This window comes from Paenalicyclobacillus cellulosilyticus, assembly GCF_014647315.1.
Classification (GTDB): domain Bacteria; phylum Bacillota; class Bacilli; order Alicyclobacillales; family Alicyclobacillaceae; genus Alicyclobacillus_J; species Alicyclobacillus_J cellulosilyticus.
The window spans coordinates 1-57671 of sequence record NZ_BMOY01000004.1; the positions used below are offsets into that span (position 1 = coordinate 1).

Sequence of the window (57671 nt, forward strand, 5' to 3'; positions counted from 1 at the left end):
AACATGGTCCGGATGGCGGAAGCTGGATTTCCGTACATTGTCGGTTTCCACAAGCGCGGCCGGATCGTCAGCGACAGGCTGTTGGAGCAGTTTGCGGATCTGGGGACCTACACGCGGCTCAAAGACAACCTGTATTACCTCGAGGTGCCTGATGACCGCGTAGAGGATGACGGGAAGACAGCCGGTGATCGGTACATTCTGTGCTACAACCCGGAGAAAGCCGCGCACGATGCCGCGTTCCGGGAGAGCGCGATCACGGAGGCAGAAGCAGGACTTGCGGCGCTGGCGGAACGATTGACACAGGCTCGGCGCGGCCGCAAGCCCACCAGCAAAGGCGTCATGCTCAAGGTGGCGGAGCTGCTGACGAAAAAGGGCGTCGAGGGGTTCTTTCACGTGGAGTACGAGGATGGCGTGCTCACGTATGGCCGGGATGAAGAAGCCATCGCCAAAGAAGCGTTGCGGGACGGGAAGTTCCTGATTCGCACCAACACGACCTTGCCCGCCGGGGACGTGGTGTTGTCTTACAAGACGCTGATGGGGATTGAGCGGTCGTTCCGGCAGATCAAGAATTTCCTCGAAGTGGGGCCTGTGTACCACTGGAACGAGAAGCGGGTTCGAGGCCACATCTTTGTCTGTGTGCTGGCGTACCTGTTCGAACAGGAGATGCAGGTTCTGTACCGCCGGCAATGGCAGCGGGACGCGGAAGCGGCGGCAAGGATGGAGGACGAGCAGGAGCGAGCGAAGGTCCAGGCGGAGCTCGAAGCCCGCTGGTACACCGGAGAGGCGATGGTACGGGAACTGAGGCGGTGGCAGGCGGTGCATGCCTCGTTTTTGGACAAGGAGTTTCTGAGCGTCACGAAGCCATCCGACCGTGTGAAGACCATTCTGGCCAGCCTAGGGATTCCGGTGCCGCCCCAGACGGTGCACATCTCGGAATCGAAACCGACAGCCAAGGCCGAGTAGTGTCGGCCACCCGGAAACAGAACCCGGGAACAGAACCGATACTTGCGCCAAGCCCCGCAGGGATGCGGGGCTAAAGTGCGTGTGGTACAAACTTGGGCCTACAAACCCGCGTCACATCAAGGGTGGTGTCAAACTTGAGCTTCATTCTTGCACTTTGGGATGCCCTTGGGGGGGATTCAGATGGCAGATACCCTTCCTCAACACACCAACGGAAGAACGCCTGGGATATTCGCGACGAAGGTTGTAGTATGTGGCGGACTTATCGCGGAGGGCGGCGAAATGGGCGGCAACCCGCCCGCTTGAGGGCGAGGGTGTCAGGCCACGCATCAGGATGCTCGCGGCAGAAGGCGGACACGTGCTTCCGGTAGTCCTGCATGGTGCGAAGCGACCGCCCTTCGGATTGCTTGGTGCATAAGAATTCGTCAAACGCTGATTGCCATGAGATGGACATGAAAATAGCGGCCTCCCTTCGAACCGAGGGTGCCGCAGTCGCTGGTTTAACGCAACGGTTTTGCAAAAAACGAAGCGCACAAGGAACGGACAAATGCGGACATCCAACGCCCGAAACGCCTTGTGCGACGCGGACTTTTCCTTCTGGCGGAGAGGGTGGGATTCGAACCCACGGTAGGCTTGCGCCTACGGCGGTTTTCAAGACCGCTGCCTTAAACCACTCGACCACCTCTCCATGATACAACCCATCCAAAACCATCTGTGGAGCGGAAGACGGGATTCGAACCCGCGGCCCTCGCCTTGGCAAGGCGATGCTCTACCCCTGAGCTACTTCCGCACGGTGGTGAGCCATCCCGGACTCGAACCGGGGACACCCTGATTAAAAGTCAGGTGCTCTGCCAACTGAGCTAATGGCTCACTCGCGTCCTTAGAACATGGGAAAAAGCCGATGGCTGCCACCCGCACGCAGCCTTTGACACGGTGAGGAGTATAGCACATCCCGGGCTGCATCGCAACCGGTGTTTTCTCCCCTGCTGCAGGATTTCTTTCCCCTGCTGTCAAATGTTATTTTTATAATGGAACGATCATGCGCGGGAGGTGGCAGCGCAGTGGGCATCGTCGAGTGTTACAACCGGGAACAAGGGCTCATTGGGTTTTTGGCGTATGCCGATCTCGCCCGGCTCATTCACCAAGTGCTGCGTGATCTCGGCTATGCGCCGCGCGGTTTCGAGATGCATCCTCCCCGCATTTTGCCCGACGGGTCCATCGCCGACATGATCATCAAAGTCCAAGCCAAGACGGACGATTGCGGTCAGGAAGGGCGCGAGTTGCTCCCTCATCTCCTGCAAGCTGTTTCCTCGCATACCGGGGTGACGCCGTTGGCGTGGATCCAATTTTGACCATACCCAGGTTCATCATCCCGGGGACGGAGCCAAAAGTTGTACCTCCACGGCCGCACGGCATCATACCCCATGGCATCATACCCCATCAATCATAGCGGATGCGCGGATCGATGAATACGTACAGGATGTCGACCAGCAGGTTGAACAACACCACCAACACGGCGGTGAACAACACCGTCCCCATGATCACCGGGATGTCCAACTGGCTGATGGCTTCCGTGGCCAGGCTCCCCAACCCGTTCCAGTTGAACGTCACTTCAATCAAGACGACACCCGACAGCAACGTGCCGATATCAATCCCCGCCACCGTCACGACCGGGATGAGGGCGTTGCGGACGACATGCCGCCAGATGACGCGTTGTTCCGACGCGCCCTTGGCGCGCGCGGTCCGGACGTAATCCTGGCCGAGCACCTCGAGCATCGAGGATTTGAGCAACCGGGTGTACACCGCAGCGCCCGTGATACCGTACGTGAGCGCCGGCAGGATGAGATGGCGGATGCCGCCGGTGCCTCCCAGCGGGAAGACGGGCAGCTTGAACGCGAACAGGTACAGCAACACCTCTCCCAGCCACGGCACGAACAACGAGATCCCGACGAGGGCGAGCGCGCTCACCGCATAGTCGATCCATGTGCGGGCGCGGCGGGCGGTGTAGATGCCGAGCGGGATGCCGATGATGAGCTCCGCCAACCAACAGGCGACCGCCAACAGCACCGTGCCTCCGATGCGCTGGCCAATCAACGAGGCCACCGGCATGTTGTAGACGTAGGACGTGCCGAGATCGCCGTGGAGCAAGCGCCAAACGTAGTGGATGTACTGCACGGGCAGCGGCTGGTCGAGACCGAGTTGATGGCGCACCTCGGCCACAATCGCCGGCGACGCTTTCGCGCCGACGATGAGACGAGCCGGGTCCGCCGGGACCGCGAAGGCGATGATGAACGTGACCAAGGAGATCCCGAAGAGGACCACCACGGCCGCCCCCAGCCGCCGAACGATATATGACAGCACGTATGCTCCCTCCTTAACTGACGCACCACGACCTACATGGACGCACCATCGTCTTACGTCAGCCGTGCGTCGTCGTCCGCGGATCGAAGATGTCGCGCAGGCCGTCCCCGAGCAGGTTGAAGCCGAGCACCGCGATGAGCAAGGCTGTGCCGGGCGCCCACATCATCCAAGGGGCAAAACGGTACGTCAACAAGCCTTCCGAGACCATGTTGCCCCAGCTGGGCGTCGGGGGCTGCACACCGATGCCGAGGACGCTCAAGCCTGCCTCCGCCAGGATGTTGAACCCCACGCTCAGCGCCGCGAGCACGATGACGGGACCGAGGACGTTCGGGAGGATGACCCGAAACAGGATGCGGGCCGTGGACGCGCCGATGGCGCGCTCGGCCTGGACGTATTCAAACGACTTGACGGCGAGCACCTGCCCGCGCACGACGCGCGCCATGGTGCCCCACCCCTGCACGCCGATGGCGATGAACACGTTGGTGACGCTCGGCTGCAGCACGGCGACGAGCGCCATGGTCAACAGGAGGAACGGGAACGCGAGCACGACGTCGGTCAAGCGCATGATGACAGAGTCAATCACGCCGCCGAAGTAACCGGAAATGAGTCCGAGCGTCGTCCCGATAACCAAGCTGATGAACGTCGCGAAGATGCCGACCTCGAGGGAGACGCGGCTGCCGTAGATGAGCCGGGAGAGCTCGTCCCGGCCGACGTCGTCCGTCCCGAGCAAGAACTGGTGGTTCGGCGCCACCGGCATCCCGTCCGGCGTCAGACCGTTGGCGAATTGTTTCGTCGGATCGTACGGAGCCAGCCACGGCGCGAACACCGCCACCACAATGAGGACAAACACGATGAACGACCCCAGATACACCATGGGATACTCGCGTATGGATTTGACCAACGCACGCCCGATGCCCCGTTTGCGCTCCGCAGCTTGGGTGAGCGATCCGTTCGGCAACACGGTGGACATTTCTCCGCCTCCTTCCTTCCCGCCCGGCTCCATCAATAAAGATGGCATGCGACATAGTGGCGGGGCTTGACCTCGCGCCACGCCGGCACCTCCGACCGGCACACGTCCATCGCCACCGGGCAGCGCGTGTGAAACGGGCAGCCGTGCGGCGGATTGGCGGGACTTGGCACATCTCCGCGCAGGATGATCCGCTCCCGCTTCGCGTCCGGGTCCGGCACCGGCACCGCCGACAAAAGCGCCCGGGTATACGGGTGCAGCGGATCGACAAACAACACCTCCGCGTCGGCCAACTCCGCCATCCGGCCGAGATACAGAACCAGGATCCGGTCGCTGATGTGCCGAACAACGCTGAGGTCGTGCGCGACGAAGATGTAGGTCAAATCGAACTCGTCCTGCAGGTCTTCGAGCAGGTTCAACACCTGGCTCTGCACGGACACGTCGAGCGCCGCCACCGGCTCGTCCAACAGGATGAGCTTCGGCTGCAGGACGAGCGCCCGCGCAATGCCGATGCGTTGGCGCTGGCCGCCGGAAAACTCGTGCGGATAGCGTTTCGCATAGTCCGGATCGAGCCCCACGCGTTCCAAGAGCCAGCGCACCCGTCGCTTTCGCTCCGCAGGGGTATGCAGCCTGTGGACAATCATCGGCTCTTCCAAGGTGTAGCCGATGGAGTAGCGTGGATTGAGCGACGCATAAGGGTCCTGGAACACAATCTGCATCTGCCGCCGCATGTGGCGCAACGAACTTCCGGACAGCCGCAACAGGTTCTCGCCCTCGAACCAGACCTCGCCTGCGGTGGGCTCGATAAGGCGCAAGATGCTGCGGGCCATGGTCGACTTGCCGCAGCCCGACTCACCCACGACGCCGAGCGTTTCGCCGCGTTCGACCTCGAACGATACGCCGTCGACCGCCCGCACGTAACCGACGGTCCGCTGCAGGACACCTCTCCGGATGGGAAAGTACTTCTTCAAATCCTTCACGCGCAGCAACGGTTCTGCCATCATCGGGCCTCCTTCACCGGCGCGTGCAGCCAGCAGCGCACGTCGTGGCCCGGCTCCACCATGACAGGTTCAGGGTCCTGTGCGCGGCAGACGTCCATGGCGTGCGGACACCGGGGTGCAAACCGGCACCCGCGCGGCATGTTGCGCAGCGACGGAACGTTGCCTTCAATGGGTGTAAGCCGGGTGCGCGGCCCGTCCATCCTGGGAATGGAGTTGAGCAAGCCGATGGTGTACGGGTGCTGCGGATGCTTGAAGATCTCACGCACCGGGCCTTGTTCCACAATCTGTCCCGCGTACATCACCGCGACGCGCTGGCACATCTCCGCGACCACCCCCAGGTCGTGGGTGATGAGCAGGATGGATGTCCCGTGATCCCGGGACAACCGGCGCATCAAATCGAGGATCTGCGCCTGGATGGTCACGTCGAGCGCGGTGGTCGGCTCGTCGGCGATGAGCAGCTTCGGGTTGCACGCCATGGCGATGGCAATCATCACCCGTTGCCGCATGCCGCCGGACAGCTGGTGCGGGTAATCATCCACCACCTCTTCCGCCCGCGGGATGCCGACCTCCTGCAACAGTTGAATGGCCTGTTCCCGCGCCGCGCGTCCAGTCAATCCCCGGTGCAGGAACAGGCTCTCGCCAATCTGCGTGCCGATCCGCTGAACCGGATTCAATGAGGTCATCGGCTCTTGGAAAATCATACTGATGTCGTTGCCGCGAATGCGGCGCATCTCCGCATCGGGGATGGCCAAGAGATTCTTGCCACCATAACGCACCTCGCCGCTGACCTTCGTACCCGGGCCGAGCAGGCGCATGATGGCAAGCGATGTCACGCTCTTCCCGCACCCCGACTCGCCCACCAAGCCCAGGGTTTCCCCTTCATCAATATGGAAGTGGATGTCGTGGACCGCCGGGTAGTACCGCTCGTCGATCCGAAAATCGACGCGCAACCCCCGAACGTCGAGCACCTTGGCCAATGGATTCACCTCTTTCCGCCAGGAACGACCGTAACGCGTCATTGCACCCCGCAAGCGCAGCGCAGGCGTCCCCCTGCGCCCTGAATAGCAAAACAAAAACATAGGATTAAGCCCAATCGCTTGGCCAGAACGCTCGCTGCGACTAGTATATCAATCATCCGCATGGGCTGAACATCGAATTTCTACCTCTAACGGCAAGGTTCGGCCCTACCCCGCTGGTTTCTCCGCCGGCCGTGAACGACGAATCCATTCGGCGGGAGCTGTCCATGCGATGTATTCTTTGTCCAAGCTGTGTTTACACTCATGAACATGAGACGACCAACGGATCTGCTGTGGTTGTGGCTGATCTGTATGGCACCCCTGCTTCCGGGTGCCATCCCGCTCCCAACGGGCGGCGCCCCGCAGGAGAGGGTGCAGACCACCCTGGCCGTGTTTGAGCGCCTCCGCCGCATCCCGGTCGAGGCGGTGGCGCACAAGACGCTGGGCGAATTCACCCTCACCGCGTACAGCCTCGACGCGCAATCGACAGGCAAGCACCCTGACGATCCCGGCTTCGGCATCACGTTTTGCGGCACGCGGGCCACGTTCGGCCGTACGGTGGCGGTCGATCCGCACGTGATTCCGCTCGGCACCCCGCTCTACATCGAAGGAATTGGCTGGCGGGTGGCGGAAGACACCGGCAGCGCGGTGAAAGGGCGGCACATCGACATCCTCATGCCCGACGCCGTTTCCGCCATCCGGTTCGGCGTGCGGCGCCACGTCAACGTGGCGGTGGTGCCGTGGACGACGGCTGAATTTGCAAGTACCGCCGCAGCGACGCTGCAAATTCTGGAAACAGGTGCTGCAGCTGCCGCACGGCATCGGCCACTTCTTCCGCCGTCAGCTGCAGGTAGTCGCGGACCAGGCGGGAGCGAAACGAGAGCGCGGCTGCGAACGCTTGCGAAAACGACCGTGAGACCACGCCCTCTTCCGCCAACACGCGGATCATATCCGCATACCCGCCAGGCTCACGCATCACCAACGCGTCGATGACCGTGTTCGCGGCGTCCAGCGCGCTTTCGATGGCCACGTGCAGGGCGCGCTCGGCGGCGAGGCGCAGCGTGACATCGGACGCAAGCGTTTCACCCTCCTCCTGCAAGGTTCGCGCCGCTTCCGCCAGCCACGCTGCGCACCGCTCCATCGTGGCCAGGTATGCCTCCACCTTACCGCGCAGTGCATCGGTCACAAACACAACATCCCCTCCTTTGCGTTCATGCTGCAGCCATGTCGAATGCGTTCTTGCTACCTTCTCTTTTTTCCTCTTTTCCCCGCCAAACAACTCGGTTTCCTTGCGGATCGCCGTACAGTATAATAGGTGACGGCAGTTTGGCAAAGAAACGCTTCCACCTCTGCCTTGGGCCGTGCGCCTCGTGCGCGAGGCCCCGTTTGTTGCCCGAACGGCTCTGTGGAGTGCATGGACAACGCGTCGACCACGGCGTCGCTTCCATTCGGTTTGAAGGACAGAAGCATCCGCATCTGCCCGCTCTGTTGGACCTCATGTGCTCACCACGGTTCGGCTGCCCGATGGGAAACAACAGGCAGAAGGCAGAGCCCTTGGAAGGACAGAGTTCAGGCGAAGAGGAGTGGAAGAACGCATGTTGGATCAACTTTCGTGGAAAGTTGGCGGGCAACAGGGAGAAGGTGTCGAGAGCACCGGCGAGACGTTCGCGATTGCGCTCAACCGCCGTGGCTACTACGTCTACTCCTTCCGTCACTTCTCCTCGCGCATCAAAGGAGGCCACTCCAACGACAAGGTGCGCGTCAGCCTGGAGCGGTACCGCGCCAGCACGGAATACACCGACGTGTTGTTGGCGTTCGATCAGGAATCCATCGACCTCAACGTCGGCGAGGTGCGGCCGGGGGGGTGTCGTGATCGCGGATGCCAAGTTCAACCCGACGGCCCCGGAGCACGTGCGCCTGTTCCCCGTGCCACTCACGCAAATCGCCGAAGCGTGCGGTTCGGCCATCATGAAGAACATGGTATCGCTCGGCGCCTCGGCCTGTGTGCTCGGCCTGCCGGTGGACATCTTCACGGAGGTCGTCGTGGAGCGGTTCAGCCGCAAGGGGCAAAAAGTGGTCGAGCAGAACATGCAGGCCATCGAGCGCGGTTACGCATATATGCGCGATCTCGGTGGTGCCTTGCCGGAGTTCGCCCTCAAGCCGGCCGAGCCGCGGCGCCACCTGTTCATGATGGGCAACGACGCCATTGCGCTCGGCGCCTTGGCGGCCGGGGCACGGGTGATGCCGGCTTACCCCATCACTCCCGCGTCCGACATCATGGAATCCCTCATCCGCCGCTTCCCGGAAGTGGGCGGCGTCGTCGTCCAGACCGAGGACGAGATCGCGGCGCTCACCATGGCCATCGGTGCCGCGTACGGCGGCGCGCGCGCCTTCACCGCCACCTCCGGGCCGGGCTTGTCGCTCATGATGGAAGCCATCGGCCTCGCAGGCATGACGGAGACCCCGGTGGTCATCGTCGACACGCAACGCGGCGGGCCGTCCACCGGCTTGCCGACGAAGCAGGAGCAGTCCGACCTGTTGGCGGCCCTGTTCGGGAACCACGGCGAAATCCCGAAGATCGTCCTCAACCCGGCGACGACCGAGGAATGTTTCACCGTCATGGGCAAGGCGTTCAACCTGGCCGAGTACTACCAATGCCCCGTCATCGTCATGACCGATCTCGCCCTCTCCTTGAGCAAGCAGACGACCGACTGGCTGCGCCTGGAGGACATCGAGATTGACCGCGGGCTCGTGGTTGCACCGGAAGAACTGGCCGACCTGCCGGTACACCACGAGTTCAAACGCTACGCCATCACCGAGTCGGGCATTTCGCCGCGCGTGTTCCCGGGTGTCAAAGGCGGCCTGCACCACGTCACCGGTGTCGAGCACATGGAGACGGGGCGCCCGAACGAGACGCCGGCCAACCGTGCCAAGATGATGGAAAAACGCATGCGCAAGCTGCGCGGCGTGGAGTTGCCGGGCAGCGTCGTGCGCACGGGCGATGCGCAGCCGGATGTCGCCATCGTCGGGATTGGCTCGAGCATCGGACCCATCGCGGAAGCGGCCGCGCGCTTGCGCCAACAGGGTTACCGGGCGGCGCATGTGCACGTCCACGCCTTGTTGCCGTTCCCGGTGCGGCAACTGCAGGAGGCCATCGCGGACGCCAAGCAAGTCGTGGTCGTGGAGAACAACGCCACCGGCCAGCTGCGCCATTTGATGTCGTTCTTCGGCGTCGAGCACCCGCGGGTGTCCAGCCTGCTCAAGTTTGACGGGACGCCGTTTCTGCCTGTGGAGATCTACAACCATTGCAAGGGGATGATGTGATCATGGCGACGGTCAAGGACTTCCGCAACGACGTGCGGCCGAACTGGTGCCCGGGGTGCGGTGACTTCTCCGTCCAGGCGTCCATCCAACGCGCGCTCGCAGCCCTGGGCAAAGAGCCGCACGAGGTGGCCATCGTCTCGGGCATCGGCTGCTCCGGGCGGATCTCCGGTTACATCAACGCATACGGCTTCCACGGGGTGCACGGGCGCGCCTTGTCCACCGCGCAGGGGCTGAAACTCGCCAACCGGAACCTGACCGTGATTGCGGCAGGGGGCGACGGCGACGGATTTGGCATCGGCCTCAATCACTTCATGCACGCCGTCCGCCGGAACATGGACATCACGTATATCGTGATGGACAACCAGATCTACGGCCTGACCAAAGGCCAGCACTCGCCGACGAGCGCGCACGGGTTCAAGGCCAAGACGACGCCGTCCGGCAACATCGAGAACGCCATTGTCCCGGCGCAGGTGGCGCTCGCCGCAGGCATCACGTTCCTGGCGCAAGGTTTCTCGAGCGACGTCAACCAGCTGGTGCGGCTCATCCAGGAAGCCATCCAGCACCGCGGCTTCGCGCTGGTGAACGTGTTCAGCCCTTGTGTCACGTACAACAAGATCAACACCTACGATTGGTACAAGGAGCACATCCGCAACCTGGACGAGATACCGGATTACGATCCGACCGACCGTGCGGCGGCGATGAAGATGGTCGTGGAGACGCACGGGCTGTGCACCGGTCTCATCTACAAGGACGAGCACAGCGTACCGTACGAAGACCAGATCCCCGGCTATCGGGAGGAGCCCATCGCGTTCTCCGACATTCACATGGATCCGGCGCTGTTCGAGAAAACCTTGCGGGCGTATGCCTGAACGGTTCCGACCGGATGTGACATCCGTTTTACCCTTCGCGCCTTTGCGTCATCCACCAACGCCAGAGCTCGGCGTAGACATCATCGAGCACCAGCGGGCTGACACCTGGCCACGAACGCAGGTCTTCCGGCCGCGGCAGCGGCCGGAAGACCCGTACATCCACCGTCTCGGCATCCTCCGGGCGCGCGCGGACGTCGCGCAGCGAGCCCTCGAATACCCACTTCCACGCTGTCCCGCCCGGCTTGGTGTACGCGTACTCCGCCACCCAGCGCATCGGTCCCAGCACCGCGCCCGCCTCCTCGGCCGCTTCGCGTCGTGCCGCGGCTTCCGCGGACTCCCCTGGTTCCAACTTGCCCCCCGGCAACTCCCAGCCGCGGGTGCGGTGTCGAACCCACACCCAGCCATCCTCGAATTCCGCCAGCACGAGCACCGCTTCGGGGGAATGGCGATGCGCCGGGTTCATATGAAATCCGAATGCCGGCCGAATGATGCCATGCTCCACGCAGGCTCTCCCCCTTTTGCCAGACATGCATGGTACAATGCTCCTGGAGGTGTTTCCCGCTTGCGCTCGTTCTTCCGTTGGTTGTTGTATCTCGGCCTGTCCGTCTGGTTGGGCTCCGCGGTCTATTTTTCGTTTTTCGTGGCGGCCAAGGTGTTCTCCCGCCTGTCTGAGGACGAAGCGGCGAACGTGGTCCAGTTGTTGTTTCCTGATTTCTTCCTGTTGTGTGCGGTCGCGTCCATCCTGGTCCTGCTCCTGTACACGGCGCTCGCCGGCAGGACGCCGCGCATGGCCTTCTGGGTTGGCAACGTGTCGGCATGGGCGGGCGCCTTGGCTGCGTCGGCCAATCGTTGGCTGATCCTGCCGCACATCGAGCGGATTGAACGCGCCATGGGCCCCGTCAGCCGCGCGCCGCAGGCGCAGCTGCGCCAGTTCGGGATGTGGCACGGGGTCTCCATGTCCCTCGACCTGCTCGGTATCGTGGCCGCCGCCCTCATCGCGCTGTGTTTGGCCATTCAGGCGGAACAACGCGATCACGGCCGCCTCTGGTAAACCACCTCATCCGCCAAGCAGGGTGTCCGGAACGACCGCCAAAGGGGGTCTCTGAGGTTGCCGCATGAAGTTCCACCGCATGCATTCACGAGCGTCCGCGTGCCGTCAGGTTGTTCTCTGTTGCGCAAGGAAGAGTATGAATACCGGACCGCGCACAACCGCTACCGCATCGAGCTGTTCCAAGAACAAAGCGGCGCTTGGTACGCGGTCGCCGTGCCCTTGGAAGGGGAGCGGCTCATCGTGTACGGATCGCCCGTCGTCGCTTCCGCCGCCGACGCCTTGCAAGCCGTCGTGGACAAGATCACCCGCGAATCGCCGCTGCTCGAGGGAATTGCCGGCGCGGGCGCCTTCCGAAAAGATGAAGAGCAACCCGGTACAGAAGCTGGCGAGCACAGAGATGAAGGTGCCGCCCGTTAGCGGGCGGCACCGCAAGCCCGGCCTCTCACCACCATTTCCCAAACAGCCAACCGATGATGATGCCGACCAACGCGCCGGCGACGACCTCCCTCGGTTCGTGCCCGAGGATCTCCTTGAGGCGTTCGCCTTCCTGGGTGACCGAGGTCTCGAAGCTCATGTTCGATTGTGCCATTTCGAGCGCAAGCCGGTTGAGCAACACCGCGTGCTCCCCGGCGTGCCGGCGGATGCCGCCCGCATCGTACATCACGATGGCCGCAAATACGACCGCCGTCGCAAACACCGGCGACTGCGGGCCGACGACGATGGCCAGCGCGCTCGTCAACGCCGCCACGCCGGCTGCGTGCGAACTGGGCATCCCCCCCGCATCGATGACCTTGTGGAAGTCCCAAGCTTTGTGCGTCAAATAATGGATAGGGACCTTCAGTGCCTGCGTGAAGAGGATGGCGGTGATGGCCGCCATCAACGGCGCGTTCCGCCACAACCCCCACAGAAACGCAAGGACATCCGTCCGCATGAACAAATCCACACTCCCTGCACCGCCCGCAAGCCTGCCTCGCGCATCCTTCCCACCAAAGAAGGATGTACGACCACCGGACTCGCCCACCGCCGGCGGTGTCCCTTCGTTCACCACCGCCACAACACGTTCAACTCCATGGTACCACATTCCCGCGCCAGCCCCAATCGGCTGTTCGCCGGTACATGGACATCGGCATCATCCAAGGTGCAACACGTGCGGCAGATGCCTGGGCGAGACAGGCTCGCGTTCCATATATTGAAGGAGGCCGAAGTGTGGCGATCCGACGTTTCGCTGCCACTGCACCGGGACCGCCGCACGCCATCGCGCGTGTGCACACGAGAAGGGAGAGCAGCGATGATCACGGTCTATCCCGTTCCGATGGAGAACTTCACAGCCATCGCCATCCACGTCCAACTGCCGAAAACCGACCTGTTGATCCTGCGGACAGAGGGCGGATATGTGATGTGCGGCGCCCTCGACATTGGCTTATTGCGCGATAAGCTGGCAGACAGAGGTATTGTCGCCGCACGGGCGGTCGGCGTCCGCACCATCGACGAACTCCTGCACGGCCATGTGGAATCCTGCACCCAGGCGGCCGAAGCCCTCGGCATCCGGGAGGGGATGCCTGTCCGGGAGGCCTTGGCGCGGATGCAGCGTGCTGCCTCCGCCACGGCGGCGCAGGCGTAACGGCCTGCGCCCGCCTGGCGCCCGCCTGGCCTCCAGGGTGGACAGCCGGAATCGCCTCCGAGCAGACACACCGAAAAGACCGGCTCACCTGCTGCGCAATTCATCCAACCGGATGGCCCGCTTGTGGACGGTGTGCACCCACGTCCGGTTGGTCCGGGTGAAATACGCCTGCAACACCACCGGCCCCCAGGTCCACAGGAAAAACGGCAGGATGAACAGCCCAAAGTACGCCCGCCAATTCACTCGTTCCAACAGCAGAGCCAAAGGGAGCTGAAGATACAGCAAGACGTTGACGACCACCCAAAACTCGGTCGGCAACAGGCGCGTCATGTCGTTGATGAAGGTGTGCGGCGTCGCCACCTGCAACACCATCATCAGCGAGGTCAGAAACAGGATGAGAAAACGCATCGGTTGAAACAGGTAAATCCCCGCGTCCAGTTTGGCCAGGTTGCGCTCGCGCAACCCCGCCAGGATGAGCGGCCACATATGGGTGCGCGCACAATGGAAATGCCCCTGCATCCAACGCAGGCGTTGACGCACCGACGCCCACAACCCGGTCGGCTTCTCGTCGTAGACCTTCGCGTCGTGCGCCCACACCGGATAGATGCCTCGCTCGACGCACCGGACCCCGAATTCGAGGTCTTCCGTGAGGCCGGTTGCCCCCCATCCCAGTTCCTTGAGCAACGCCATGTCGATGCACAACCCTGTCCCGCCCAAGGAGCAGGAGAGGCCTAAATTCTGCCGGGCGTTTTGCCACATCCTGTTGCTGTACCAATACGAGATGGCCATCGAGACACTGACCCAAGTGTCAAACGGGTTCTTCACCCCGAGGTAACCTTGGATGACGCGATGGCCTTCACACAAATAGTCGTTCATGATCCGCAGGAAGTCCGGTGCCACCAGGTTGTCGGCGTCGAACATCACCACCGCGTCATACGCCTTGCCGCTGCGCCACAGTTGTTCCAACATCCATTCGATGGCATATCCCTTCGCCCGCTTCGTCTCGTGGTAACGCTCATACACCACCGCCCCGTGCCGGCGGGCGACTTCAGCCGTATGGTCCGTACAGTTATCGGCGACCACGTAAATATCGTACAGGTCCCGCGGATAGTCCTGTCCCTGCAAGCTGTCGATGAGCGGTCCGATGACCCGCTGCTCGTCGTGCGCCGGGATGATGACCGCGAACCGCTTTTGGGGGGCAAACCGCAGGACGCGCTTGCGGTGCCATACCCCAAACAGCGAGAGCACGATTTGGTACACGCCGATGGCGCCCGTCAACAGTTGCATCACCGTGTAACACGCATTGACCAACACCTGCAACAGGGACACCAAACATCCCCTCAGCTTTCAGTCTGGCATCGCCGAACGGCCGGCGCGGAACCCGTCGCGTCCCGTGACAAAACCCATACGCCCCGCGGAGGGGAACCCATACGTCCCATTTTGCGGACAGCCTGGCACAATGTCAATGAATCCGCCCAGGACAAACTGGGACATTCGTTCACATTTTGTCCGTTATCCTGTACGATAACTCTGAAGCCGTGGGCCAGACCGCAAACCGCGTGTGCATGCCGTGGCGAACGAGCAGGGCCCCACCCGGTTTGTCCACCCATCTCAATCTCTATGCCAAGGAGGCTCCAGTGTGACCGCACACCTCAGCACATGGGTCGCCCATTACGGGATGGCGGCCGTGTTCATCCTGATGACCTTGGAGAGTGCATGCATCCCGATTCCGAGCGAAGCGGTCGTCCCCTACGCCGGTTATCTCGCGGCCGAACACACCTTGTCTCTGCCGGCCGTGATCCTCGTCACCACCGCCGCCAATGTGTTCGGCGGCCTCATCGCATACGCGGTAGGGTTGTACGGCGGCCGGCCTTTCATCCTTCGCTGCGGCCGCTACGTGCTCCTGCGTCCGTCCCACCTTGAACGGGCGGAAGCGTGGTTTGCGCGCTACGGCGAGATCACCGTGTTCGTTTGCCGACTGCTGCCGGCACTGCGCACGTTCATCTCGTTGCCTGCCGGCATGGCCAAGATGCGTTTATGGCGGTTTATCCTGTACTCCGCCCTCGGCTCCCTGCCTTGGAACTTCGCCCTGGCGGTGGCAGGGTATGAACTTGGGCGGCATTGGTCCCAGGTCGACACCTACGTGAAGCCGCTCGTCTACGTGGGCGCAGCCATCCTGGCGGCCGCCGTCGTCTGGTTCTGGCTGGGGCGCCGGGAACGGTCACACCCCGGGTCCTCCGACGCCGAGAATTGAACGGATGCGCGCTTGTTGCGGACCCCCTCCCGCCAACAGCTCCCTGGGGAAAAACAGCCGGTACTCGGAATCCGGCACCAAGGCGCGCACAATCTTCGACACACGGGAAAGCTCCGTCTTCTCACCGCTTGGCAACAGCAGCGTGATGCCCTCGCCGCGGTACACGTAACCGGAGAGGGCGGAGGTCCGCCCGCATATGTAGTAGTCGGGATGGAAACCCAACGCGCGCGCAGCCGTGCGCAGCGCCGCCCACTCCTCCGGCGATGGCTCGGGCCGCACCACGTACGTGAACAGCCGGCGGTGCAAAAATCGCCGCGCCAGGTCGGAGAGCACCGGATCGGCCGCTTGCGACCAACGGCGAAACGCGTACAACAAGGTCGACTCATCGACCGCCAGGTAGTCTTCGACCCGGACCCGTTCCGGGTCCTCCGTGAGCAGCACCGTGAGTTCTGCCGGCATCTCCGTGAGCGACCCGTCCTGCCAACACTCGCTGGCCCGCCGCAAGACTTGGGCCACGAGCACGTCGCTGCCGACCGTCACAGGGTGGAAATAGACCTGTGTATACATAAAATAACGAGCGAAGATGTATTGTTCGGCCGTGTGCATGCCGCTCGCCTTCAGCACCACCGCCCCGTCGGCGAGGGTGAGCGACCGGATGAGGCGCGTGAGCTCGAACCGGCCGTACGACACCCCGGTGTGCAGCGCATCCCGCAGCAAGTAGTCCATGCGGTCCACGTCGAGCTGGCTCGCGATGAGTTGCCGGATGTACGGGTTGCCTCCTTCTTTGCGCAGAATGGCGATGAGTTCGGCGGTGAAATCCTCTCCCATCTCGGCGAGGATGCCGTGCAATTCCTCGTCTTCCTCCAAAATCCGCCGCGTCCAGTGTTCATGGTGCACCGGGTGGATGGATTCAAACGTGTGCGAGAACGGGCCGTGGCCCACATCGTGCAACAACGCAGCGGCGAGCGCGAGGCGGCGATCCCGCTCATGTTCCGGCCATCCGCATTCCTTGCGCAGGTGATCCAGGACCCGCCGCATCGTCTCGTACGCGCCCAGCGAATGGGTGAAGCGGCTGTGCTCCGCGCCGTGAAACGTCAAGTACGAGGTGCCGAGTTGCCGGATCCGGCGCAGCCGCTGCACCGCCGCCGTGTTCACCAGGCGCCAGATCCACGGGTCGTCGACCCGGATCTCGTCGTGCACCGGGTCTTTCAGGACTTTTTCAAACACGGCCACCGCCCATCCTCCCTTCACCACACAAAAGAAGAGCCCCGGAGGAACCGTCTCCTCAGGGCTTGTGCGACCCCTGCAGGCTTGCGCGACGCCGCAGCCCGGATGGTTCCCCTGGGCTCCCTCAAGCGCAAGAACCAGGTTGCCCGGCGCGGGTGGCGGTGCGGAAGCTCGCGCCGCAACCGCACATCGACGTGGCATTCGGATTGTGGATCTTGAATCCTTGGCCGGTGATGTCGTCCACATAGTCGATCTCCGAGCCGTCGACGAGTTCGAGGCTCTCCGGGTCGACCACCACCTGTACGCCTTTCACGTCGAAAACCCGGTCGCCCTCCCGCGGGGCGTCCAAGGCCAGACCGTAGCTGAACCCCGAACAACCGCCCGGCTTCACATAGATACGCAATGCCCGCTCTTCCGGTCCCCGGTCCTCCGTGAGCGAACGGACCTTCTCCACCGCACTGTCTGTGAGCGTGACCATATCGCCTTCACACTCCTCCCTGCGTCAAGCTGCGGACAAACGCCAACACCGCTTCCGCGTGGCCATCGACCTTCACCTTCGGCCACACCTGCGCGACGCGTCCTTCCGCGTCGATCACGACCGTGGTCCGCTCAATCCCGACGGACGTTTTGCCATACATATTCTTTTCTTTGAGCACGCCGTACGCAGCGCACACCGAACCGTCCTCGTCCGACAACAAGGGTGCCTTCAGACCGTACTTGGCGGCAAACTTCTGGTGCGAGCTGAGCGAGTCCCGCGATACCCCGAACACACGCGCACCCAGGCGTTCAAACTCTGGGTAAAGGTCGCGGAACGCGCAGTTCTCCCGCGTACACCCAGGCGTGTCGTCCTTTGGATAGAAGAACAACACCACCACGTGCCCCCGCTGGTCATGGAGCGACACCGTCGTGCCGTCATGCGCCGGCAGCGTGAAATCCGGCGCCGGTTGTCCCACCGTCAATGCCCCCATCCACCATGCCTCCTTTTCGATCACCACGCCCGGCATCGTGCGCGCATGGCGTGCACAGCCTCACTCCCGCACCACCTTGACGTGCCGGATCTCCGGATCGTCCGTCCCTTGCACGGGCAAACCTGCCCGCAGGTTTTCCTCGATGTAGTCAATATTATCCTGCGTCACGACCTCACCTGGCAAGAGGATGGGGATGCCAGGCGGATAGACCATGATCATCTCGGCGATGATCCGCCCGACCGACGCGTGCAACGGCACCACCTCCGTCGGTGCGTAAAACGCCTTGCGCGGGCTCATCTTCAGCACCGGCATCGACGGGATCTTCACCTGCACCGGGCGCTTGCCGATCCGATCCCGGCACGACTCCGCGATGGCCGCCATCGCCGCGACCAAGCGGTCGACGTCTTGCTCGTCATCTCCCCACGAAATGATGCACAAGACGTTGTACAGGTCGCTCAACTCCACCTCGATGTTGAACTCTTCCCGCAGCATGCGCTCCACATCGTATCCGCGCAACCCCAGATCCTTGACCGAGATGGTCAGCTTCGTCGGGTCGAGCGCATACGTGGCGCTGTCGTGCAGGATCTCCTCACCCATGCAGGCGATGCCCGGAATCTGGTTCAAACGCGCCCGCGCTTCCTGCGCCAAGCGGATGGCGCGCTCGACCCGCTCCCTCCCGTGCAGCGCGAGCTCTTTGCGCGCCACGTCGAGGGAGGCGAGCAGCAAATACGATGTGGATGTCGTGGTCAACATGCTCATGACCACCTGGACGTGGCGAGGATCGACCAACCCGGCACGCACGTTGAGCACGCTCGACTGCGTGAGTGAACCGCCCAGCTTGTGCACGCTGGTGGCCGCCATGTCGGCGCCTGCCTGCATCGCCGACACAGGCAGCGCCTCGTGGAAGCCGATGTGCACGCCGTGCGCCTCGTCGACCAACACCGGTATCCCGCGGGCATGCGCCAAATCCACGATCCGCTTGAGGTCGTTGGCCACGCCAAAGTATGTCGGATTGATGACCAACAGCGCCTTGGCGTCCGGGTGTTCGGCAAGCGCCTTGGCCACCGTCTCCACCGAGAGGCCGTGGGCGATGCCCCACTGGTGATCCACCTCCGGGTGGAGAAACACCGGGTGCGCATCGGCCAACATGATGGCCGTCAGCACCGACTTGTGGACGTTGCGCGGGACGAGGATCTTGTCCCCCGGCCCGACGGTGGCGAGTACCATCGTCATGATGGCGGTGCTCGTCCCTTGCACGGAGAAATACGTGGCATCGGCGCCGAACGCCTCGGCGGCCAACTCCTGCGCCAACTTGATGGGCCCCGTCGGATGGTGCAGGTCGTCGAGCGGCGCGATGTTAATCAAGTCGATGGAACACGCGTTTTCGCCGATGAAGCGCAAGAACTCCGAATTCATCCCGCGGCCCCGCTTGTGGCCCGGGATGTGAAACTGAACCGGGTTGCGCGCCGCATGGCGCAACAAGGCGTCAAAGAGGGGTGTCTCCTCCTGATTCAACGGGTCTGGTCCTCCCTCACGGCTCCGTCCGCCAGGAACGCTTCGCGGAAACCGGGGGCCGCATGCTCCCACAGGTCAGGCCGAATCTGCTGCAAAAACGCTGCCACGCGGTGCCGGACGTCTGCCGGAACGGAGGATACATCCACCGTCCCGCGGATGGCCTTCTCCATCCCCTTGACCTGCTCCGCCAACGACTTATACCCCTTTTTCGCTTCGCTGTCTATCCACAGATGAAACGGCATGGCGCCGTAAAAGCCTTGCGTGCCTCCCTCGAATCGATGCAACGTGATCCAAAAACCGATGATGTGCCGTGGTTGCGGCACCAGAGCCCGGTCGTCGACGAACGCGATGCCCCGCTCCACGCGGCTTTTGGCATGTATGGCCCCGTTATCGACGAAGACCTCGTCACCGTCCACCAACACGGCGGACAATCCGCGCAGCGCGTCGTCCCCAGTATGCTTGGACGCGCCGGTCAATCCGAGCTTCTCCATCACATCGCCTCCCATCCCGCCTGTCGCATGCCCATCATTGTACATCCGCCCGCGTTCACTGTCACACCATCGCCGTTTTGTGTCCGGACACCCGCATGCACGATGCGGCTGCATGCCCTGCCTCGTTTTGGGAACCCTGTACCTAGCACGCCAACCGGCGTGTCCACCCCGTCGCGCCGACTGCAGTCTGGCACCTGCAAGGGGCCGGCGAAGTGGCTACCTGACGCGATCCGGCCACGAAGCGGAGGGAACGCGATGCATCGATTGCCCAAGGCGATCTTGACCGTGTTTGCGGCGTTCACCTGCCTTGCCAACACCACCGGTCGCGCACAAGCGCGCCAGCCGTGGACGGTGGACAACACGCCCGAACCGGCCGTGATCCGGGTCGCCATCCGGTCCGAGAACCCCAGCGGCGAGGCCGATCCGCGCGGGCGGATCATGTACGTCCAGACGGTGCCTTTCATCCAATATTGCGAAGACGTCCTGCCGAATGAATGGATGCCTTCATGGCACATCGAAGCGCTCAAGGCCGGCGCGATGGCGGTCAAAATGTTCGCTTGGTACCACCATCTTCATCCTATAACCATCGACGGCTTTACGTTCGATGTGGACAACACCGTAAACTTCCAGACATTCCGCTACCTCTCGCGCCAGCCGGACACCAACCGCGCAATCTTGGCCATCCGCCCGTACGCCTATGTCAAACCGGACGGCGAAATTGTCGAGCTCAATTACCGGGCGGGGATCCGCGACGACCCCAACTGGCAATACCGCAACGCCCAGAAGATGGCACAGTGGGGTTCACAGTACTGGGCGGAGCGCGGACGCAACTGGTTGCAGATCCTGCAGTTTTACTACGTGGACCGCATCCTGCGCCAATATCGGGTGCGTTGACGAGGAGCGTGATGAACGTGCCGCCATTCAGCCTGTGGTGCCCCATCCTCGCTGTCACCGCCGCCCTGGTGGTGGTCCAGCCGCCGGCACCTTCACCCGGACAGACGCCCATGCCGGTCCATCCTCACACCGCGCAGGGCGGCGCCAATGCGGGTACTGCCCGAGGGACCACGCCGAACGTCGCCACCCCGGGCCAGGCCGCGGCCGACCGTCCGCTGCCCGACCGCTTTGGCACCGGACGGCCGTTCTCGCCGTACGTACCTTGGCCCACCTCCCGTCTGCGCGTGCGCGTCATCGACGGGCGGACTCTTGAGCCGCTGCCAGGTGCGGAAGTCGTGTTGATTGAGACGGAACAGCGGCTCACCACCGGTCCGGACGGCTTCACCCCGTGGTTCGACGCACCGGTCATCCGCAATCCGCGCTACCGGCCGATGGTGGCCGAGCTCCATGGCCAACTTGGCGTGATTGCGTATAAAAACGGGTACCGGGACAGCATCCACCTCGGCATCCGGATGCACGAGGGGATCCCGACCGAGACCACCGTCTGGATGTACAAAATCGGCCCCCAGGACCGGCGCATCGAGCCGGTGCTCTACCAGGAGCCGTACCACCACATCTGGCTGGTCGAGCTCGCCGACAAGTTCCGCAGCCGCACCCAGCCCGGGGAAGGACCCGAGCGCCCGTGACGGCGGCGTGCGCACGGCGTGATCCCAGCCGATGGAGGTGCGCAAATCCGCTGTTCAGCGGCGGCTTTGCACCGCCTTCGCGATCCGCTCCGCCGCTTCGACCAAGCGCGCCTCCGGGGCGAGCAGGCCAACCCGGACGTACCCTTCCCCGCCGCGGCCAAAGCCAATCCCCGGGGCGACGCCCACATCGGCGTGATCGAGGAGGAAATCGGCGAACATAGCGGAAGACGAAAAGCCCGGCGGTACCGGCATCCAGGTGAAAAACGAACCAGGCTGCGGCGGGCAGGCCAACCCGTGCGCCGCGAGGGCCCCCACAAACGCGTCGCGCCGGGCTTGGTATACCGCCGCCAGCTCCCGCACACAGTCCTGCGGGCCGAGCAGTGCGGCACAAGCGGCGAGTTGCACCGCCGGGAACAGAGAGACATAGTAGTGGTCCTGGATCAGGTTGATGCCCGCGATGATGTCCGGATGGCCGACCGCAAACGCCACGCGCCATCCGGCCATGTTGTACGTCTTGCTGAGGGTGTAGATTTCGACGCCGAGTTCTTTTGCCCCGCTGACCTGCAGGAACGAAGGCGGCCGGAAACCGTCGAACGCGATGGCTGCGTACGCGAAATCATGCACCACCCACACGCCGTGGCGCCGGGCGTACGCGGCGAGTTCCTCGTAGAAGGAGAGATCCGCCACCGCACCGGTCGGGTTGTTGGGGTAGTTGACGAAGATGAGCTTGGCCCGCTGCCAGTCCGCTTCCGGCACACGCGCCAAATCCGGCAGGAACCCGCGTCCGGCTTCGAGCCGGTACGGGATCATCTCCGCTCCGGCCAGCGCGATGCCGCTCCAGTAGTCCGGGTACCCTGGGTCGGGGACCAGCGCGGCGTCCCCAGGGTTGAGGAACACCTCGCTCAACTCCACGAGCCCCGCCTTGCCGCCAAAGAGGATGGCCACCTCTTGCGTTGGGTCCACCTGCACGCCGTATTCCCGCTCGTAGAACGCCGCAACCGCCTCTTTCAACGCAGGCAAGCCGGTGAACGGCGAATAGCGGTGGGTGCGCGGATCGAGCACGGCGGCACGCAACGCCTCGACGATGTGCGGCGGGGTAGGCAGGTCCGGGTTGCCCTGTCCGAGGTTGATGACGTCGTGGCCGGCACGGACCTTCGCCTCAATCCGCGCGACCAGGTTGGCGAAAAACTGCTTCGGCAACCGGTGCATCCGGTCCGCCATCGGAATCGGCATCCCGCACTCCCCCTTGGACAAACTTGCCAGACAGCGCTGGTGAACAAGGTCTTCCGCAGACGCTGACCCCTGAGGCTGGCTCATCCCGTAAAGCGCAGCGCCTTGCGGCGCAGCGACACGCTCAAGGCGAGCCCCACCGCGACGTAGTTGATGATGAGTGAACTGCCTCCGTAGCTGATGAACGGCAGCGTGATGCCGGTGGAAGGGCTCAGGTACATGTTCATGCCGATGTTCTCAAAGACCTGAAACGCGAACATCGCCACGATGCCGACCACGATGTACGTGCCGAACGTGTCCTGGCTGCCGGCGGCGATGCGCACAAGCCGGTCGAAGAGCAACAAGAAGAACAAAATCAGCAGGCTCGAACCCACGAAACCGAACTCTTCCGCGACGGCGGTGAAGATGAAGTCGGTCCATTGGTTCGGGATCCAGTTGCCGCGCGTCTCGATGCCGTTGAGGAAGCCTTCGCCGAAAACCTGGCCCGATCCGACAGCAATCTGGGCCTGATGGACGTTGTAGCCGTACTGGGTCAGCGAGTAATTCGGATCGAGCCACGTCAGGATGCGCTGGGCTTGAAACCCTTGCAGCAGGTGGTGCTTGACCATCCATTGGATGACGACCACCGCTTGCTCCGAATACGCCAGCGCGACGGCGGTCAAGCCGGCGATGACCAACACGAACAAGCCGAACATGAGCAGGAAGTACGACCGCTTGGCGAACACCATGTACATGAAGAACGTGATGGCAAACATCACCAGAGCCTGGCCGAGCGCAGGCTCTTTGAGCGTCAGCGCAAACGGGACGAGGAACATACCGATGACCGGCAAGGCGGTCTTCCAGCCGTAGTCCGGGAATTCTGACTCGTCGACATCCGCCATGTACCCGGCAATGGCCACGATGAGCGCCAGCTTCGCCAATTCGGACGGCTGAAAGCTGAGCGGCCCCAGCGGAATCCATGCGTGCGCGCCGAAGCGCGACGGCATGAACATGACGACAACCAGCAGGAAGACGGAAACCGCGTACATCCACTTGTACACCTTGCGCAGGCTGCGGTAGTCCATCGAGGCGGTCAACGCCATCGCGCCTGTGCCCAATACTTCAAACATCACCTGTTTGGCAAATGCGTTGGCAGGGACGTTGGTGCCGCTTTTGCCATACGTGGAGGCCAGGATGGCCAGACACCCGAACACCGCCAGTCCGAGCAGCGCAAACAACAACAAATAGTCGATCCGCTTGACGTTCTTGCGCAGGCCTTCCATCCCCGCCCTCCTCTCTCCGACCGCCGTCAGCCTGTACCGGCCCTGGCGCTGCGGGGTGTCCGCGGCGTCACGCGCATGCCCATGTTCCCGCTCCATTATAGCGGACAAGACCACGGGTGCACAGGCCGGTCTGCGGCGGGTCCGGTGCCGAACCTCGCCTTTGTGCATTCGCCGCGCCCGGCCCGGCGGTTGCCCCATAGACTGGTGGCGAGCGAAGGAGGCGTTCACCCATGAGCATGTACAAATGGATCCGGAAGTTCCTCGGCCACCCCGTCGCGTGCCACACCCATTTCGGCACGTTCCGCGGCGTCCTGGTGCACTGCAACCGCACGCACCTCATCCTCGCGGTCCACCGCCTGCCCGCTGCACCGGCGCCAGGTTTGTCGTTCGGAATCACCCCCCTGGTCCGTTTCGGCCCTGGTCCGAGACCAAATCCAGGGCCGTGGGGACCAGGGCCAGGGCATGGGGGGCCGGGGCCGTGGGGACCAGGGCCAGGACCGTGGGGGCCCGGACCATGGGGGCCGCCCGGTGGACCGCCGCCGCGGCCTGTGAGTGGTTGGCACTTGGCCATCCCGTTGGCAGCCGTGATCGGGATCACCGCCATCGGCATGCACTGGTGGTGACACCGCCCGTTCGGAGGTCCGTGCGGCAGGGAACCGCGCCTCTTTGTCGAATGGCTTTTTTGTCGATCCACGATACGGGTTGAGCGCTTCACCGCGGTGCGGCAGCGGCCCGGTTTCCCGGCCGGCTGCCGCACCACGGTGCACCGAGCACAGGCGGAAGCCTCGGCGAAGAAGGTGGTGTGCATGGACGGACGCGCCGCATCTCATGCTCCAGACTATGTCCTGTACTTCACCGCCGTCATCCTGACCGCGGCGGGCGTCATCACCGTGTTCTCCGCCAGCACCGTCGAAGCGCTCCATCACGGTCTGCCGGCCGACTACTACGCCATCCGGCAGCTCATCTGGGCGGCCATCGGCGTGGCGGCGATGTCGGCGCTGATGTACGTACCCACCCGGTTCTGGTACCGTGTGGCAGCCCCGGCGGCACTGTTGTCGATCCCGCTTTTGATCCTGGTTTTGTTGATTGGCCAAAGCCAGTTCGGCGGCCGGCGCTGGATTGGCACCGGCGCGGTGCACCTGCAGCCGTCCGAGTTGGCCATCTTCGCGGTCATCTTGTATTTGGCGTACTTCTTCACGAAAAAGGCGATGTTGTTGCATCACTTCCGGCGGGGCGTGCTGCCTGCCGTCATCGTGGTCGGCGTGGTGTTCGCGCTCATCATGGCCGAGCCCGACATGGGCACAGGTTTGACGTTGTTGGCCGCCGCCGCGGTGGTGCTGTTCGTGTCCGGCGCCCGCCTGCGCCCGCTCCTTTTGCTCGCGGGGGCGGCCATTCCCGTCCTCGTCGCCATCGCCCTGGCCGCGCCGTACCGCAAGGGTCGTTTGACCGCGTTTCTTCATCCGTTTCAAAATCACGACGACGCAGCCTACCAGTTGCTGCAAGGCTGGACCGCCATTGCGTCCGGAGGATGGTTCGGCCGCGGTTTCGACATGAGTTTGGCCAAGACCGGCTACCTCCCGTTTCCGCAAACCGATTTCATTTTTCCGGTCATCGTGGAAGAGTGGGGGATTGTCGGCGGCGCCGCGCTGCTCATCGCCTTCGCCATGCTGATCTGGCGCGGCCTCCGCATCGCCCGGCACGCACCGGACCGGTTCAGCGCGCTGGCCGCCACGGGCATCACGAGCCTCATCGGGATCAAGGCGCTCATCAACCTGGGCGCCGTCTCCGGTTTGCTGCCGGTCACCGGGATCCCGTTGCCATTCATCAGCTACGGCGGCACGTCGCTCTTGGTGAACCTGGCGGCGCTCGGGGTGGTCCTCGGTATCTCGCGCCACACGCTCGAGGAAGAACCCGAAGCGGATGCGCTGGCCGAGGTGATCGACGTGCGCACCGTGCAAGCTGCGCGGCGTCCGGCGACCCGTCCCGCCTCCGGATCCTTGGTCCGGACAAGCCCGGGCGGTGTGCGGACACAACCTGCCGCCAGCTCTACCTGGCGCGCCCGGCAGGAAGCGGCGGCCGCCCGGGCGGCGAACCTGCGCGATCGCGACCGCAACGATCCGAACCGCCGCACACAGGGGAGCATCCTCTCCTGGCGCGAACGCAACCAACCCTCTCCCACGCGCAAAAAACCGCCACGCGGCGGAAAGGGGCGATGATGGATGGAGCCGCTTCCCGGACCGGTGCGGGTGGAACCGTACGGCCAAGGGGTGTACGGCATCGACCTGTACGAACAGGGGCAGCCGCACCGGACATGGGCTTACCTCATCCTCGACGAACGTCCGGCGCTGATTGAGACCGGCAGCGCGCGCGCCCACGACATCCTGTTGGCATCCTTGGCTGCCCTCGGTGTCCAACCTGCCGACCTGGCATACGTCATCGTCACCCACGTCCACCTCGACCACGCGGGCGGCGCCGGACAGTTCATGCGCCTGGCGCCGCAGGCGCGGTTGGTCGTCCATCCGCGCGGTGCCCGGCACATGCAGGACCCAAGCCGCCTGTGGGCCGGGGCCGAAGCGGTGTACGGCCCCGCTGCGACGGCCAGGCTGTTCGGCAGCATCCAGCCGGTCCCGGCGGACCAGGTGCTCGTGCGCCAGCACGGCGAAACCTTGCACCTGGGGGCAAGGACGCTCACGTTTTTCGACTCGCCAGGCCACGCACGCCACCACTTCACCATCCTCGACCCGGTGAGCGATGCGCTGTTCGCGGGCGATGCACTCGGCATCCGGTACCGGCGCGAATACACGGGATGGGCGTTCGACCTGACCCTGCCCTCCACGTCCCCGGTCGATTTTGATCCCGACCAAGTCAGCCAAACGGCCGCGATGCTTGCTGCGCAACCGTTCACTTGGGTCTTCCATACGCATGGCGGCCGCGCCGGCCGCGAGGAGGCACTGGCGGAGACGGAGCGGATTGCCTGGGCGTGGGCAGGTCTGGTCTCCCGGCAGGACGCAGGGATGTGGACCGAGGATGAGCTGGAGGATGCGTTGCGCGCGTGGATTCACGAGGATCTCGCGGCCCGCGGCCTGGCTGCCCATGACCTGGACCTCTCGCCGCTCGCGTTCGACCTGATGCTCAACGCAAAAGGGCTTCTCCACTATCTCCGCCGCCGTGAGACAGACCGGACAGCGGATACATCGCCACCACTGGGTAGGTGAGGCGGCCGCCCTCGCGGGTGGAAGCGAACAGGCAGAGGGCCGGCACGTCCATCGCCCAGGTTTGGGTGACGTCCGCCATCTTGTTCCATCCCCGTGCTTGGCGCGTCAACGCGGTGAAGTGCGCCACGTCCAACTGGCGCGCCAAGGTCATGTGCGCCCGGAACGGCCGCGGATCGACCGCCGCCACCCGGGCGTCCGCCACCCCGGCGCGTACCGCAACGTGCAACCGCTGCAACGCCGCCATGCCCTCGTCATCCGCCAATCCCAGCCACAGCACCCGGTTGTGTGCAAACGCCCCCACCTCTGCAAAGCGGAGGCGAAACGGCGCCACCTGGGCCGCCGCGCGCCGGCCAATGGCATCGAGTTGCGATATGGCCGCCGGGGGCAACTCACCGAGAAACAACACCGTCACGTGATACAAGTCGGGCCGCGACCAATTGGCTGCGCGAATGCCGAACGCCTGCAACGACCGCGTCCAGGCACCTATCTCGCGGGCCAGTTCCGCTGGCACGGGTACGCCGAAAAACAGCCTCACGACATCTCCCCCCTCACCGGCCGTGCCATCCGTCTGATTACACACCATCCGCACGCAACGCCATCCGGCTTTCTGCCGCCATCCGGTCCACCGCCGGCGAGTCTCAGGCAAGTATAGTATAATCCGGTTGAGACAGATTCCAGGTGATACATGCACCGGGCACAAGGTGAACGCACGTGGCACGCACGCGAACACACGGAGGATATCCCCTGGTGGCCACTTATTCCATCGCGGCCGCCGATCCCCTGCGCGGCGAGGTGGGTGTCGCGGTGTAATCGAAGTTTCTCGCGGTCGGCTCCGCGGTGCCGTGGGTGGCTGCCGACGCGGGCGCCGTGGCCACCCAGGCTTGGGCGAACACATCGTACGGCCCGCAGGGGCTCGCGCTGTTGCGCCAAGGTTTCTCTCCGGAGGAGGTTCTGGCCCGTCTGCTCGCGGAAGACCCGGACCGCGAACACCGGCAGGTGGGCATCGTGGACAGGGAGGGGAGAAGCGCCACGTACACCGGCAGCGCGTGTTTCCCGTGGGCGGGCGGGATCGCGGGAGAAGGATTCGCTTGCCAAGGAAACATCCTCGCCGGCGCGGCGGTCGTTGAGGAGATGGCGCGCGCTTTCCGAGCGAGTTCAGGCCCCTTGCCCGAACGCATGCTCGCCGCGCTCGCGGCCGGTCAACAGGCGGGCGGTGACCGGCGCGGCATGCAGTCGGCCGCCATCTATGTGGCGAAACCAAAAGGCGGCTATGGTGGCTTCAACGACCGCTACATCGACCTGCGCGTCGACGACCATCCGTCCCCCATTGAAGAACTGAGCCGGTTGCTCAGCCTCCACCGTCTGTATTTTGAACGGCCGCAAGCTGAAGACCTCATCCCGTTGCAAGGCGAGACGCTGGACGAGGTGCGCCGCCTGCTGCGCCGGGCGGGATACCAGGTCGGAGAAGGCCCCGCATACGATGCCGGCACGCGTGCTTCGCTTGCGGCGTACTTCCAAACGGAGAATTTCGAGGAGCGTTGGTCAGACCAGCCATTCATCGACCAGAAGGTTCTCGCTTACATGCGGGACCACCTGAGTCCGGAGGCCACCAAGTGAGGGAAGACGGTTGATTGGACTTTGGATAGGCAAATGTGTGCTCTGGCTCATGCAGCGCTTCGGACGGCGCGCGACCAGCTTACCGGGCAAGATGGCGCTTCGCATCTCCCCGCGCCTTTTCGCCCGGCTCGCCCGCCAGCTGAATTTCTGCGCTGTGGTGACCGGTACCAATGGCAAGACCACGACGACGGCCATGCTCTCGCGGATGTTCGCAGCAGGGGAGCCGGTCATTCACAACGCGGAAGGCGCCAACATGCAGCAGGGCATTCTGACCGCGTTGTTGCGCGCGGCGAGCTGGACGGGACGGCTGCGGGTGCGGACCGCGGTGTTCGAAGTGGACGAAGCGACCCTGCCGGTGGTGGCGCCGTATCTCCCCATCCGGGTGGCCGTGGTCACCAACCTGTTCCGCGATCAGCTCGACCGTTACGGAGAGCTGGACACGACGGTGCGCAAGGTGACCGAAGGACTCGCCCGGACGGCCGCCAGCCTCGTCCTCAACGGCGACGATCCGCTCGTGCGCCACGTCGGTCTTTCCTTGGGCACGCATCATGTCGTCTATTTTGGTATGCACCGCGGCCATCTGCATCCCCTCGAGCGCGAGGTGATGCGCGATGGCGCGTTCTGCCTGCGCTGCGGCCACCCCTTGCGCTACGACGGGTTCTTTTACGGCCAACTGGGCCAGTATGCTTGTACCCACTGCGATTTTGTCCAGCCCCATCCCACATTTTGCGGGCAGTATGAACCGGGACGGCTGCACGTCCATCAGGAAGGGCTTCCGGGCATGTCGTTCCCTCTGCCCACCCGCGGTCTGTTCAATGCGTACAACGCCCTGGCCGCCGTAGCTGCAGCCCGGGTCAGCGGCCTGTCCGCCGGGCAGATTGAACGCGGACTCCAGTCGTTTGTGCCGCCGCTCGGCCGGATGCAGCCGTTCGCGACCACCCCCGTTTCGGTATTGAATCTCATCAAGAACCCGGCGGGCTGTGACAGCGTGCTCGCCGCCATCGCGGCTGAGCCAGGCGACAAGGGGTTCTGCATCCTCATCAACGACCTGGCGGCCGACGGGCGGGACGTTTCCTGGCTGTGGGACGCGGACTTCGAATGGTTGCCGGACAGGATTCAACCCGCGTTTTGTGTCGCCGGCGGCCTGCGCGCTGAGGATATGGCGGTACGGCTGAAGTACGCCGGACTCCCCGCAGCCGCCATCGTCCCGGTGCCAGGCATCGAACCGGCCATCGACGCCGCGCTCGACCGCGCGGCCGCCCGCGGTGTTTCGCTGTACGTCCTTGCCACGTACACCGCGTTGTATCCTGCGGCACGTCATTTGACACGGCGCGCCGACACGACGTCCGGTACCGCCAGTTGGGACGCAGGGAGGAAAAACGATGAAACCCATCCGGATAGCCCACCTGTTTCCAGATCTCCTGAATCTGTACGCGGATAAAGGCAACATCCTAACCCTCCGCCGCCGTTTGGCGTGGCGAGGCATCCCGGTCGAGGTCGAACAGGTGCGGCGGGACGATCCGCTTCATCTCTCGCGGTACCATCTGGTACTCCTTGGCGGGGGATCCGACCGGGAGCAGGCCCTGGTCGGCGAGGTGTTGCGGAAACAGCGGGCAGAATGGGCTTCCGCCGTGGCGTCCGGATTACCTCTGCTCGCCATTTGCGGCGGGTATCAATTGTTGGGAGAGTATTACGAAACGGCGGAAGGGTTGAAGGTGCCCGGATTGGGCCTGCTCGATATGCGCACCACGGCAGGTTCCACCCGCCTCATCGGCAACATCGCCATCGAATCGCCTGAGTGCGGGCGGATTGTCGGTTTCGAGAATCACGCCGGCCGGACGGAACACCGCCATCTCCCGCTCGGCACCGTCCTCCACGGCCACGGCAACAACGGCCAGGACGGCAAGGAAGGCGTGCGTTATCAGAACGTGATCGGCACCTACATCCACGGGCCCCTGCTCCCGAAAAACCCGCGCCTCGCCGACTTCGTCCTTCAGCTTGCACTCGCGTACGCCGGTGCGCCGGCCGAACTTTCCCCGCTCGATGACGCGCTGGAACTTTTAGCGCACGAAGCGTTTTTCCAGCGGCGGATTGTGGTGGGACGTGGTCTCAGGCGGGGGGACGGCGCCGGTGCAAGTCGATGACCACGTCGCCACGTTGATTCACAGCCAGATACAGGACATCTTCCAATCCTTGGCCGCCGTGAGCACGGATCTGTTCCTCCACCCACGCTTCACTGCGGCCGGTTTCCGCCAACTTGTCGCGATCCAGTTCCCCATCCACCACCAGTTCGATGTAAGGCCCACCATCCTCCCCGGAGAGATCCGGCTTGCGCACCAGGTCGACCTTGGCGACCGATTGCGCGGCTTGCACCGGCAGAATGCTGAGATTGCCGGTCGGTTCGAGGATGCCGTACTCAATCTCGTCATAGCTGAAATACCCCTTTTCCCGCAGGAGCATCATCAACACATCGACGTTGACCTTGGTCCGGCGAAGGTTGTCGCGCACGAGTGCACCTTTGTGGATGAGTACAATCGGTTCTCCGGACGCCACTTGGCGGAACCGGCGGCTTTTGAGCGCGAGATACGCTGCCGCGATGGCGCACGCAGTGAACAAGACGAGCGCATACAGATTGTTTCGCCACGTCGCCATGTCGTGCGTCGCCATCATGTTGGCTGCCAGATTGCCCATGCTTGCTCCCGCGACCCAGTTGAAATAGGTCAACTGCGTCAACTGGGTGCTGCCAATCCAGCGGACGAGAATGAGCAGAACGGTGAACGTGATGAGCGTACTCAGGGTGGAAAAAACCAACTCTCCCCAGTGGATATGCATCATTCCGGCTCCGTTTCCTTGCGGCATGGCTCATGATTTGGTATGCCCACTTGCCCGGTTTGGAAACCGCACCTGCCATCATGTTTCCTGCCAGCTAAGACAAGCAGCGAAGCACACCGCGAAGGCGCGCGTGAATATCCTTACGCGGGGACATGCGCGCCCTGTTTTCGTTTGTAATATTTTTTAACATATTGTAGTGGCGGATGCGGGTGTTTTGTGTTATGATACATCGCAGATGATACGGATCCGGGCAGCGGTCACGCCGTGATGGGTACAATTTTTTATCGCATCTATGTTTCAACGCATTGTATGTGTAATGTTTCATTACGTTTTGGCCCAGGCCCGAAGCGAATGTGCCGCTCGCCTGTCCACAGCAGGCGTGGCACGCAGCAGAGGAGGTATGGAGATGGATCGTGCGAGCGTATTCGAGACCATCACGCTGCCTCGTTCTGTGTTGGTGGAATGGCCTTCCAAACTCAAGGAGATCCGCACCCTGATGGAACGTTCGGAGATCAAAATCGTCGACATTCGGAGGGAGCGCGACAACCTCGTCATCGTCTTCAGGCGGCTCTATGCTCCGTCCACCGTGGCCAGCCATCCATCGCGGGAAGTGGAGTGAGTGCCGATGCAGTTGCTGCGCGCGAGCCGGTTGCGCCCATCTCGCCGTGGCGATGCCAATCGTTTGCTGCGGCAGCCCGCCGTCAGGCCCGGCGGGCGCTACCCACGATGTCGCAGATCAAACGAACACCCTGTCACCCTCCATCCTGCACAGATGAACCCGAATGGTCGCGCCGCTCGACAATGGCTACCGTGCAGCGTGAGACACACACCAAGCGTCCATCCTCATCGCAGATGCGGATGTCCCAGACCATGATGGTGCGACCTTTGTGCAACGGCGTCGCCGTAGCCCGGATGACGCCTTCCCGTTTTGACCGCACATGATTGGCGTTGATCTCGATGCCGAACGCCGCTTGTCGCTCCAAGTCAATGTACTGCCAGGTGCCTATGCTCGCGGCCGTCTCCGCCAACGCCACGGATGCGCCGCCGTGCAGATAACCGAACGGCTGGCGCGTCCGGTCATCGACGGGCATCGTCATCACCACACAGTCCGGGTCGAGACGTTCTATCTTCATCCCGAGGACTTCCAACATGTTGCCGCTCACCAAAGTCGACGCGTCGCGCGCCGACATGCGCTCATCCGCCATGCGGTTCACCACACCTCCTCCCGCGCGGTTTCCCATGCTCCCCGTCCGCCGTACAGCGCGCTCACCAAGTATGGATCGTGGCGCGGCAGCCGGGCATACACAAGCCGGGGCCTCGCACCGGCGTACGCCGGCGCAGGCCCCGCTGTGAAGATGATACCAGATGGCCCCGCCTTCAGCGAATCCCGTTGGCTGCAATGACGTCCCGGTACCACAGCGCGCTCGCCTTGGGAATGCGCGTCTGGGTCGCGTAGTCGACGTAGACCAACCCGAACCGTTTCGAGTAACCGAACGCCCATTCGAAGTTGTCCATGAACGACCAGACAAAATACCCTTGCAGGTTCCCGCCTTCCTGGATAAACCGATGGGCCGCCGCGAAGTGGTCGCGCAGATACGCTATCCGCTCCGGATCGTCCACGCGGCCGTCCACGACCCGGTCCGGGTACGCCGCCCCGTTCTCCGTGATGTAGAGCGGCAATCCCGTGTATTCACGCCGCAGGCGCGTGAGGAGCCGGTACAGGGACTCGGGATGAACCTCCCAGCCCATATCCGTGACCGGTCCGGCGGGAGGGACCGGCTTCGGCATACCGTCTTCTCCAGCGCGGACGACGCTGCGGGTGTAATAGTTGACGCCGAGGAAGTCGATGGGCCGCCGGATGATATCCAGATCGTCCGCGTGCACGAAATCGAACGGGCCGGCCTGCTCGGTATAGATTTCCACCATATCCGCAGGGTACGACCCGCGGAAGATGGGATCAAGAAACCACCGGTTGGCGTTGCCGTCCGAAATCTGCGCAGCCCGCAGGTCCGCAGGATCTTCAGACGCTGCATCCACCACGGTGAGGTTGAGCGTGATCCCGATGCGTCCGGAGAGCCCCGCCTCCCGGTATGCCTGCACCGTTCTGCCGTGGGACAACAGCACATGATGAGCCACCTGCAAGGCCTCGCGCAGGTCCCGGTGACCGGGGGCATGCTGGCCCAACCAATGGCTGAGGAACGAAACACACCAGGGCTCGTTGTGCGTGATCCACAGCGGCACGACATCTCCCAGCTCACGGAACAGGGTGTTCGCGTATTCCACAAAGTAGTCCACGCTGCGCCGGTTCGCCCATCCGCCCTCGTCCTGAATCCACTGCGGCAGGTCCCAATGGTAGATGGTCGCAACGGGCAATATCCCATGCTGGTGCAGCGTGTCCACCAAACGCTTGTAAAAGTCTGTTCCTTTCGGGTTGTAACGGCCTTTCTCAGGGAAGATGCGCGGCCAGGCAATCGAGAAGCGATACGCCTGCATGCCGAGTTCCTTCATCAGGCGCACGTCCTCCGGATAGCGGTGGTAGTGGTCACACGCCACATCCCCGGTATCGCCGTTCAACACCTTGCCCGGGGTCTTCGCAAACGTGTCCCAGATGGACGGCCCGCGGCCGTCTTCCTGGGCGGCGCCTTCGACCTGGTACGCCGCGGTCGCGGTCCCCCACAGAAAGCCTTCCGGAAATCTGAGTTCGCCGTTCATGCATCCGCCTCCTGCCTGATCTCATCCTGACGGCTCGACGGCCGCACAGGGCGGCATCATGCGCGGGGCTCCGCCCGTGGCCGCCACGTCTGACCGAACTTTGCGGCCACGTGCGGCAGCGTCATGACGTCACATGATGACACGCCACCGTGTGTTCGGGTGTCACCGCGACGACCGGCGGCTCGACCTCGTGACACTCCGAGGTCGCGAGCGGACACCGTTCCGCGAACGGACACCCTTTGCGATCCGCCGCCAAGTTCGGCGCCCGGTTGCTCGTCTCCGGCAGCTTGCCGCGGTGCCCGCTGCCCGGCGTCGCCGCCAACAACAGCCGGGTGTACGGATGGGACGGGTTGCGGATCAGGTCGTCGGACGGCGCCGTCTCCATCACCCGCCCGCCGTACAACACCATGATCCGGTCGCCGAAGTAGCGTGCGGAAGCCAAATCGTGCGTGATGTACAGGTACGCTAAGTTGAACGCCGCGCGCAGGTCATCCATCAGCTTCAGCACACCGGCGCGGATCGATACGTCGAGCATCGAGATGGGCTCGTCGGCCACCAAGAACCGGGGGCTGACCGCCAACGCCCGCGCGATGGCCACGCGCTGCCGCTGGCCGCCGGACAACTCGTGCGGGTATTTCAACCGGATATCCTTCGTCGGCGTGAGCCCCACCCGCTCGAGCAGCTCGTCAATCCGGTCGCCGAGTTCCTTGCCGCGCAAGCGATGGTGCTTGCGCAGCGGGTACGACAGGTGCGCTTCAATCGTGCGCGCCGGATTGAGCGAGCTGAACGGGTCCTGAAAGACCATCTGCACGTTGCGGCGGTACTGGGCGAGCGCGCGCCCCTTGACGCGGGTGACGTCTTGGCCGTCAAACAAAATGCTGCCTGCACTCGGCGTGACAATCCGCAGCAGCGTCCTGGCAATGGTCGACTTGCCTGAACCCGATTCTCCCACGAGCGCCAAGACCTCGCCCGGCCGGATGCCGAACGACACATGGTCCACCGGTTGGATGACGGTCCGTTTCCCATGATCCCGAATGGGGAAGCGGACGACGAGATCGCGCACTTCAATCAGTTGGCTCGCCTCAGACATGTTGCGCCTCCCGTTGCGGCTTGAATAAATGGCACTCGATGAGTCCGTGCTCAGACGGATACTGCGGCGGCCGCGCCTGCCGGCACTCCTCGGTCGCGTACGGGCAACGCGGGTGGAATGCGCACCCGGACGGCAACTCCATGAGATTCGGCGGATTGCCCGGGATCCCTTCAATGACCACCTGCTCCGCCGTCAAGTGCGGAATGGCCCGGATCAAACCCTCTGTGTACGGGTGATGCCGATACCCGTCCGCCAGCGTCTCGCTGTCCGTGACCTCGACAATGCGCCCGGCGTACATGATGGCCACCCGTGACGCGAGCTCCGCCACCAAGCTGAAGTCGTGGCTGATGAAAAGGATGGCGAATTTCTCCCGCTGCTGGATCTCACGGATCTCATCCAGAATCGACCGCTGCACCACGACGTCGAGCGCGGTGGTCGGTTCGTCCATGATCACCAGGTCAGGTTGCAGCGCGATGGCGATGGCGATGACCACCCGCTGCCGCATCCCGCCCGAAAGCTCATGCGGATAGCTCTTGAGATGCTTCGCATCGATGCGCACCAGTTCCAGCAGTTCCCGCGCCCGCGCCAACGCCCGCTCCCGGCTCCAATCCGGCTGGTGGGCGAGCAGGGTGTCGACAATCTGCGTCTCCACCGTCATCACCGGATTGAGGGCGTTCATCGCGCTCTGAAAGACCATGGACATCTTCTTCCAACGAAACGATCGCAACTCCGCCGGGGTGAGGGCGTACACGTCTTGACCCGCGACGCGCACGCGTCCCTTCGTCACCACCGCATCCCCTTTGAGCAGCCGCATGACCGCAAACGCGAGCGTCGACTTGCCCGATCCCGACTCGCCCACGAGGCCGAGGATCTCCTGTTCATGCACCGTCAGGTTGACGTCGCTCACCGCGTGCACCAGGCTGTTTGGCGTTTCATACCCAACCGACAAATCCTCTATCTCCAAGACAGGACGGCGGAGGGCGTTATGATTGTGCGGCATGCTGCAGCCCTCCTTCCAGGACATGCGTTTTGCGCGCCCGGCGCTTCACACGCAGGCGCGGATTCGCGATCTGGTCGACCGCGAAGTTCATCAGGGTCAGGCTGGTGCAGACGAGGGCGATGGCCAAACCAGGCGGCACAAACCACCACCATGCGCCAATCATCAGCGCCGCACCGTTTTGCGCCCACATGAGGATGGTGCCCCAGCTGTCGGACGCCACGTCCTCGAAACCAAGGTAGGCCAACCCTGATTCCGCGAGGATGGCGCCCAGGCACGAGTAAATCAGGTTGCCGGCGATGATGGACACCATGTTCGGCAGGATCTCCGCGAACATGATCCGGAGCGACCCCGCCCCGGAGAGTTTGGCGGCGAGCACGAAATCACGGTTGGCAAGCGAGAGCGTGACCGACCGGAACACGCGCGCCCCCCATGCCCAACCGGTGAGGGCGATGATGAGGCCGTTGAGCACCGGCGTGGTGTTCTTCAAGTACGACTCAATCAGAATGAGCAGGGCCAAGCCAGGCAAAACCAAAAAGATGTTGCACAAGGCGTTGAGCACCGCGTCGACCCATCCGCCTTTGAGCCCGGCATACACCCCGATGAGAAACGCGATCAACGTCGAGACTACCGCCGCGCCGACACCGACGGACAGCGACGTCCGGGTACCCCAGACAAATTGGGAGAAGATGTCCTGCCCGGTGTTCGTCGTGCCGAACAGGTGCTGCCACGACGGCGGCTGTGACGGCATGAACGTCGACGCGTGCGGATCGTACGGCGCGATGAGCGGGGCAAAGATGCCGACAAGCACAAACACCGAAAAGATGATGAGGCCGGTCAGCGCCTTCGGATCGCGAATGAACGCAGAGAAGATGCTCCGCCGCCTCACCTTGTCCTGACGGTCCAGGGGACCTGCGGCTTCCTGTACCTTCGCAGCGATGCGGCTGCTCATGACGTCGCCCCCCTCCTTCTCGCCCGCGGGTCGAGGCGGCCGTAGATCATATCGACGATAAAGTTGATGACGAGCGTGGCCACCGCGATGATGAGGAACATCCCCTGGATCAGCGGATAGTCCTCACTGGTCACGGCATTGGTCAATTGATACCCGATACCCGGATAGGAGAAGACCTGTTCAATCAAGATCTGGCCGCCGATGATGGTCGACAGCGCAATGGCGATGGACGTCACCTGCGGCAAGAGAGCATTGCGCGCTGCGTACGCAAAGATGAGCCGCCGCGTCGGGATGCCTTTCGCTTCGGCAAACACCACGTAGTCCTCGCCGAGCGTCATGATCATGTTGTTGCGCATGCCGACAATCCAGCCGCTGACGCTGCCCAGGAACACGACGAGAAACGGCAGAAAGCCGTGATAGAGCACGCTGAGGATGAAACGCCCGTTGAACCCCGGCGTCACATCGTCGCCGTACGCGTGGGCTGTAGGAAACCAGTTATGCAGGAAGCCTGCGAAATACAAGAGAATCAGACCGAGCCAGAAACCTGGAATGGACTGGAAGAACATGGTGCCAATCGGCAGAATGGCATCCGCCTTGCTGCCGCGCCGCCACGCGATCCAGATGCCCGCCAGGGTGCCGAGCACCACCGCGACCAACCAAGCCACGCCGAGCAGGCCGATGGTCCAAGGCAGGCTCTGCCGGATGATGGCGGACACCGGCGTGGGATAAAACGTGTACGACAGCCCGAGATGGCCGGTCACCATGCTGCGCAGGTAGTCGAAATACTGGACAATCATCGGTTTGTCCGACGCCATCCCCATCTCGATTTCCAGGGCATGCAGGGCCTGCGGCGGCATGCGCCCCTGGAACTTCGCCATCATGATGGCGGCAGGATTCCCCGGCATCAGGCGCGGCAGGATGAAATTGAGCGTGATGGCCGCCCAGATGGAGACCACCAGAAACAACAGCCGGTTCAGTACATAACGCACGAAAGACCCTCCTCGACGACCGGCTTGATGGACCCGCAAGACAGGATGAACCCGCGGTTGGAACCAACCCCATCCGCGGATCAGACAAAGGGCGGGTGCGACCCCGCCCCGTTTTCCGCGCCGTTTGGTGCGCTCACTGCACAGGCTTCAGGTGCATGAGCACAATCGCCTGCGCGTAGTTCTGCCACGGTGCCGGGTTGATCCACGGGTTCTGCGGCGTCGGGAAGCCGGTGTACTTGGCGTCCCGGTATTCGAACCAAACCGGCCCGTAGAACAGCGGAATGCTCGGCAGGTTGTCCATCATGAAGCGCTCCAGCTTGTAGATATCCTTCTTCTGCTGGGCTTCGGAGCTGGTCTGCGAGAAGTCGGCCAAGATGGCGTCGACTTCCTTCGAGCTGAGCTGCTCGACGTTGTAGTTGCCGTGCGTGTCGAGCATGTTGTAGTACAGGAAGTACGGCGTCGGGCCCGTATTGGTCCAGGAGATAGCCAGGTCGTAGTTCTTCTTGGCGCCGCCCAGGTCGCTGTTGTACGCCCCGAGCTGCTGCTCCTGCACCGTCACCTGGATGCCGATCTTCTTGAGGTCCTGCTGGATGAGCTGTGCACATGTATCCCAGTCGGTCCAGCCTGCGACCACCTTGAGCGTGAACGACAGCGGCTTGCCGTTCTTCTCGTAGATCCCTTGCGCGTTCTTCTTGAAGCCCGCCTGCTGCAGGATCTTCTCCGCTTGCTGCGGGTTGTACTGCGGTTGCGTCTTGCTCTTCGGCAGGCTGGGATCAAGCCACGCAGCGTTGTTCGGCAGCACAAGGCCCGTCAGACTGGCCGGCTTCGTGTAGCCGTACTCCGCCTTGTTCGCCAAGGCGTTGCGGTCGATGGCGAGCGAGATGGCCTGGCGCACCGGCAACTGCGACAAGAGCGGGTTCTTGAGGTTGGTGTAGAGCATGATGACGTTGCCGGGCGGGAAGAAGTAATGGTTGTGCTTCGGGTCGCGGCTGACGAACAGCTTGTCGATCTGCGGGATGAACATGCCGTCCCAGTCGACCTTGCCCATCGCCAGCGCCATGTTGCCCGCGTCGTTGCCGGAGTAAGCCGGGAAGTCGACGACCGGCACCGGCGGCTTGCCTCCCCAGTAATTCGGGTTGGCGTTGTACTTGTAATCCTGCGGCGTGAACGACCCCAACGTGTACGGGCCCGTGCCGACCGGCTTGGTGACCGTCACCTTGGTCGGATCGCCCAGCTTGCTCCAAATGTGCTTCGGCACGATGAACTGCGACAATACATACGCCGCAAACGGAACATTGGCGGTCTTGAACTGGAACACGACCGCGTTCTTGCCCTTCGCCGTCACGGACGCCAACTGGGTCCAGATGCCCGCCGTATCGGCGGCAGGATACTTCTTCAACTCCTGGAAGGTGAAGACGACGTCATCCGAGGTAAACGGCTGCCCGTCGCTCCATTTGGCGTTGCTGCGCAACTGCACCGTCAAGGTCTTGTTGCCGTTGCTCCAGGTGTACTTGGTGCCGAGCAACGAGAAGGTTTTGCCGCTCACGTTGTCCAAGTAAAACAGCGGCTCGTAAATGAGGCCGAGTGTTCCGTAGTTGCCGCCGTTGTTGCTGGCGGTGAACGGATTGAAGTTGTACTGGAAGTTGCCGTTCGGCGACGGCACGACCACGAGCGGCTGCGGATTGGCCGCCGAAGCCACGGTCGGCAGCGCGGCGCCCGCCGCCAGCGTGGAAGCCGCGAGCGACGCCAACGTCGCCACGCGCCAGGTCATCTTTTTCACCACAATGCCATCCCCCTTCATCTTGTCACCTTCATGTCCAGACAAGTTTTCGTGGCGCGAACATGTTTCGCGAACCACGGAATTCCGGAACACGACGCTTCCCCGCACCTGCCGAGCGCGGCATGCCTTGTCGGTTGCAACCGCTTGCGCCCGGCCGACATCCCCCCTTTCCCGAACCTCCTTGGCCAGGTCAATACCCGCCTCCCGCCCACCGCACAAAATGAAACCGCTCACACGGGTGGTCACACGAGGGAGAGGTGAAATGACGCTGGCATCCATGCGCTGTCATCATGGGACCGTAAGCGCTTGACCGTGGTTTCCCCTCTCCGCTTGGGTCTTCTAAATTCGATCCATTCTACGCGTGCGGCGAATTTCCTGCCGGCCATCGCGAGGAGACAAAAATTTCGTTGAACCAGCTCACTTTCGAGTTCGCTTTCGGGGTGCAACCCGCGCATGCATTGCGCACGCATCCACGCGAAGCGAGGGTTTTCACGCACCCCTGACTCGCCGCCCATCCGGCGCTCCCTCCCCGCCAGCTTCGCACCTCATTTATCTGCGCCGTCACCGCTGCCCCATCTCACCCGCCGACCGGAGCCTTGCGGCACACCGCGACCGATTGGCGCACCACCAACTCCGTCGGAATCTGGAGCACCGGCGGGACAGCGTAAGGGTCCTGAATCATTTGGATGAGCGCTTGGGCTGCCATCTCGCCCAACTTCCGGCGCTCCTGGCGCACGGTCGTCAAAGGCGGTTGGGTGGCGGCGGCCACCGGCAGGTCGTCATACCCGATGACCGAAATGTCCTCCCCCACCGCCAGGCCTCGTTCGGCAATGGCCCGCATCGCGCCGATGGCCATCATGTCCCCGGCGCAGAAGATGGCCGTGATCTCGGTGTACTCCGCGAGCAGGCGGCGCGCCGACTCGTAACCGGAGTCCTCCGAAAAGTCGCCGTTGCACACCCACTCCGGTCGGAACGCCAGGCCGTGCCGCTGCAAGGTCTGCTGATAGCCGATGAGACGGTCATGACCCGGCTTGGTCGCGAACCGGTCGCCGATAAACGCGATATTGCGGTGCTGCATGGCGATGAGGTATTCGACCGCCTGCACGGCGCCCTCGACGTTTGTCGACGAAACATACCCGGCACGCGGCCCCAACAGGTCGAGATCGACAGACATGCAGGGGATACGGCTTGCCGCCAGCGCTTCCAAGTCCGGGCTCGTACGCCGGACGCCCATCAATGCCACGCCGTCAACCCCGCGCGCACGCGCCCGGTGTTCGTAACTCTGCACCAACGCGCGGCCGGGCGTGTTGGTGAACAACAGCACGTCGTAACCCTCCGCCGCGGCCACGCGCTTAAACCCGTACAGCACCTCTTGGAAAAACGGATGTGTCAGGTTGCCGTCCTCATCGACTTCGTAAAACACCCCGATGATGTATTAGCGCGTGCGCTGTCCGGCTCGCCGCGGCCCGTCATACCCTAACTCCGCCATAGCCCGGCGGACGCGCCTGCGCGTCTCGTCGCTGACGTCGGCGTAGCCGTTGAGCACCCGCGATACCGTCGCCGGCGAAACGCCCGCTCGCCGCGCGACGTCCGAAATGGTCGGCACCGAAACCTCTCCCCCCGTCGCGCCCGGCGGCGCCGAAACATTCGTAGATTGCAAAATGAATCAAGGTGTAGTATGAGATTTGTCACCCGCCCGCAAAATCCTTCTTTCATGATTCTGACATTTTACGGGTGTCCAGGTGATCTTTTGGATACGGAGATCCATGCATCTCCCGCGGAATGGCGGCCAAGCACCAAGCGAGAAGCCTATGCACCTGCATGCGCAAGTCAGGGGCAAAGATGAACGAGCGCCAACGGCCTTCGAAAGGTTTTAGGAGGTTCCTTGCCCGGAGTGTTCCATCAACCGCGGGGAACGACCGGGCGCACGGTCTCCCGGACCACGAGCTCGGTCGCGACCGTGATGACGGACGGCAACGCCGTCGGTTCCTCAATCATCCGCAATAACGCCTGGGCAGCGCGCCTTCCCAACTCCTCGCTGCGTTGGCGGATGGTTGTCAACCCTGGCGTCACCATGCTGGCCGGCCGGATGTCGTCAAAACCGATGACAGAGATGTCTTCCCCCACGCGCAGGCCGCGATCGCGAATGGCCCGCATGGCACCGATGGCCATCAGGTCGCTGGCGCAGAAGATGGCGGTGGGAAGTTCGGACATCTCCAGCAAACGCGATACCGCCTGGTAACCGCCAATTTCGGTGAAATCCCCGTCCAACACCCAATCCGGGCGAAACGGCAACCGAAATTCCTGCACCGCGCGTTGAAAACCAATGAGACGGTCGTGCCCCGGCTTGGTCGCGAACTTGTCGCCGATGAACGCGATGGCCCTGTGCCCATGCTGCACGAGAAACTCCACCGCTTGGATGGCACCGCCGACATTGTCGGAGGTTACATAGCCGGCGCGCGGGCCGATGAGGTCGAGATCGATGGACATACAGGGGATCCCGCACGTCGACAGGGCAATCACGCCGGGGTCTGTTCGCGGCATCCCGAGCACCAACAACCCATCCACATTGCGGTAGCGCGCCACGGCCTCGTAACCCTCGCGCTGCAATGCAGGGCCGTTTTGCGAAAAAAACAGGACATCATACCCTTTTTCGCCGACGACATGTTGAAACGCCGTCAACACTTCCTGAAACACCGGATGGCGAAGCCCGTCATCCGGCCCCACCTTTACAAACGCCCCGATGGTCATCGACCGCTTTGTCGCCAACCCGCGCGCCATCGCACTCGGCTGATAGCCAAGCTCCTGTGTGATCTTTTGCACCTTGGCGCGCGTCTTCAGGCTGACGTCGGGATACCCGTTCAAGACGCGCGAGACGGTGGCCGGCGAAACGCCAGCCCGTTTGGCAATATCGTAAATGGTGACCACGTGCGTCCGATTCCTCTCTGGTGATTTCTCCGACGATTTCACCGCGACCATCTCAACCTTGTCTCGTCTCCGGGATGCAAGCGCTGCACCCATCCCTGAACACTGCCGGCCGCTGGAACCGCTTTCGGCCCGGGACCTGTACATTCAAAAGCGTCGCATCCGTTGCATCCTATTATCGTTGCGTGGGCGCGTTCATGCAAGAGGGTTGCATCCTGCGCGGCGGGCCGAAGGGCACGTGTCCCCTTCGGCCCGCCGTTGCATCTGGATCGGATGGGATGAGCAAAAAGCAAGCTTACCTTCCCAGTAACCGGCTCACATAAGCGTAGCTCTGGCGCACGCTGTCGAGCGGGGGTTGCTGGCACACGTCCTGCTCGATGATCAACCACTCCACGCCCGTTTCGGCCGCGACCTCGAGGATGCCCGGCACATCCAACGACCCGCTCCCGACCTCCGCGAACGACCGCTGCTCGTCGGCGGCCATGTCTTTCACGTGCAAAAAGCGGCACCGGCCCGCGTACTTGCGCAAATACGCTTTGGCGCTCTCGCCCGCATACTCGACCCAGTACATATCGAGCTCCGCTCCGACGAAGGACGGCTGGGTCCATTGCAAGAGCAGGTCCAAACCGTACTCCCCGTCGAACGTATCGAACTCAAATGCGTGATTGTGGTAGCTGAACAAGATCCCTGCCTCATGGCAGGCGGTGCCGATACGATTCAGCGAGTCCGCCAGTGCTTGGTAGGCCGCGCGGCTGTTCCGCCGCTCCGGCGGCGACCACGGGCAGGCGATGTGGCGCAGACCCAGTTCTTTGGCGTACGCCAATGCCTCATCCAGCTTGGACTCCAGAACATCGAGCGGCACGTGACTGGAGACCGGCTCGAGGCCCAACTCGTCGCACAACGCCCGCAGCTGAGGCGCGGTATACCCCCCGTATCCTGCGAACTCCACCCCGTCAAAACCCATCTCTGCCACCTTGCGCAAGGTTCCGGCAAAATCATCCTGCAAGACGTCCCGCAAGGTGTACAACTGCACCCCGACTTTGGGCATGTTTCTCCTTCCTCCAATCCGCCGTGGCTCAATCCGGCGCGATGTCCAAGTCCATCCGTCCATCATGATGACGCGGTGTTCACACCGCCGCGAGGACCCGCCGCAGTCCGGCCAGCGCCCGCCGGGCGACCTCCAGGTCCGGCTCGGCGAACGGTTCCTTGCGCAACACCTCAATCGACACAGGCCCCGCATAGCCGATGTCGGCCAAGGCCGTGAAGAACGCGGCCAACGGAATGCGCCCTTCCCCGGGCAACAACCGTTCGTTGTCGACCGCTTCCGCCGGAGGGCGATCCGTGTCGTTCACGTGCACGTGGGCAATTCTGTGCACCGGTATGCGGCGGATGTCCTCCGCGGTTGCCTCCGTGGTGTACCAGTGATAGCTGTCGAGCAACAGCCCGATGTTTGGCGCACCGATGCCGTCGATGTACGCCAAAGTATCGGCCATGGTGTAGACGAACGGATACGCCCGGCCCCGCAGGTGGTGCGGGCCGACAAATTCCAGGCCGAGCCGCAGCCCGCAGGCGGCCAGGACCTCCGCACAACGGCGAAACCTCACCGCCAAGCGGCTGGCATACGGGACCGGCAACTCATCCACGCTCGGCCACAACCATGTGCACGCGCTGCGGGCACCCAACTCGGCTGCCACCGCCGCAGCCTCCGGCAGGCGTTCCAGCCCCGCTCGAAACACCGCTTCCTCCGCGTGCACATCGACCGGCAGGCCGAAGCTGCCCAATTCGATGCCGCGATCCCGAAACAGTTTGCGCACAGCCCGCATCCCTTGTGCGCGCACCAACGCGACCACCGCGCCCACGTCGGCCTCGACCGCCGTGTAACCCGCTTGGGCAGCGATGTCCAGGTACGCTTCCAAATCACGCGTTCTGACCAAGGACGGATTCAGGCATGGTTTCACCCAGCTTCCCCCTTTGCCGATGGGCCGTGGCAGTCGTTCCTGCCGCGGCACACTGCCATCCTACGGCTTTGCCCGCTGAAACACAACCGGATGCGCGGCCGGTTGCACCGTGACCGCGGTCAGAGAGTACGGTGGCAGGCTGAGCATGAGCGCACCCTGTCCAGTCACGCTGCGCGCGGATATGCCGCTGTACGATCCGCTGGCCCATGCGACATCCGCGCGCCACGCACCGGCAAGCGGCAGGTTGGCTTGCACCGTCACGGATTGCACAGGGTCCTCGTTCAAAAGCAAAAGCCCCCACCCGCCTTGGCGGCGCTTCACCGCGTGCGCGACCACCTGCGGCTGGGAAACGGTGGCCGGCACCATCGTATCGCCGGGCTCCGCGAACCGGTGCAACAGGACGAGCGCCCAATAGGTCGGGAACGGCGTGTCCGCCGGTGGTTCCTGCAGACTGCCGTACTTCGGGTCCCCGCCGCTCGTGGCGTTGGCGAGCACCCCGTAATCCCCGTAGTTCAGCTTGCCGTACAACGCCCGGCTCGTGTTGTTGCCGGTCGAAATGCCGTTGTGCAAGTCCCACCAATCGACGTTGGCCGCCCCGTTCTCGAGCCAGGTCATGTAGTCGTCCGCCAGGAAGAGCGCGTTCACCGGGCTCGTCGTCTGTTTGCCCGGGTTGTACGAGACCGAGTTGGTCTCCGTCAGCATGATCTGCACCTGCTTCGCCCGCTCACCGCAATATGCTCGGATCTGTGCCCGCAGCTGCGCCACCATGCCCGGGATGCTCGACGTGCTCGCCAACAGGCCGGGATCGGATTCATTGCCAGGGTTCTGCGCGTACCAGTGCACGTCGACGAAATCGAGATAGCGCCCGAGCGCCTTGAGCACCACGTCGTTCCAACTCGGTTGCAACCCGTCGGGCCAGTTGCCCGGTGCGGTCAGCACCACCCCGATGCGGATGGTCGGATCCACCGCCTTCATCTTGGTGATGAATTGCAAGGCGTACTTCGCATAGGCCGCAGGCCCTTTTTCCTTATGCAGGTCGACCTCCCACGCCGGGCCGTACGATCCGTTGCCGTACACCTCATTCCCAATTTCCCAGTACTTCACGCCATACCGCTTCGTGATGTTCGCGTAGCGGACCCAAGCGGCCGCTTCGGACGGATCCCCCCCGCCGGTTCCCGCAGCGTTCGATCCGTAGTTCACCGTCACCATCGCCTGCGCGCCGGCCTTCTTCACGACGCCCATGAATGCGTCGAACGTGTCGGCAGGGTTGGCATACCCGGTTTGCCCCGGCGTGATGGACTGCGTCTTCCAGTGGTAGACGTCCGACGTCGATCCGCCCGGAAACCTGAGGATGGTGATGCCCGCCTGCCGGAGCAAGGAAGGCACTTTGTCGTCGAGCAGGTTGGCGTCCCAGACCGCGGTGTTGATCCCAAACGCGGTTTTGGGGATGACACCGAGCGGTTGCTTGGTCTCAAGCCGCACTTTGGCAACCACCCCGTCCCGTGCCCGCCCGTGTGCGAACCCTGGCGGCGCCACGGCCAAAGCGGTGCAAGCGGCCGCACACAACCATCGCATCCCCCACGCGAAAATGTTCTTCACGGTCCCACCGCTCTCTCGCACATGCGCCCGCAAAACGGTTTGCAAGCGCTTGCGACATGTATTCGCCGCCCTGCGTCAACTTCCTGCGCCGTCAACTTCCTGCGCCCCCCGCAGCAGGAGTATCCATGCGCGGGAGCACCACGATGAACGACGTACCTTGTCCCGGCCGCGATACCACTTCAATCCGCCCGCGGTGCGCTTCGACGAATTCTTTCGCAATGGCCAACCCCAGCCCCATGCCGCCGCTCTCCCGGCTGCGCGCCTCCTCGACGCGATAGAACCGGTCGAAGATGTGCGGCAGGTGTTCCGCCGCAATCCCCGGACCTGTATCGGAGACGGTCACGCGCACGTCCTGCGGCGTCTCCTCGACACGGACCTTCACCTCTCCGCCCGCCGGTGTGTAGCGCAGGGCGTTGCCGACGAGGTTGACGAACACCTGCGTCATCCGGTGCGCGTCGACCCAGACGTACACCGCGGGCACCGCCGCTTCCATGAACAGGCGGATGGTGCGTTCCTCCGCTTCAATCTGGAAATTCTCCACCACCCGCCCGACCAAGGCCACGAGCTCGGTCGTCCGTTTCTCCAACGGCAACACACCCGCCTCGGCGAGCGACAGTTGATGTAAATCGTCGACGAGACGGGTGAGACGCATCACCTCGTCCTGGATGGGCAACAGTGCGGCCGGTTCCGGTTGGCGCACCCCCTGCTGGATCAACTCGAGCTGGCCCTGGATGATGGTGAGCGGCGTGCGCAACTCATGAGCCACGTCGGCCACCAGGTGCCGGCGCATCTGTTCCATCTTGGCCAGTTGGGCGGCCATATGATTGAACGCCATCGTCACCTGGCCGAGCTCATCGCGTGTCTCGGCCGCCAGCTTGATGCCGAGATCGCCTTCGGATATCCGCCGGATGGCGTGGATGAGCTGCTGCAGAGGATGCGTGATCCGACGCGTCAGCCAAAACGCGACGAGGAGCGCGACGAGCACCGTCGCCACCGCGCCGGCGAGCGTCGCGTCCGCCATCGAGTCGAGAATTCGCTGTTCAAGGTGGTACAAACGCTGCAGGTCGCGATCCGTCAGCGCGAGGATGCCGACGGTGCGCCCGTTGGCCTGGATGGGGACGACGATACCCTCGGCAAGAAACGTGCGCCGGTCGAGCTGGGGAGACGGTGTCGCAAAGATGACCTGCTTGCGGTCCGGGCTGAGGATCTCGAGGTGCTCCAGACCCGCCACCGCGCCGGAGGAGAGGCGCTGGTCCAGCACCTGGGCGACGTACCGATCGACGTTGTGCCATGAGTTGTGATTATTCACATAATAATACGACAGCAAGGTCGCCCACTGCTCGGCGTCGCCTTCGCGAGCGGCCAAGGCGTAATTCTTAAACAGGTGCGCCATGTAGCCGTGTGACAGGGCGAAGAACACCACGGTCATAAAGACGATCAAGCTGACCATGGCGGAAAACAGCTTGGTCCGCAGGCTCACGTTCGCGCCCCCACTTTGCGTCCGTCACCCGCCGCTCACTGCTCGCCGAAGCGGTACCCGATGCCGTACACCGTCTGAATGTACACCGGGTTGGCGGGATCGTCTTCCAGCTTCTTGCGCAGGTGGCTGATGTGGGTGTCGATGGTCCGCTCGTAGTTCAGATACGCCTCGCCGATGGCCGCTTGCAAGAGCTGCAGCCGGCTGTAGACCACGCCGGGATTGGCCGCCAGGGTGACCAGGATCTTGAACTCGGTCGGCGTGAGCTGGACCTCCTGGCCGCCTTTCCATACGCGGAACTTTTCCTCGTCGATGGTCAAATCGCCGCGGACCATCACCGACTCGTGCTCGCCTTCCTGCTGCCCGCCGGCCCGGCGCAGCACGGACCGGATGCGCGCCACCAGCTCGCGCAGGCTGAACGGTTTGGTGATGTAGTCGTCCGCGCCCACCTCGAGGCCGAGGATCTTGTCCACTTCGTCCGCCCGCGCGGTGAGCATGATGATCCCGATGGACGACTGGGCGCGGATGGCACGGCACACCTCGAGGCCGCTCATCTCCGGCAGCATCCAGTCGAGCACCACCAGGTCCGGCTTGTGCTGTTCCACCATGCGCAACGCCTGGGTCCCGTTGGCGGCGGTGAGCACGCGAAACCCTTCGCCCTCCAGGTACGGCTTCATCACGTCGAGCACTTTCGGTTCATCGTCGACCAAAAGGATGGTGGCCGCCATACGTGGTCCTTCTCCTCACCTTCCCACGCCTCGTCCCGCTGTCCGTGCGCGGCCGGCCGCATGGATCCCGGCCGCGCCGCGCCGCGGGCGTTTGCGGTGGATTGCGCGCGTCTGGGCGTCAGTGTACCGTGAACGGCGTGCTCCGTCAACGTGCCCGCCCTTGGCCGTCCGCCTGGACCTCCTCCTGCGCCGATTCGCCTGGAGGGGACGCGTCAGCGAGGGCGAGCCGGCGAACCAGGTCCGCGACCACCACGTCCACGCACTTCCCGATGTCCCATGCCGCCGTGTCCACCACCAGTTCCGGGTGGGCGGGCGGCTCGTACGGCGCGCTGATGCCCGTGAAGTTCGGAATGAGGCCGGCGCGCGCCTTTTTGTACAGCCCCTTGGGGTCCCGCTGTTCACACACCGGCAGCGGGCAGCGCACGTAGACCTCGATGAAACGCCCCGGTGCGAAGAGGGCCCGCGCCGCCTCGCGGTCCGCCCGGTACGGCGAGATGAGCGCCGTCAACACCACGACCCCGGCGTCCACGAACAGGCGCGCCACTTCCGCAACCCGGCGCACGTTTTCCGCGCGATCCCGCTCGCTGAACCCAAGGTCCCGGCTCAATCCGTGCCGGATGTTGTCCCCGTCCAGCAGGTACGTGCGCACCCCCATCTCATACAACCGGTATTCCACCGCGTTGGCCAACGTCGACTTGCCAGCGCCCGACATACCGGTCAGCCAGAGGCAAAGGCCGCGGTGACCCGCCAACCGTTCCCGCATCTCGCGCGACACCTTGGCCGCGTGCCAGTAGATGTCATCCGGCAACGTCTCTTCCCCCCACCTCAGGCCGTCGTCTCGGCTGTGGGCGATGCCTGGTGCAACCAATGCGCCAGCGAACGTCCCCACACCGCTTCGAGCGCCAAGATGTCCGCGCGGAACCGCTCGAGCAGCTGCGCCCGCACGTCTGCCGACAACGGCTCCTTGCGCAGCGTGAGGTTTTTCACTTGCGTGCGCAGCTTCTCGCGCCACCGCCCGGGCACGAACGGCTTCAACAACCGGGTGAGGGCGTTCGATTGCGTCGCCATCTGATATAAGCCCGCGACCGGGACGCCCGTCATGTTGTAGCGGATGGATGTGTCGACGCGGACGCGCTCGTCGACCCCAAGAAAATGAAACACCTGCGCCAGCGTGCGCTCGGGTTGCGCATTGAATTCCTCGTACTCAATCAGCAGGACGTGTTCCCTGCCGAACACCCGGAGCAGATGCTCGACCTGCCGTGCGTACAACCCCACGGATGTATAGTGCCACAACGGTTGATAGTTGGCAGCACGCCGTGCCGGCTCCGCCGCCAAAGCCTCCAAGAAGGGCAGTGTCTCTCGTCCGTCGCGGACCAGGTGCATGTACGCACTGTACGCCCGGTCGACCGGGTTGCGCAACACCGCGATCACCTTGGGATGGTCGACGGTGCGGGCAATCCGTTCCAACGACTTCGGAAAGTACAGATAATACACCGACGACTCTCCTCGCACGCGCGCACCCTGCGCCGCTGCGAACATGCTTTGGTATTCGTCCAGCGACCGGATCAGGTTCTCGGTGAACGCCTCATCGCCCGGGCCCTCATACCGTGCCGGCATATCCGGGGAAGCAAAGAAGTGGGTCTCCTTGCGAGGCGCCATGTAGATGTCCGGGTGCTGGTTCAAGTAGCGGTCGAGCGACGTCGTCCCGCACTTGGCCGCGCCGACGATGAAACAGGTGGGCATCGCCGCTTGCCGCATGGCCCTGCACGCTCCTCTCGCACCAAATCAGGCCGCGCCGGCGCGGGCGCCGTGCGGCCTGCCTTGGTGCGGGCTTGTCTCCATCCATGTTAAATCACCACTATGGAACCTGTATGACGATGGTATGAAGAAGTTATGGGAACGGCGTGCAGGGGGGAAGCAACGGCGCGCACCCGGTGTCAGGCCATGAACCGGTATTGGGTCAGGACGAGATGATGATAATAGCCTTTGTTCCGCATCAGGACACCGTGCGTTCCGCGCTCCACAATCCGTCCGTCCTGGAAAACGAGGATCTGGTCGGCCTCGCGGATGGTCGAAAGGCGGTGCGCGACCACGAACGACGTCCGCCCGCGGAGCAGCGCCCGCAGCCCCAGTTGAATCAGGTGCTCCGTGTGCGTGTCGATGCTCGCCGTGGCCTCGTCGAGGATGAGGATCTTCGGATTGGCGAGGATGGCCCGGGCGAAGGAAAGCAGCTGGCGCTGACCCATGGACAGGCGGCTGCCCCGCTCGCGCACCTCCGTGAAATACCCGTGTTCAAGCTGGCGGATGAACTCGTCCGCGTGCACCGCCTTCGCCGCGGCGATGACTTCTTCATCCGTCGCGTCCGGCCGGCCGTAGCGGATGTTGTCCATGATGGTCCCGGAGAAGATGAACGTGTCCTGCAGCACAATCCCAATCTGCGACCGGAGCGTGGCGAGGTCCACATCCCGGATGTCTTTGCCGTCAATCAGAATGCGGCCGCTGGTGACATCGTAAAACCGCGCCAACAGGTTGATGACAGTGCTCTTGCCCGCCCCGGTGTGGCCGACGAGTGCCACCGTCTCGCCGGGTTGCACCCGGAACGACACACCGTGCAACGCCCGCTTGCCCGGCGCGTAGTCGAACACCACCTGGTCGAACACCACCTCGCCCCGGATGGGCGGCAACGCCGGAGCTTGCGGGCGGCTGGTGATGGTCGGACGCGTGTCGAGGTATTCAAAGATCCGCTCGGACGACGCCATCGCCACCAGCAGTTGGTTGTACAACTGCCCCAGCTGCGAGATGGGCGTCCAAAAATTGCCCAGGTAATTCGCAAACGCGACCAAAAGCCCGACCGTGACCTCACCGGCGGTCAACAGGTGCACCCCGTACCAGAACAACAAGACCGTACCTACCGATCCAGTGATGTCCACGATGGGCCAGAACACCGCGCTCAGCCCTGTGGCACGGCGGAACTTCTCCACATACTCTGCGTTCATGCGCTCGAAGAAGCGCTGGTTCTCCTCCTGGCGCACGTACGCTTCCGTCACGCGCATGCCTTGGATGGCCTCGTTCAGGTGGGCGTTGATGCGCGACATACGCACCCGGACCACCTGCCACGAACGCCGAATCAACACCCGAAGCCGCGTCGAGAGCAAAAACATGAACGGCACGACCACCATCGTCACGAGCGCCAACCGCACGTTCAGCGAGAGCATGATGACGACGATGCCAAAGAGCGTGATCAAATTCGTCAAACTGTTGATGATGCCGTTGGTGAACAAATCCTGCAGTGCGTTCACGTCGTTCATGATCCGCACCAGGACCGACCCAGCCGGCCGCTTGTCGAAAAAGTCGAAGGACAGTGACTGCACGTGGGAGAACAGGTCTTGCCGCAAACGCAGGATCACGTTTTGCCCCAGCTTGTTCGTCAGGTAGATGCGCACGCGTGCGGCGGCGAAGTTGCAGACGTACAGCGCCAACAGCGCCAGGGTGAGCGCCGCGAGCAACCCGGTCCGCTTGCCCGCGATGGCCACGTCGATGGTTCGCCCGATGAGGTACGGGGTGACGAGCGCCACTGCGATGCCGCCCGCCGTCGCGGCGAACGCCCCCCAAATCAACTTTGGGAACGGGGCCATGTACCTGAGCAACCGCTTGAACTGGGCGTACTGAAACGGCTTATCCAGCGTGTCGTCGTCCCGGTAGATGAACGGCGCACGCAGTTCGTCGTCCAAACGCCGGTCTTCCGCCATCACCACTGCACCCCTCTTTGCTCGTTGACGGCAGCCCGCAGCCAGTCATCCGAAAATTCGTCGCGATCGCGGAATTGCATCTCGAAGATCTCCCGGTACAAGCCGTCCTGCCGCACCAATTCGTCGTGCGTGCCCCGCTCGACAATCCGCCCGCCGTCGATGACCAGGATCTGGTCTGCCCGTTTCAGCGTCGAGATGCGGTGGGCAATCACAAACGTGGTCCGCCCGCGCATCACTTCCTGGAGGGCCTGTTGGATGGTGTACTCGGTTTCCATGTCGACGGCGCTGGTTGCATCGTCAAGGATGAGGATGGCCGGGTCTGCCAGGATGGCCCGCGCGAGCGCAATCCGCTGCTTCTGCCCGCCCGAGAGCCCCAGCCCGCGCTCGCCGACGATGGTCCGGTACCCATCCGGCAGCTGTTCGATGAACTCGGCCGCGTCGGCGATGCGGGCGGCCCGCGCCACCTCTTCCATGGTCGCGTCCGGCTTCCCGTAGGCGATGTTGGCGAAGATGGTGGTGGAAAACAAAAACGATTCCTGAAACACCACCGCCACCTGACGGCGCAACGCATCCAGGTCCCAGTCGCGCACGTCAATCCCGTCGACGAGGACACTGCCTTCCGTCACGTCGTAAAACCGCGGGATGAGGTTCACGATGCTCGACTTGCCCGCGCCGGTCTTCCCCAACAGCGCGATGGTCTGGCCAGGCTCCACCGTGAAGTCGATGTCGCGCAACACCTCCTGGCCGTCCTGCACGAGCCGGACGCCGCGGAATTCGACGCGCCCGCGCATCTTGCCACGGTAACTTGCGACGGGAGAGGTGATGGGATTCTCCGCCTCGAGGATCTCCAGCAGGCGCTCGCCCGCCGCGACCGACTGCGTCCAGTTGTTCAACAGATACCCCAATTGGGACATCGGGAAGGTGATGTACCACAGGATGCTGAAAAAGGCCACGAGATCCCCGAGGTCCATGTCACCCCGGATCACCAGCCAACCGCCCACAAAGAGGACGATGCAGACCTCCAGGTTCCCGATGAGTTCCATGTACGGAAAAAAGCGCTTCCACAAATCGGCCGCCGCAAGGTTGGATGCGTAGTACGCTTCGTTGCGCCCGTCGAACTTGCCAAGTTCATACCCTTCGCGCGCAAACGACTTGACGGTGCGCATCCCCATGATGTTCTCTTGCACCGCGGTGTTGAGCGCGCCGAGGGTCTTCCGCACCCGCTTGTACGCCGGCCACAGCAGGCTGTCGAAACGCACCGCAATCCAACCCAACACCGGCAACAGGACCAGGATGGCCGCCGTGAGCCATGCGTTGAGCGAGCACATCAGCGCCAGCCCGAACGACGTCAGGAGCACGAAATTCACCAAGTTGTTGAACCCAAACGCCAAAAACTGCCGGAAGGCGTCGAGGTCCGCGGTCATCCGGGACATCAGGTCGCCTGTGTGCACGCGGTCGTAATATGAAAACGGTTGCCGGTTGAGCTTCTTGTACAGCGCATTGCGCAGGTCATACGCCGCATGCATGCCAAAGACCTGGCCCAAGTACTGCTGGCCGAAGTTGAACGCGCCTTTGACCACGGCCGCCGCGAGGATGAGCCCGAGATACGGGAGCAAAAGGCGGTATTCCCTGCCGATGATGACGCGGTCGACAATCTGTTTCAATAAATAGGGATAGACCAGGCCGAGTGCGGTGGTCAGGACCAGCATGACGATGCTCAACACCAAGTACCGCATGTACGGCAGATAAAACCCGCGCAGCCGCCTGAAGACGTCCATCTTCGTCTTGCACCCCGCATTCCCCAGGGGCGAACCCTGTGTTCATGCTTGTTTCGCCGCGGTACACCCGCCGTGCCATCGCGTTATAATGATGGCAACCCGCCAAACCTTCCGGCGGCGACCGCGTCACGCTGAACATGTTAGCGTGGCAGCGGCGAGTTCTCACCCCATAAACTTGCTCTTTCTTGGGAAGATCTTGCGAGGATGTGCCTGTCCATGGCCGATGCCTGCCGATGTTATTACCGGACATATCACCATACACCGAGCGATCTCGCGCGGCGCATGTGGTTTTACGTGCACGCCGTGGGATGGTTTCGCTGCAGTCCGGCGTACGATGTCTACCGGAAATCGTTTTTCGGCTACCTCCTGATGTACGTCCGCAGCGGCCGGGGTGTTGTGGTCCAGGACAGCAAATCGTTCCCTGTCGATCCAGGCTGCATCGTGTTTTTGGACCTCACGCGGGAACACCGCTACTACGCCGCGGCCAATGACCCCTGGGAAATCCTGTGGGTGCATTTCGGAGGACAGCAGTGCGGAGAATACCTGCGGTTGTTGGAAGCCGACCTGTGCCCGGTCTTACCCGGCACGCCGCACAGCGAAGTTTTGTTCATGCGCCTGTTCGATTTGTTCCGATGCCGGCCGGCAGGCGCCGAGGCGCGGGCGGGATCGCTCATCACCCGCATCCTCACCGATTTGGTCGGACAGCGCCTGGAAGCAGGGGCACTGCCGGACGTGCCGTACGAGGCAGGGTACCCGGAAAGCATCCGCGCTTCCATCGCCTACATGGAACGCAACTTCGCGCGGCCCCTGAAGCTCGAGGAATTGGCCCAACAGGCGTCGCTGAGCCCCTTTCACTTCGCGCGCCTGTTCAAGCGCGTCACCGGGATGTCGGTGATGGAGTACCTTTTGCACTACCGGATCCAGCAAGCGAAGCACCTTTTGCGCGAGACCCGTTTGTCGGTGCGGGAAATCGCGGATATGGTCGGGTTTTCCGATCAAAGCTATTTCAGCAAGCTGTTCAAGCGCTACGAACACATGACGCCGACCGCGTACCGAATGACCGTCCACGCCCCGCATCCGTCGCCGGGACGCCGGTGAGCACGGAGGTCGCCGCTCAGGTGACGCCGCCGTCCGCCGCCGGCTCCACCGGCATCACACAATGGACCTCGTGCACCGCCGCCAGGCTGCGCAGCGCCGCCGCCACCCGCTCCACCTGGCCGTACGGAACCTCGTGCGTGAGGATGACAATCTCGGCGCGCCCCTCGTACGCCCGCTTCTGCAGCACGCTCTCCATGCTCACCTCGGCATCTCCGAACGCCGCCGCGATGCGCGCCAGCACCCCGGGCCGGTCGTCGACCGACAGGCGCATGTAGTAACGCACCGGGTCGAACCCGTCGGGCAACACGCGCTTATCCGGACGGCAGAGCAGCGCCGCTTGGCCGGTGACGCCCAGCTTCAGATTGCGCAACACCTCAATCACATCGCCCACGACCGCGCTCGCCGTCGGCATCGAACCGGCGCCGCGTCCGAAGAACATCAGGTCGCCGGCGGCATCCCCGCGCATCAACAGGGCGTTGTACGAGCCGTTCACGTGCGCAAGCGGATGGTCTTTCGGCACCAAGGCAGGTCCGACGCGCAACGACAACAGCCCGTCCCGGTCGGCGCCGACCGCCAGCAGCTTGATGACCATGCCGAGCTCATCGGCGTACGCCACGTCGGCCGCGGTGATGTGGCGGATCCCCGTGACCCGGATGTCTTCCAGCCGCACCTTCGCGTGAAACGCGATGGACGCGAGGATGGCCAGTTTGCGGGCGGCGTCAAGCCCGTCCACGTCGCTCGACGGATCCGCTTCGGCATATCCCAGCGCTTGCGCCTCCGCGAGCGCTTCGGCAAAGCCGGCGCCGGTGGCGGTCATCTTGGACAAAATGTAGTTCGTGGTGCCGTTGATGATCCCTTTGATGTCGGTGATCTCGTTGGCGGTCAGGCACTCCTTGAGCGGGCGGATGAGCGGAATGGCACCGCCGACCGCCGCCTCGTACCACACATCGACCCCGTGGCGCTCGGCCGCCTCCAGAATTTCCGGCCCGTGCGCCGCGATGAGGTCTTTGTTCGCGGTCACCACGTGCTTGCCCGCGGCCAGAGCGCGCAAGATCAGGGTGCGCGCCGGTTCAATCCCGCCGATGGTTTCAATCACCACCCGGATGTCCGCATCGCCGAGGATGTCCTCCGGATCGGCGGTCAACCGCTCATCCGCCAGGGCAACTTGGCGCGGCTTCTGCAGATTGCGCACCAACACCTTGGTGATCTTGGGCCGAAGCCCCGTCAGTTCAAAAATCTTCTCCCGGCGCCGCCGCGTCAGCTCGATGACGCCGGAGCCGACCGTCCCGCACCCGAGCAAGCCCAAACACACGTCCATCGCTGTCACCACTTTCTGCCATAATCCCTGTACTGCCCGACCGCCCACCGCCGTCCCGCCGGTTGTCACGTCCGGTGACACCCGCGCGTTAGCCGCGCACCTGGCCGGTACCGCGGACCACGTACTTGTAGGTCGTCAGCTCCGCCAGGCCCATCGGCCCGCGGGCATGGAGCTTCTGCGTCGAGATGCCGATCTCGGCGCCAAACCCGAACTCAAATCCGTCGGTGAAACGGGTCGACGCGTTGTGGTACACCGCCGCGGCGTCGATCCGCTTGAGAAACGTCTCGGCCGCCTGCGCGTTCTGCGTCACGATGGCTTCCGAGTGCCGCGTGCCGTACCGGTCGATGTGGCCGATGGCGTCCTCCAGCCCGTCGACCAGCTTGAGCGCCAGGATGGGCGCGAGAAATTCGGTGGCAAAGTCCTCTTCGGTCGCCGCCCGCAACCGCTCGTGCACGACCCCCGCTGCCCGCAGCACGGCGAGGCTTTCCGGGCATGCCCGCACCTCGGCGCCGTGATGAAGCAACGCGCCGACCAAGCGCGGCAGCCAACCCGACAGCGCCCGGTCGACCAGCACCGTCTCGATGGCATTGCACACCGAAGGGCGCTGCAGTTTGGCGTTGAGCACAATCCGCTCCGCCATCGCCAAATCCGCGTCCGCGTGGACGTAGACGTGGCAGTTGCCGACCCCCGTCTCGATGACCGGGACGCGGGCGTTCTCCACCACCCGCTGGATGAGGCCCGCACCACCGCGCGGGATGGCGAGATCGACCAGGCCGCGGGCCTGAATCAGGATATCCACCGACCCCCGATCCACGTGCTCGATGAGTTGAACCGCATCCGCCGGCAGACCGGTGCGTTGCAGGCCATCCCGCATCGCCGCGGCCAGCGCGCGGTTGGTGCAAAGGGCCTCACGACCGCCCCGCAGCACCGCCGCATTGCCCGTCTTCACCGCCAGCACCGCCGCGTCCACCGTCACGTTGGGCCGCGCCTCGTACACCATGGCGATGACGCCGAACGGCACCCGCACCTTCTCAATCCGCAACCCGTTGGGCCGCGTGTACGCCGCTTCGACCGTCCCGACCGGATCCGGCAGGGACGCCACCTGGTTCACGCCGGCGAGCGTGTCCTCGAGGCGCCGCTCGGTCAGGCGCAAACGGTCG

55 protein-coding genes, 3 tRNA genes and 4 pseudogenes (1 of these 62 running past the window's edge) are annotated in these 57671 nt (G+C 63.5%); 21 read left to right on the plus strand and 41 right to left on the minus strand.

Going from position 1 to position 57671, the window contains the following annotated elements:
• A partial coding sequence (locus IEX97_RS01990) for an IS1634 family transposase (RefSeq protein WP_444541804.1) occupies window positions 1–963 on the plus strand: 963 nt, incomplete at its 5' end.
• A gap of 595 nt (window positions 964–1558) precedes the next feature.
• On the opposite strand, the gene IEX97_RS01995 is transcribed toward IEX97_RS01990, so the two are convergent.
• The 3 genes from IEX97_RS01995 to IEX97_RS02005 form a co-directional block, all read right to left on the minus strand.
• Window positions 1559–1648, minus strand: a tRNA-Ser gene (locus IEX97_RS01995).
• A 27-nt stretch (window positions 1649–1675) separates the two neighbouring features.
• Window positions 1676–1750: transfer RNA gene (locus tag IEX97_RS02000), tRNA-Gly, on the minus strand.
• A gap of 4 nt (window positions 1751–1754) precedes the next feature.
• Window positions 1755–1830, minus strand: a tRNA-Lys gene (locus tag IEX97_RS02005).
• 191 nt (window positions 1831–2021) lie between these two features.
• On the opposite strand from IEX97_RS02005, the gene IEX97_RS02010 reads away from it, so the two are divergent.
• A complete protein-coding gene (locus IEX97_RS02010) occupies window positions 2022–2312 on the plus strand; it encodes a hypothetical protein (protein ID WP_188880846.1) in 291 nt (96 codons plus the stop codon).
• 88 nt (window positions 2313–2400) lie between these two features.
• On the opposite strand, the gene IEX97_RS02015 is transcribed toward IEX97_RS02010, so the two are convergent.
• Genes IEX97_RS02015 through IEX97_RS02030 form a run of 4 tightly spaced genes read right to left on the minus strand, consistent with a single transcriptional unit; the run spans window position 2401 to window position 6308 of the window.
• Complete coding sequence (locus tag IEX97_RS02015) at window positions 2401–3321, minus strand: ABC transporter permease (RefSeq protein ID WP_188880847.1); 921 nt, start codon at window positions 3319–3321, stop codon at window positions 2401–2403.
• 58 nt (window positions 3322–3379) lie between these two features.
• Window positions 3380–4291, minus strand: coding sequence for an ABC transporter permease (locus IEX97_RS02020; RefSeq protein ID WP_188880849.1), 912 nt, complete (start codon window positions 4289–4291; stop codon window positions 3380–3382).
• A gap of 32 nt (window positions 4292–4323) precedes the next feature.
• Entirely contained in the window at window positions 4324–5289 is a 966-nt protein-coding gene (locus IEX97_RS02025; protein ID WP_188880850.1) for an ABC transporter ATP-binding protein, read from the minus strand.
• Window positions 5289–6308: an ABC transporter ATP-binding protein gene (locus tag IEX97_RS02030; protein WP_188880851.1), complete on the minus strand. Its 1020-nt coding sequence runs from the start codon at window positions 6306–6308 to the stop codon at window positions 5289–5291. Before IEX97_RS02030 ends, IEX97_RS02025 begins: the two co-directional genes overlap by 1 nt.
• Before the next feature lie 309 nt (window positions 6309–6617).
• Between IEX97_RS02030 and IEX97_RS13975 the strand changes: the two are divergent.
• Window positions 6618–6980 (plus strand): annotated as a pseudogene (locus tag IEX97_RS13975) (3D domain-containing protein); the annotation flags it as partial.
• A 46-nt stretch (window positions 6981–7026) separates the two neighbouring features.
• Here the strand turns inward: IEX97_RS13975 and hepT are convergent.
• Window positions 7027–7497, minus strand: coding sequence for a type VII toxin-antitoxin system HepT family RNase toxin (hepT, locus tag IEX97_RS02040; protein ID WP_188880852.1), 471 nt, complete (start codon window positions 7495–7497; stop codon window positions 7027–7029).
• A 403-nt stretch (window positions 7498–7900) separates the two neighbouring features.
• Between hepT and IEX97_RS02045 the strand changes: the two are divergent.
• Together IEX97_RS02045 and IEX97_RS02050 are read left to right on the plus strand one after the other, a co-directional pair.
• A pseudogene (locus IEX97_RS02045) lies at window positions 7901–9629 on the plus strand (2-oxoacid:acceptor oxidoreductase subunit alpha).
• A gap of 2 nt (window positions 9630–9631) precedes the next feature.
• Window positions 9632–10498 carry a 2-oxoacid:ferredoxin oxidoreductase subunit beta gene (locus tag IEX97_RS02050; RefSeq protein ID WP_188880853.1) on the plus strand — a complete coding sequence of 289 codons (867 nt, stop codon included), beginning with the start codon at window positions 9632–9634 and terminating at the stop codon, window positions 10496–10498.
• Window positions 10499–10526: 28 nt separating this feature from the next.
• On the opposite strand, the gene IEX97_RS02055 is transcribed toward IEX97_RS02050, so the two are convergent.
• Window positions 10527–11000, minus strand: coding sequence for an NUDIX domain-containing protein (locus IEX97_RS02055; RefSeq protein WP_308426174.1), 474 nt, complete (start codon window positions 10998–11000; stop codon window positions 10527–10529).
• Between the two features lie 60 nt (window positions 11001–11060).
• Between IEX97_RS02055 and IEX97_RS02060 the strand changes: the two genes are divergently transcribed.
• The gene (locus IEX97_RS02060) at window positions 11061–11549 is read left to right on the plus strand and encodes a DUF4149 domain-containing protein (protein WP_188880855.1); all 489 of its coding nucleotides are present in this window, start codon (window positions 11061–11063) and stop codon (window positions 11547–11549) included.
• A gap of 57 nt (window positions 11550–11606) precedes the next feature.
• Window positions 11607–11966, plus strand: a complete 360-nt coding sequence (locus IEX97_RS02065; RefSeq protein ID WP_188880856.1) for a hypothetical protein — start codon at window positions 11607–11609, stop codon at window positions 11964–11966.
• Window positions 11967–11991: 25 nt separating this feature from the next.
• Here the strand turns inward: IEX97_RS02065 and IEX97_RS02070 are convergent, their stop codons facing one another.
• Complete coding sequence (locus tag IEX97_RS02070; RefSeq protein WP_188880857.1) at window positions 11992–12480, minus strand: divergent PAP2 family protein; 489 nt, start codon at window positions 12478–12480, stop codon at window positions 11992–11994.
• Window positions 12481–12837: 357 nt separating this feature from the next.
• On the opposite strand from IEX97_RS02070, the gene IEX97_RS02075 reads away from it, so the two are divergent.
• Window positions 12838–13170 (plus strand): YunC family protein, encoded by a 333-nt coding sequence (locus tag IEX97_RS02075; protein WP_188880859.1) that lies wholly within the window; start codon window positions 12838–12840, stop codon window positions 13168–13170.
• An 84-nt stretch (window positions 13171–13254) separates the two neighbouring features.
• Here the strand turns inward: IEX97_RS02075 and IEX97_RS02080 are convergent, their stop codons facing one another.
• Window positions 13255–14499, minus strand: coding sequence for a glycosyltransferase family 2 protein (locus IEX97_RS02080; RefSeq protein ID WP_188880860.1), 1245 nt, complete (start codon window positions 14497–14499; stop codon window positions 13255–13257).
• 310 nt (window positions 14500–14809) lie between these two features.
• Between IEX97_RS02080 and IEX97_RS02085 the strand changes: the two genes are divergently transcribed.
• The gene (locus tag IEX97_RS02085) at window positions 14810–15424 is read left to right on the plus strand and encodes a DedA family protein (protein WP_229776245.1); all 615 of its coding nucleotides are present in this window, start codon (window positions 14810–14812) and stop codon (window positions 15422–15424) included.
• Here the strand turns inward: IEX97_RS02085 and IEX97_RS02090 are convergent.
• The 5 genes from IEX97_RS02090 to IEX97_RS02110 form a co-directional block, all read right to left on the minus strand.
• Complete coding sequence (locus IEX97_RS02090) at window positions 15392–16657, minus strand: HD domain-containing protein (RefSeq protein WP_229776247.1); 1266 nt, start codon at window positions 16655–16657, stop codon at window positions 15392–15394. The genes IEX97_RS02085 and IEX97_RS02090 overlap by 33 nt on opposite strands.
• A gap of 118 nt (window positions 16658–16775) precedes the next feature.
• Entirely contained in the window at window positions 16776–17129 is a 354-nt protein-coding gene (locus IEX97_RS02095; RefSeq protein WP_188880861.1) for a HesB/IscA family protein, read from the minus strand.
• Between the two features lie 7 nt (window positions 17130–17136).
• On the minus strand, window positions 17137–17619 hold the full coding sequence (locus IEX97_RS02100) for a peroxiredoxin (protein ID WP_188880863.1): 483 nt from the start codon (window positions 17617–17619) through the stop codon (window positions 17137–17139).
• Between the two features lie 60 nt (window positions 17620–17679).
• The gene (locus tag IEX97_RS02105) at window positions 17680–19134 is read right to left on the minus strand and encodes an aminotransferase class I/II-fold pyridoxal phosphate-dependent enzyme (protein ID WP_188880864.1); all 1455 of its coding nucleotides are present in this window, start codon (window positions 19132–19134) and stop codon (window positions 17680–17682) included.
• The gene (locus IEX97_RS02110) at window positions 19131–19625 is read right to left on the minus strand and encodes a YwhD family protein (protein WP_188880865.1); all 495 of its coding nucleotides are present in this window, start codon (window positions 19623–19625) and stop codon (window positions 19131–19133) included. Before IEX97_RS02110 ends, IEX97_RS02105 begins: the two co-directional genes overlap by 4 nt.
• A gap of 255 nt (window positions 19626–19880) precedes the next feature.
• Between IEX97_RS02110 and IEX97_RS02115 the strand changes: the two genes are divergently transcribed.
• Both IEX97_RS02115 and IEX97_RS02120 read left to right on the plus strand, forming a co-directional pair.
• On the plus strand, window positions 19881–20519 hold the full coding sequence (locus IEX97_RS02115; RefSeq protein ID WP_188880866.1) for a SpoIID/LytB domain-containing protein: 639 nt from the start codon (window positions 19881–19883) through the stop codon (window positions 20517–20519).
• A gap of 11 nt (window positions 20520–20530) precedes the next feature.
• Window positions 20531–21205, plus strand: coding sequence for a hypothetical protein (locus IEX97_RS02120; protein WP_188880867.1), 675 nt, complete (start codon window positions 20531–20533; stop codon window positions 21203–21205).
• A gap of 54 nt (window positions 21206–21259) precedes the next feature.
• On the opposite strand, the gene IEX97_RS02125 is transcribed toward IEX97_RS02120, so the two are convergent.
• Window positions 21260–22438 carry an aminotransferase class I/II-fold pyridoxal phosphate-dependent enzyme gene (locus IEX97_RS02125; protein ID WP_188880869.1) on the minus strand — a complete coding sequence of 393 codons (1179 nt, stop codon included), beginning with the start codon at window positions 22436–22438 and terminating at the stop codon, window positions 21260–21262.
• Between the two features lie 80 nt (window positions 22439–22518).
• Complete coding sequence (locus tag IEX97_RS02130) at window positions 22519–23697, minus strand: FtsW/RodA/SpoVE family cell cycle protein (RefSeq protein WP_188880870.1); 1179 nt, start codon at window positions 23695–23697, stop codon at window positions 22519–22521.
• 230 nt (window positions 23698–23927) lie between these two features.
• On the opposite strand from IEX97_RS02130, the gene IEX97_RS02135 reads away from it, so the two are divergent.
• The 3 genes from IEX97_RS02135 (at window position 23928) to IEX97_RS02145 (ending at window position 26912) form a co-directional block, all read left to right on the plus strand.
• Complete coding sequence (locus IEX97_RS02135; protein ID WP_188880871.1) at window positions 23928–24320, plus strand: hypothetical protein; 393 nt, start codon at window positions 23928–23930, stop codon at window positions 24318–24320.
• A 183-nt stretch (window positions 24321–24503) separates the two neighbouring features.
• On the plus strand, window positions 24504–25913 hold the full coding sequence (gene ftsW, locus IEX97_RS02140) for a putative lipid II flippase FtsW (protein WP_188880873.1): 1410 nt from the start codon (window positions 24504–24506) through the stop codon (window positions 25911–25913).
• A gap of 3 nt (window positions 25914–25916) precedes the next feature.
• Complete coding sequence (locus tag IEX97_RS02145; protein WP_188880874.1) at window positions 25917–26912, plus strand: MBL fold metallo-hydrolase; 996 nt, start codon at window positions 25917–25919, stop codon at window positions 26910–26912.
• Here the strand turns inward: IEX97_RS02145 and thpR are convergent.
• Window positions 26830–27447, minus strand: a complete 618-nt coding sequence (gene thpR / locus IEX97_RS02150; RefSeq protein WP_188880875.1) for an RNA 2',3'-cyclic phosphodiesterase — start codon at window positions 27445–27447, stop codon at window positions 26830–26832. The two genes, IEX97_RS02145 and thpR, sit on opposite strands and share 83 nt — an antisense overlap.
• A gap of 287 nt (window positions 27448–27734) precedes the next feature.
• Between thpR and IEX97_RS13940 the strand changes: the two are divergent.
• The 4 genes and pseudogenes from IEX97_RS13940 to IEX97_RS02165 form a co-directional block, all read left to right on the plus strand.
• Window positions 27735–28238 (plus strand): annotated as a pseudogene (locus IEX97_RS13940) (DUF1028 domain-containing protein); the annotation flags it as partial.
• Between the two features lie 18 nt (window positions 28239–28256).
• On the plus strand, window positions 28257–28529 hold the full coding sequence (locus IEX97_RS13945; RefSeq protein WP_308426175.1) for a putative peptidoglycan binding domain-containing protein: 273 nt from the start codon (window positions 28257–28259) through the stop codon (window positions 28527–28529).
• A 37-nt stretch (window positions 28530–28566) separates the two neighbouring features.
• On the plus strand, window positions 28567–29970 hold the full coding sequence (locus IEX97_RS02160) for a Mur ligase family protein (protein WP_229776249.1): 1404 nt from the start codon (window positions 28567–28569) through the stop codon (window positions 29968–29970).
• Window positions 29912–30673, plus strand: coding sequence for a type 1 glutamine amidotransferase (locus tag IEX97_RS02165; protein ID WP_188880877.1), 762 nt, complete (start codon window positions 29912–29914; stop codon window positions 30671–30673). The genes IEX97_RS02160 and IEX97_RS02165 overlap by 59 nt, the downstream gene beginning before the upstream one ends.
• Here the strand turns inward: IEX97_RS02165 and IEX97_RS02170 are convergent.
• Window positions 30639–31361, minus strand: a complete 723-nt coding sequence (locus IEX97_RS02170) for a DUF421 domain-containing protein (RefSeq protein WP_229776251.1) — start codon at window positions 31359–31361, stop codon at window positions 30639–30641. The two genes, IEX97_RS02165 and IEX97_RS02170, sit on opposite strands and share 35 nt — an antisense overlap.
• 406 nt (window positions 31362–31767) lie before the next feature.
• Here IEX97_RS02170 and IEX97_RS02175 point away from each other — a divergent pair, with 406 nt between their 5' ends.
• Window positions 31768–31980, plus strand: coding sequence for a hypothetical protein (locus tag IEX97_RS02175; RefSeq protein WP_188880879.1), 213 nt, complete (start codon window positions 31768–31770; stop codon window positions 31978–31980).
• Between the two features lie 133 nt (window positions 31981–32113).
• Here IEX97_RS02175 and IEX97_RS02180 read toward each other — a convergent pair whose 3' ends face one another.
• From IEX97_RS02180 to IEX97_RS02265, 19 genes are all read right to left on the minus strand, one after another.
• Entirely contained in the window at window positions 32114–32524 is a 411-nt protein-coding gene (locus tag IEX97_RS02180; protein ID WP_188880941.1) for a hotdog fold thioesterase, read from the minus strand.
• A gap of 214 nt (window positions 32525–32738) precedes the next feature.
• On the minus strand, window positions 32739–34073 hold the full coding sequence (locus IEX97_RS02185; RefSeq protein ID WP_188880880.1) for a GH1 family beta-glucosidase: 1335 nt from the start codon (window positions 34071–34073) through the stop codon (window positions 32739–32741).
• 121 nt (window positions 34074–34194) lie between these two features.
• A complete protein-coding gene (locus IEX97_RS02190; RefSeq protein WP_188880881.1) occupies window positions 34195–35163 on the minus strand; it encodes an ABC transporter ATP-binding protein in 969 nt (322 codons plus the stop codon).
• Window positions 35156–36163 carry an ABC transporter ATP-binding protein gene (locus IEX97_RS02195; protein WP_188880882.1) on the minus strand — a complete coding sequence of 336 codons (1008 nt, stop codon included), beginning with the start codon at window positions 36161–36163 and terminating at the stop codon, window positions 35156–35158. The genes IEX97_RS02190 and IEX97_RS02195 overlap by 8 nt, the downstream gene beginning before the upstream one ends.
• Window positions 36147–37112 (minus strand): ABC transporter permease, encoded by a 966-nt coding sequence (locus IEX97_RS02200; protein ID WP_188880884.1) that lies wholly within the window; start codon window positions 37110–37112, stop codon window positions 36147–36149. The genes IEX97_RS02195 and IEX97_RS02200 overlap by 17 nt, the downstream gene beginning before the upstream one ends.
• Complete coding sequence (locus IEX97_RS02205; protein ID WP_188880885.1) at window positions 37109–38101, minus strand: ABC transporter permease; 993 nt, start codon at window positions 38099–38101, stop codon at window positions 37109–37111. The genes IEX97_RS02200 and IEX97_RS02205 overlap by 4 nt, the downstream gene beginning before the upstream one ends.
• A gap of 133 nt (window positions 38102–38234) precedes the next feature.
• Window positions 38235–39884, minus strand: a complete 1650-nt coding sequence (locus tag IEX97_RS02210) for an ABC transporter substrate-binding protein (protein ID WP_229776252.1) — start codon at window positions 39882–39884, stop codon at window positions 38235–38237.
• Window positions 39885–40458: 574 nt separating this feature from the next.
• Window positions 40459–41304 carry a LacI family DNA-binding transcriptional regulator gene (locus IEX97_RS02215; protein WP_229776254.1) on the minus strand — a complete coding sequence of 282 codons (846 nt, stop codon included), beginning with the start codon at window positions 41302–41304 and terminating at the stop codon, window positions 40459–40461.
• Window positions 41305–41316: 12 nt separating this feature from the next.
• Window positions 41317–41487, minus strand: coding sequence for a LacI family DNA-binding transcriptional regulator (locus tag IEX97_RS13490; RefSeq protein WP_229776257.1), 171 nt, complete (start codon window positions 41485–41487; stop codon window positions 41317–41319).
• Window positions 41488–41783: 296 nt separating this feature from the next.
• Window positions 41784–42809, minus strand: coding sequence for a LacI family DNA-binding transcriptional regulator (locus IEX97_RS02220; RefSeq protein ID WP_188880887.1), 1026 nt, complete (start codon window positions 42807–42809; stop codon window positions 41784–41786).
• Window positions 42810–43101: 292 nt separating this feature from the next.
• On the minus strand, window positions 43102–43854 hold the full coding sequence (locus IEX97_RS02225; protein ID WP_188880888.1) for a sugar phosphate isomerase/epimerase family protein: 753 nt from the start codon (window positions 43852–43854) through the stop codon (window positions 43102–43104).
• Between the two features lie 79 nt (window positions 43855–43933).
• Complete coding sequence (locus IEX97_RS02230; protein ID WP_188880889.1) at window positions 43934–44764, minus strand: sugar phosphate isomerase/epimerase family protein; 831 nt, start codon at window positions 44762–44764, stop codon at window positions 43934–43936.
• Window positions 44765–44824: 60 nt separating this feature from the next.
• Window positions 44825–46363 carry a cellulose-binding protein gene (locus tag IEX97_RS02235; RefSeq protein ID WP_188880890.1) on the minus strand — a complete coding sequence of 513 codons (1539 nt, stop codon included), beginning with the start codon at window positions 46361–46363 and terminating at the stop codon, window positions 44825–44827.
• A gap of 91 nt (window positions 46364–46454) precedes the next feature.
• Window positions 46455–47843: a sensor histidine kinase gene (locus tag IEX97_RS02240; protein WP_188880891.1), complete on the minus strand. Its 1389-nt coding sequence runs from the start codon at window positions 47841–47843 to the stop codon at window positions 46455–46457.
• A gap of 35 nt (window positions 47844–47878) precedes the next feature.
• Window positions 47879–48568 carry a response regulator transcription factor gene (locus IEX97_RS02245; RefSeq protein ID WP_188880892.1) on the minus strand — a complete coding sequence of 230 codons (690 nt, stop codon included), beginning with the start codon at window positions 48566–48568 and terminating at the stop codon, window positions 47879–47881.
• Window positions 48569–48713: 145 nt separating this feature from the next.
• The gene (cysC, locus tag IEX97_RS02250; protein WP_188880893.1) at window positions 48714–49376 is read right to left on the minus strand and encodes an adenylyl-sulfate kinase; all 663 of its coding nucleotides are present in this window, start codon (window positions 49374–49376) and stop codon (window positions 48714–48716) included.
• 17 nt (window positions 49377–49393) lie between these two features.
• The gene (locus tag IEX97_RS02255) at window positions 49394–50326 is read right to left on the minus strand and encodes a sulfotransferase family protein (protein ID WP_188880894.1); all 933 of its coding nucleotides are present in this window, start codon (window positions 50324–50326) and stop codon (window positions 49394–49396) included.
• A gap of 179 nt (window positions 50327–50505) precedes the next feature.
• On the minus strand, window positions 50506–52317 hold the full coding sequence (locus IEX97_RS02260) for an ABC transporter ATP-binding protein (RefSeq protein ID WP_188880895.1): 1812 nt from the start codon (window positions 52315–52317) through the stop codon (window positions 50506–50508).
• Window positions 52317–54095 carry an ABC transporter ATP-binding protein gene (locus IEX97_RS02265; protein ID WP_188880896.1) on the minus strand — a complete coding sequence of 593 codons (1779 nt, stop codon included), beginning with the start codon at window positions 54093–54095 and terminating at the stop codon, window positions 52317–52319. Before IEX97_RS02265 ends, IEX97_RS02260 begins: the two co-directional genes overlap by 1 nt.
• Window positions 54096–54263: 168 nt before the next feature.
• On the opposite strand from IEX97_RS02265, the pseudogene IEX97_RS14085 reads away from it, so the two are divergent.
• Together IEX97_RS14085 and IEX97_RS14090 are read left to right on the plus strand one after the other, a co-directional pair.
• Window positions 54264–54785, plus strand: a pseudogene (locus IEX97_RS14085) (AraC family ligand binding domain-containing protein); the annotation flags it as partial.
• Between the two features lie 93 nt (window positions 54786–54878).
• The gene (locus tag IEX97_RS14090; protein ID WP_479684755.1) at window positions 54879–55193 is read left to right on the plus strand and encodes a helix-turn-helix domain-containing protein; all 315 of its coding nucleotides are present in this window, start codon (window positions 54879–54881) and stop codon (window positions 55191–55193) included.
• Between the two features lie 16 nt (window positions 55194–55209).
• Here IEX97_RS14090 and IEX97_RS02275 read toward each other — a convergent pair whose 3' ends face one another.
• Both IEX97_RS02275 and IEX97_RS02280 read right to left on the minus strand, forming a co-directional pair.
• Entirely contained in the window at window positions 55210–56511 is a 1302-nt protein-coding gene (locus IEX97_RS02275; protein WP_188880899.1) for a homoserine dehydrogenase, read from the minus strand.
• An 88-nt stretch (window positions 56512–56599) separates the two neighbouring features.
• A protein-coding gene (locus IEX97_RS02280) for a glutamate-5-semialdehyde dehydrogenase (RefSeq protein WP_373289374.1) crosses the window boundary here: on the minus strand, window positions 56600–57671 show its 3' portion. 197 nt of this gene lie beyond the right edge of the window; the window shows 1072 of its 1269 coding nt (coding positions 198–1269); its start codon lies beyond the right edge, outside the window; its stop codon occupies window positions 56600–56602.

Excerpts from the sequence above, each read along its gene's own strand:
- IEX97_RS02195 (WP_188880882.1), bottom strand. The coding sequence starts at position 36,163 with ATGCCGCACAATCATAACGCCCTCCGCCGTCCTGTCTTGGAGATAGAG.
- IEX97_RS02070 (WP_188880857.1), bottom strand. The coding sequence starts at position 12,480 with ATGCGGACGGATGTCCTTGCGTTTCTGTGGGGGTTGTGGCGGAACGCG.
- IEX97_RS02255 (WP_188880894.1), bottom strand. The coding sequence starts at position 50,326 with ATGCGGCAAGCGGCGATGCCCACCTGTTTCATCGTCGGCGCGGCCAAG.
- IEX97_RS02115 (WP_188880866.1), top strand. The coding sequence starts at position 19,881 with ATGCATCGATTGCCCAAGGCGATCTTGACCGTGTTTGCGGCGTTCACC.
- IEX97_RS02100 (WP_188880863.1), bottom strand. The coding sequence starts at position 17,619 with ATGGGGGCATTGACGGTGGGACAACCGGCGCCGGATTTCACGCTGCCG.
- IEX97_RS02225 (WP_188880888.1), bottom strand. The coding sequence starts at position 43,854 with ATGCCCAAAGTCGGGGTGCAGTTGTACACCTTGCGGGACGTCTTGCAG.
- IEX97_RS02200 (WP_188880884.1), bottom strand. The coding sequence starts at position 37,112 with ATGAGCAGCCGCATCGCTGCGAAGGTACAGGAAGCCGCAGGTCCCCTG.
- IEX97_RS02075 (WP_188880859.1), top strand. The coding sequence starts at position 12,838 with ATGATCACGGTCTATCCCGTTCCGATGGAGAACTTCACAGCCATCGCC.
- IEX97_RS02170 (WP_229776251.1), bottom strand. The coding sequence starts at position 31,361 with ATGCATATCCACTGGGGAGAGTTGGTTTTTTCCACCCTGAGTACGCTC.
- IEX97_RS02120 (WP_188880867.1), top strand. The coding sequence starts at position 20,531 with ATGAACGTGCCGCCATTCAGCCTGTGGTGCCCCATCCTCGCTGTCACC.
- IEX97_RS02095 (WP_188880861.1), bottom strand. The coding sequence starts at position 17,129 with ATGGTCACGCTCACAGACAGTGCGGTGGAGAAGGTCCGTTCGCTCACG.
- IEX97_RS02125 (WP_188880869.1), bottom strand. The coding sequence starts at position 22,438 with ATGCCGATTCCGATGGCGGACCGGATGCACCGGTTGCCGAAGCAGTTT.
- IEX97_RS02165 (WP_188880877.1), top strand. The coding sequence starts at position 29,912 with ATGAAACCCATCCGGATAGCCCACCTGTTTCCAGATCTCCTGAATCTG.
- IEX97_RS02260 (WP_188880895.1), bottom strand. The coding sequence starts at position 52,317 with ATGGCGGAAGACCGGCGTTTGGACGACGAACTGCGTGCGCCGTTCATC.
- IEX97_RS02190 (WP_188880881.1), bottom strand. The coding sequence starts at position 35,163 with ATGTCTGAGGCGAGCCAACTGATTGAAGTGCGCGATCTCGTCGTCCGC.
- IEX97_RS02265 (WP_188880896.1), bottom strand. The coding sequence starts at position 54,095 with ATGGACGTCTTCAGGCGGCTGCGCGGGTTTTATCTGCCGTACATGCGG.
- IEX97_RS02145 (WP_188880874.1), top strand. The coding sequence starts at position 25,917 with ATGGAGCCGCTTCCCGGACCGGTGCGGGTGGAACCGTACGGCCAAGGG.
- IEX97_RS02185 (WP_188880880.1), bottom strand. The coding sequence starts at position 34,073 with ATGAACGGCGAACTCAGATTTCCGGAAGGCTTTCTGTGGGGGACCGCG.
- IEX97_RS02020 (WP_188880849.1), bottom strand. The coding sequence starts at position 4,291 with ATGTCCACCGTGTTGCCGAACGGATCGCTCACCCAAGCTGCGGAGCGC.
- IEX97_RS02275 (WP_188880899.1), bottom strand. The coding sequence starts at position 56,511 with ATGGACGTGTGTTTGGGCTTGCTCGGGTGCGGGACGGTCGGCTCCGGC.
- IEX97_RS14090 (WP_479684755.1), top strand. The coding sequence starts at position 54,879 with ATGGAACGCAACTTCGCGCGGCCCCTGAAGCTCGAGGAATTGGCCCAA.
- IEX97_RS02175 (WP_188880879.1), top strand. The coding sequence starts at position 31,768 with ATGGATCGTGCGAGCGTATTCGAGACCATCACGCTGCCTCGTTCTGTG.
- IEX97_RS02135 (WP_188880871.1), top strand. The coding sequence starts at position 23,928 with ATGAGCATGTACAAATGGATCCGGAAGTTCCTCGGCCACCCCGTCGCG.
- IEX97_RS02110 (WP_188880865.1), bottom strand. The coding sequence starts at position 19,625 with ATGGAGAAGCTCGGATTGACCGGCGCGTCCAAGCATACTGGGGACGAC.
- IEX97_RS02030 (WP_188880851.1), bottom strand. The coding sequence starts at position 6,308 with ATGACGCGTTACGGTCGTTCCTGGCGGAAAGAGGTGAATCCATTGGCC.
- IEX97_RS02050 (WP_188880853.1), top strand. The coding sequence starts at position 9,632 with ATGGCGACGGTCAAGGACTTCCGCAACGACGTGCGGCCGAACTGGTGC.
- IEX97_RS02130 (WP_188880870.1), bottom strand. The coding sequence starts at position 23,697 with ATGGAAGGCCTGCGCAAGAACGTCAAGCGGATCGACTATTTGTTGTTG.
- IEX97_RS02025 (WP_188880850.1), bottom strand. The coding sequence starts at position 5,289 with ATGGCAGAACCGTTGCTGCGCGTGAAGGATTTGAAGAAGTACTTTCCC.
- IEX97_RS02245 (WP_188880892.1), bottom strand. The coding sequence starts at position 48,568 with ATGGCGGCCACCATCCTTTTGGTCGACGATGAACCGAAAGTGCTCGAC.
- ftsW (WP_188880873.1), top strand. The coding sequence starts at position 24,504 with ATGGACGGACGCGCCGCATCTCATGCTCCAGACTATGTCCTGTACTTC.